The sequence below is a fragment of the Motilimonas sp. 1_MG-2023 genome (genome assembly GCF_030547455.1).
In the GTDB taxonomy this organism is placed as follows: domain Bacteria; phylum Pseudomonadota; class Gammaproteobacteria; order Enterobacterales; family CBDFNC01; genus Motilimonas.
In genome coordinates, this window is record NZ_JAUOPX010000033.1 from 1 (window position 1) to 51,205 (window position 51,205).

Below are 51,205 nucleotides of genomic sequence, written 5' to 3' on the forward strand. Positions count from 1 at the left end.
GTTTATTTGTTTTCATAAGTACCTCAATGGTGATTGTACTTACTTAGTGGTGTGTCTAAAAGTAGTGGTAGGGATCAGTTTGTCTACTGCATCGAAAGCTACTCGTTGGCCTTTTCTTTATGATTCTGCATGACTGTGGCTTTAATTAAATCTGTTTCTCTGGCACCATCTGCAATACGCATCTTGTGTTCGCCTATCATTCGAGCGATATTGTCTTAAAATTAAGTGTCCGATGGGATTAGACTAGAACACTGTAACCTTTGGATATTAAAATAACCCAAAGAGAATATGTCTGTATCTCTTTATCGTTTGCTTCAATTATCATGCTCGACCTCTATTTCTATTTTCGTAATCGTGGTAGAGCGGCCCATTACTTGGCCGACCCCACACACATCCGGATGTGCAGAATTAGCGCATCGAGCTTTTGGGCTCTTCAGTTATATATCAACACGCACCTAGTACCAACCTACGTGAATAAATCGCTTACTCACTCTTGGTCGCTCAATTGCGTATTACATTAGCATCTTATTGAAATTACTACAATTGTAACTGCGTCACCACTTCGTCTATTCAATTATTTATACAAACTGTTCAATCTATCAAGGCTGCGGCTATTGTCTGACATGCAAAGTCATTTCGTTTCCGTTGTGGCATCCTAGTATTGATCTTGTTTGACCTTTACCCAGTAAAAGGCAACACAAATTGCAGCTTGCGACTCGGATGAAATTGACCGAAGCGCAGCAGTGACACTTTCTCCGCTGCCACTTCTAAGTTGAATTTATTGAGTCGTTATTGCCGTACCTCATAACATTGCAAGCCTGACTCGGTCATGCCAACTTCAATACCACGGCGCGTTGTGAAAAACGTGAGTTATTTTGAGTGTATATTGTACAATTTCGTCACTATGATTCATGAACCTAAATAACATAATTGATACTTTTTTATCCAGTTATAGGCTATTTCATGAAGCAAATTTAGGTTCATGAGTGTTTCAGTTGATTTCATTTTAACTTTTGTACTTTTAAAACAAAGTGTTAACCCCACATAGGGTAGCATAATCACTCTCGAACCTCTTTAAAACCCAGAAAAGTTCAATAGGTGGTAAATATTGGCATATCACCATACCTTAACCTCATATAAATCACTCGTTTACAATATCTTAGTCTCTGCGCATATTTGTATATCTGTATTGCCCTTTGGCTAACGTTTTGTTTTGATGATTATCTGTTGGCAATGGACAACGGTTTAATAAATACTAAACTAATCAATACTATAATATTCCATGTATTTTATTATCAGATCCCAGCACAAGCTCCCATTGGCTGTGAACTCAATTGCCGGAACCATTATGAAATCAGCTGACCAGCCCATTAATGAAATTGAACGTGTTACCGCCTTGTATGAATATGACATTTTGGACACGGAGGCTGAGCGAGTGTTTGATGATTTAACTGAGTTAGCTTCGGAGATTTGCGAAACCCCGATTTCATTAATAAGTTTAGTGGATCCCAAACGGCAATGGTTCAAGTCGAAAGTTGGCTTAACTGCAAATGAAACTAGCCGAGACATTGCTTTTTGCGCCCATGCTATTTTACAAGACGATGTATTTGAAGTATCAAACTCGTTACAAGACGAACGCTTTTTTGATAACCCGCTAGTCACAGGCGGACCTGAGATCCGCTTTTATGCGGGTATGCCTCTGAAAACACCCAGCGGACATAATATTGGCACCTTATGTGTGATCAGTGATCAACCAAAAACATTATCCCGCCACCAGAAAAAAGCGCTAACAATATTAGCTCGTGAGGTAATTTCACAACTTGAGTTACGTATTCAAAATAAAAAGCTCGCACTTGCGAATAATTTCAAAACACAATTTTTATCAAATATTTCACATGAAATTCGAACGCCGCTCAATGCTATTATTGGATTGTCTGATTTATTGTTAAAAAGTGACTCAGTGAAAAATCTAAATAGTGAGTTGCTCGGTTACATCAATCAAATTTCCTTAAGTGGTGAGCAGTTACTTGGTATTGTTAACTCCGTGTTAGATATCGGCAAGATTGAAGCCGGTAAGATGGAGCTTGAGTGCGCAGCAACCAATATCTCAGAAGCGATACATAGCACCATCGCTTCACTAAAACCTTTTGCCGATAGAAAAGGCGTAACCATTTATCTTGATGAGTCATCTCATTGCCCTACTCTAGCCAGTCTTGACCGGACTAAGTTTTCTCAGGTATTAAGTAACATAGTTAATAATGCGATTAAATTTACACCTGTGCGTAAACAGGTACATATAAGATATTTTTATAAAAATAACACCTTACACCTGAGTGTTATTGATCAAGGTATTGGTATTTCAAGCGAACAGCAGAGCCTTTTATTCAATCGATACATGCAAGTTGGCCATGCAGCTCAAGAAGGTACAGGTCTTGGGCTTTATATTTGCAAGAGTTTAATCGATCTTATGGGAGGGCATATTTATCTTCATAGTGAAATTGGCCACGGTACACAAGTCGATATTACTATCCCTATTGTGCCCCTCAAGGATGAGCATTTTGAACCGCTGAATGACCATCAACTCACTAGCCGCACTGTTCAGCATATTTTGGTAGTTGAAGACAATAAAGTAAATCAAATAGTCTTAGTTGCTATTCTGGATAAATTACAGATCCGTAGCACGGTTGTTGACACTGGTGAGGCGGCTATTTTAGCGGCCAAACACACGAATTTCGATGTTATTTTAATGGATATAAACTTACCTGGCATTGATGGAATTCAAGCAACCATTGAACTTAAGGCCCTAAATTTCAAAGGAAAAATAATTGCTTTGACGGCTGATGTTTTCCGAAGTCATGATGATAAAGCCTTATTCAATGACTTTTTAACAAAGCCAATTCAAATTGATCATTTGCACAAAGCGCTAATGAGCTAGTTAGCCCAGTTTAGTGCTAAGAGTTACATACATGGCTATCGGTAACCAAACGAACTCCTTTTTCACCTATTCAAATGCACAGTGTTAGGCGGATTGATACCTTGTCACCTAATGAGCTTTATTTGCCTCTGCTTGTGCTACTAGCGTCGTAAACTGTGCATTATTATGTAATGAAGAAAACACAACATCGTGTTGCAAAAACTTGCCTTTACTATAACCGTTATCAACAGCTTTTCTAAGGGAGCGTAAAGCCATATTATGGTCGTTTGCGCTGTATAATCGTGCCCGATATACATTAAGATGAGAAAGTTTTACCCCGTTATTATTAAGATGCGCTACTTGCTCTAGGCCTTGTTGCCTTATTTGCGCAGCCTCAACCGGACGATTTTCTTGCTCTAAGCTATATGCAAGACTCCCGTAATAAAAAGCACTGCTTAGCAAAAGTTGATCATATGAATGGCTAGCTGTATTCAACGCAGAACTAAGATTTTTTATTGCTAACTTATAATTACCTGCATACATAGCAGCTACACCATATATGGCTTGTATGGCAGGAGTTGCTTTTTGATCGGAATGTTTTTGTAGATAGTCTTGTACTAATGTAAGTAAGTGTTGTTGTTGACCTTGGGTTAAGTACACGGCTTCATAAGCTGAAAATGTTTGTATAATGGGCCTGCCATCGAGTTTTTTCAGTGCTGCCTTCGCCTCATTAAACAGACCAAGATTAGCTAAGTTTATACTCTGATAAACCCAAATTTGACGTTGATTTGCTGTTATTTCTAGTCTTTTTTTACCCCAGTGGTAAGCGATCTCACTCTGCCCAACTGCTGTTGCAGTAGCAATGGCTTGTTGTGAATAATAGTAAGGCATGGGTTCGCTTAATAGTGAGTTAATAATCTCGATATTTTTTTTCAACTGGCCATTTTGTAAGCCTATGATTGCTTTTAAAAATATCAATTCATTGCTTTTTACTGTTTTTTGCTGTGCATTAAGTAACGCTTGTTTAGCCTGATTTATTTCATACTCTGCTAAATAAGTTTTTATTACCATTAAGTGAGCGGCTAAGTTTGTTTGATCGCTGCTTAATACTGTCTTTGCGCTGCGCCTGGCTTCTGCGTAGTCATGGGCATAAAACTGAATTTCACTCAACCCTAATAATGAATCAGCCAGCTCTGGGGTCAGGCTTAAAGATCGATACAAGTGTTTTTTTGCTAACTTTAACCACATTGGATCATCGTCTTCACCAATGTATCTTTCGAGATAAAGAGCAGATAGAGCCGAGTACGCACGACTATGTTGGTCGTCAATAGTGATGGCTAGTAATAAAAGATCAATGGCTTTCGCGACTGCTTCTGGAGAGTGCCTTCGTGCTAAGCTTTGGGCTTTTTGGTATAAATCTTCGGCACTTTTGACGATGATCTCTTCATTGTTTAATTGTGTAAACATTTCTCTCAACAATGACAGCTGAACTTGCTCCAGCTGCTCTCGTGATACGTCGCTCCCACCGGACCATATTTGAATCCCATCTCTACCTCTAATTAATGATATTTCTATGTGGTATTTACCTGAATAAAGGCCATCAACCTGGCCCTCTATCAGGTAATCTGCTGCAAGCTTTTCAGCTATTTCGGTTGCCGACAGATCTTTTTTCGCAAGCGCTGCTGTTGAGGTGTGCGACACGATACGTAGGTTTGTAGAGCGGGTTAACAAGTAACTTAAATTCCAGGCGCTAGCCTCAGCTAAACCGCGTTGTCCTTGGAGTGCAATATTATTAGTAAAAGGTAATATTGCTATTGTATGGGGCTTCGAAACAGTACTGCGATGATAGAAAAAATTAACAATAAACAAACATATAGCAGATAGCGAAACGACAACCACTAAACTTTTCCAGTCATTTAATAATGTGCATTTAATGTGGTCGCTTTTTTCGTTAGGCTCTGTCTCAGTAGCCTCACATTTTACTAAAGGAGTATCGCAAGGACTTATTTCATTAACATGCTGTGCTACTTTTTCCACATATTGGTTAACCTTGGCAATAAATTTGTAGCCTTTTTTCGGCACTGTACTAATGTAGCGAGGATCACTGGCCTTATCAGATAAGGCTTTTCTTAGCTGAGCAATGGTTTGATAGATAGAAGAGTCTGTAACAATTCGATTTTGCCAAACTTGTTCAAGTAATTCGTCAGTACTGATAACCTGTCCGGGTCGCTGGCAGAAATAGAGTAACAATGCCATCACTTTAGGTTCAATTGTTTTTTGCTGTTGTTGATTGATAATTTTATTTTCGCTGGCAACAACTACCCAGTCGCCTACCTTGTATTGCATAACCATCCTTTACACCGCTAACCAATTTCAGTTAGCTGCGTTAACTACTGAGAAAATCCCTACTCACTTTTTCGCCTTGCTCCACTCCATGGCATTTGTACGTTAGTGTTGTGATATTTTAAAGTCAGACATTGTTAATTAGCTCCTCTCAACGGCGAGCTTTACTTTTTTTTTACAATTAAGTTCATTATGTCCTAGTTAGATAAAAAACACCTAATGGATTTCTCAGTTCCTTCTGATCATTACCTTTAAGCTATTGTTTTTAATATTTATAAATCATTCAGATAACGCTTATGTTTCTGTTAAGATTTATAACATTTTACTCAATATTATGCCTCTCGTTTACCACGTAAACATATCAATTTAACTTTTAACGGATTCAAAAGTTAACCGTAACCAAGGATGAGTAGACTTAAGGTATAAAAATATGTCGGCTCAAAATGTTCACCAACGTAAACAGCTCAGTGTCATTATTCCTACTTACAACCGAGCAGAGCTGTTAAGGCACACACTTATTTCTTTGCAGTACCAATCGCTTTCGACTGAATTTTTCGAAGTTATTGTGGTTGACGATGGTTCAGTGGATCACAGTGAAGCAGTATGTCATGATTTTTCATCGGTTCTAGATATTAAATACTTTCATCAACAAGATAAAGGGTTCCGTGCTGGTAAAGCACGCAACATTGGCGCTGCTATTGCCGAGGGCGATTACTTAGTTTTTATCGATACTAGTGTTGTCCTTGCCAGCCATGCGCTTGCTCATCATTTAGCAACCCATCAGTCATCCCCTACTCCTATCAATATTATTGGTTATGTTTATGCCTTTGGCTTACGTGGTAATGACGTAGAGCCAGTGATCCCTATGATGAGTAGTGATAATGCCGATGCAAGCTTGGCCTATCTTAAAGATATTTCAGCCCTTGATCAAAGAGAGCCGCAATACCAATTAATGGGCTCTGATTTAAGCCGCTGGCCGGCCGCTTTTGATATTTTTTGGACCTGCCATGTCTCTGTTGAGCGCAAATTATTTATTCAAGTGGGTGGCTTTGATGAAAGTTTTACCTCATGGGGCGGGGAAGATGTCGACCTTGGCATTCGTTTATTTAAAGCCGGCAGTCAGTTTTATTTAGATCGTGATATTTGTTCGTTTCATTGGCCTCACCCAGAAGAAGGTGAAGATAACAAAAATGAGCAAGGTGTTCATATTGCACAAGATTTACATAAAAAATACCAACTATGGGAAACCAGCTTTTACGGCGATCTCTATGGTGAGCCCAATATGTCATTAAATGAAGTGATTGCGCGTTTTGGTGGCCGCTCACAACTGGAGTTGGTAGGTTAATATGGCTAATTATCAGTACCACTTTGTTTCTCGTCCCGATCAGATGAGTGAGAACATTGATTTACTCTTGAATAAATTTCGTCAAGCTAAGATAAAACTCGGGCAGCTCGGTTATATTTCTGGTATCCCGCGTATTGCCTTTAGCCAAATCACCGATGAAGGGTTGCCTGACAACCCAATAAATTTAGCTGACTTTTATGAAGCAATCGAGATAGGTAATCATTGTTATCTTGAGTCTAGCTGCACTCCGGCCTTTCACAGCCAAGCGGTTAAGCTTACGGTTGTAAAGTGTAACCAAGGCGCCAGTGGCACAATAAAAATTGGTAATAATGTGCAGCTGCAAGGCACGGCAATTGTTGCTTATGACAATGTCACAATTGGCAATAACGTCGTGTTTGGTCCAATGGTCACAGTGATGGATTGCAGTGGCCATACCCTCACAGGCCGCGGTCAAGCCGGTGAGGTAGCTAAGCTTAGTCCAAAAGCAGTAAACATAGGTGATAACGTTTGGATTGGTGCTAACGTGATGATTTTAAAAGGCGTTACCATAGGTGCGAATGCAATCATCGGTGCTGGTAGCGTGGTCTATCAATCTATTCCTGAGAACACGATTGCGTTAGGTAACCCTGCCAACATTGTTAAACATATCAGTCCTGATTACATTAAGGCCGCATCGTGATGGAATTTATCAATCAAATAGGCTGGTTTATTAGGCTACACAAATGGCGTTATTTATTGATTTTTATGGCGATAGTGGCTGCGTCAGTATGCAGCTTAATCCCGCCGTTATTAATTGCCAGTCTTGTTGATCAACTGGCTAAAGCGCAAAGTTTTGACCTGCTAAACCTTTGGCCAACAGTATTGCAGCTAGTCGCCTTAGCCATTAGTACTTATCTGTTGCGTTTTTTCTGGCGCTATTATTTGTTTGGCAGTGCGCTAGAGTTAGAGCGCAACTTAATGGTGCAGCTTTACAGCCATTGTTGTCGTATGCCTGGCCCATTTTTCCAGCGTCATTCAAGTGCAAAATTACTTAATCACCTTAACTCAGATGTTAACGCGGTAAGTCAAGGGGTTGGCAATGGGGTTATATTCTTTGTTGATGCCTTTGTTATGTCAAGCCTAGTATTAGTTGTGCTGGCGACACAAATAAGCTGGCTGCTGACCTTAGTGGTATTGCTACCCTTGCCTATCCTTGCGCTCTCGATCAAACGCTACGGCCAACAAATGCAATCACGGGTCCAACAATCACAGCATCAACTCAGTCTGTTCTATCAACAAGTACAGCAAACCGTTAATGGCATTAGTGTTATCAAAGGCCATGCTTGCCAAGGTGTTTCACAGCAGCAATTTGATCATCAGTTAGCGCAGTTAACCCAAGCTAATATTGAACAAGCCCGCGTTGAAGCTAAATACGAGCCGACAACGGCCATGGTCGCTGCGGGAAGTTTCTTTCTTACCCTAAGTGTCGGCAGCCTTTTAGTGGCGCAGCAGCAGATTACCTTGGGTGAGCTACTTGCCTTCAATCTTTATTTGGGCTATTTAATATGGCCAATGAATGCCTTTGGCTTTTTGTTTAGTACCTTAACCATGGCCAGTGTATCAATGAAGCGTATCGAGCAAGTGCTTAACGACGATCAGTTAGGTTATGCCCACCAAGCGCCAACGGTGCCCACTAAACAGACAACCTTGATAAAATTAGATGTTGATTACTTTTCTCATCATAATCATCAAGTTGCCAATGAAGATTCTTTTGATGAACCCGACCAAGCTGCGCTTTTATTTAAAGACGTGCACTTTTCTGCGCGGCGTGGCCAAATTCAAGCAATTGTTGGCCCTGTTGCGTGCGGCAAGTCCAGTTTGCTACGCTTGCTGTTAGGCTCAAGCACGATTGAATCCGTGCAGCGTTCATTGCACCCAGATACCAATATTGCTTACGTGCCACAAGATTGCGCCTTGTTTACAGGAACTATTCGGGAAAACATTGCTCTTGGTGACCCCGACGCCAGCCTTAAACGAATCAAGTTTGCTGCTAATTTAGCTTGCCTAAGTAAAGATATCGACACTTTTCCGTTAGGTTATGATACGCAAGTAGGCGAGAATGGCAGTCAATTATCAGGGGGACAAAAGCAACGGCTCGCCATTGCTAGAGCATTACTGACTCAAGCAGACATTTTACTGTTAGACGACAGCTTATCAGCCCTCGATAACGCCACCTGTAGCCAACTTCTGTTCAATCTTAAATGCTGGATGGCGGGCACCAAGACTGTCATTTTAGCATCTAGCCGGTTTGACTTACTCAGTCAGGCTGACAGGGTGTTATTATTGCGCCCAGAGCGCCAACCCTTATATCTACCCCATTCAGAATTACTCACTCGAGATAGCTGGTATCGGCAACAATATCAACATGGTCGTTCGACTGAAGGGAGTCATTAATCCATGAACGCATCGATTATTTTGCGCTTATTAAAATATGGTTTAAATCACAAAGCGACCTTATTTCGTGCTTCTTTATTGTTACTGCTAGCGACGGGCTTAGACATGCTGGCACCTTGGCTAACCATGATTTATATTGACCAATTTGTCGCCGTTGATGATTACGAAATAAGCGCACTAGTCGGCATCGCGGTTATCTATATTGGCGTGATTATTGGCGCCAATGTGCTGTCTTATTTTCAATCCCTAAGTTATTTTGATTTATCGGCAAGTGTTATTAGTGAGCTGCGCCAAGCCAGTTTTCAGCACTGCTTAAAGTTACCCATGGCTTATTTTCATCAGCACAGTCATGGCGAAACCATTAATCGAATGACGCAAGATGTTGAAGCCGTGCGTCACCTATTCAAAAACATTATCGGGCGTACCATAAGAGATATTGTGACCATCAGTGCCGTTATTATTTCTATGCTGCTACTAAATATGCAACTGGCCTTAGTGTGTATTGCTTTTATTCCCGTGTTTATCGCCGTATTTGTTGCCTATCGCCACTTTTCATTACCATTACATCGAAAAATTAAACAGCAGTCAGCGAAAATAAATGGTTTTCTAAATGAGAGCTTACAGCAGGTTCTACTGTTACAGGTATTCAACGCGCAGCCTCGTTTTATTAAGCGTTTGAATGATAAAGCCCAGACAAATATTACACTGAGCCTACGTAATGTCACATTAGAAGCTTTATTACTCCGGCCTATGTTAGAGCTACTGGCTATTTTAATGATGGCTGCGCTTATTTTAAGTTTAGGGGCAATGCCAACTAACCTACTGGCTTTTGGCTTACTCTTCGCCTTTTTTGCTTATTTGGCTCGTTTCTTTGAGCCCATTATTAATTTAATGCAAAGCCAAGGTGAGCTACTGCAATCAGTTGCGGCCGCCGAGCGGGTATTTGAGTTACTTGACTATGAAATGGAATCACCTGGCGGCTCAATACTCTTAAACCATTGCCCAACTATCCGCTTTCATCAGGTAAATTTTGCATATGAGCAAGGTGAATCGGTGTTATCCAATCTTGATTTAACTATCGAACCAGGTGAATTTGTGGCCCTAGTAGGGCCAACAGGTAGCGGAAAAAGTACCATAGCACAGCTACTTAAAGGCTACTACCAAGTAAACAGTGGCCAGATCCAGTTGGACCAATACATCATTACCCAGTACCAAACCAACAGTTTACGTAAAGCCATAACCTTAGTCGATCAAAAGCCTTTTATTATGCAAGGGAGTGTTAGGCAAAATTTGTTATTGGATTTGGTCAATACCGACGACTCTCAGATCCATCATGTTTTAGCACAAGTTGAATTAGCCGCCTGGTTAGCCAGTTTACCTCACGGCTTAGATACCGTTATTGACAATAATTCGCCCCTGCTCACCCTCGGACAAAAACAGCTACTGTGTTTTGCCCGCGCTCTGTTACAAAATAGCTCTGTTATTATTCTCGATGAAGCCAGCGCAAGTTTAGATCCAGCGTCTGAACAAGCCATTGGTCGTGTTATTCAGCAACTGCGCGGCAAAGTTAGCCTCCTGGTAATCGCCCATAAATTAAGTAACATAAAAATGGCTGATAAAATCGTCGTGTTACAACAAGGAGTATTACTTCAACAAGGCAAACATGCCGATTTAGTACGCCAAGGCGGTGCATATCACCAGTTGTTAGCGTGTAATGATAGCCAACCGAACAACATTGTTGCTTAACGCTTTTAACTTAAATTGTAAATATAACATAAGGTTAGATTTATTCTTTTGATTTGAGCACATTATCGAAGTGTGCTATAGGCGTTCTTAACAAATGGCATGATGGCATAAATAACAACTGTTTCTTGGTAATTCTTAGTAAATAACTCATGGCTCATCATGATTGTGCCGCTAGCCTATCACTGCTAGAATTACCTGTATATATATACAGGTAATTTAGTATGAAGATCATTCCTATCAAAGCAGCTTGTGGCATTACTGGTTTTGAGTCACCTGCTGCCACTTATACTGAGCAAGGGTTAACACTTGATGAATTGTTAATTGAACATCCCAGTGCTACTTTTATTGGCCGTGCGTGTGGCGATAGCATGCGTAATGTCGGCATCATGGACAATGACATATTAATTGTTGACCGAGCTTATCGCTATGCGCATTTAGATGTAGTGGTGGCTAATTACAATGGTAATTTTGTTTGTAAAATCATAGATATAAAAAATAAACGATTGATCTCTGGCAATGAGAGTGAAGCAGATATTATGATTCACGAACACGATGAATTTGCGATTGAAGGGGTGGTCACCCGCTCTATCCGGTTACATAAACCCAGTCATTTATTACTGGAATAATGGTCATGTTTGCCTTAGTCGACATTAACGGCTTCTATGCCTACGCCGAAGCCGTATTTGATTTATCATTACGCCATCGTCCCGTCATTGTATTAACCAATAACGACGGTTGTGTATGTGCCATGAATCGACAAGCCAAGGCTCTGAACATTCCCCGCTTTGCGCCCTACTTTAAAGTAAAACAGCAATGTGAACGCCACGGTGTTGCTGTTCGCTCTAGCAACTATGAGTTATATGCAGATTTATCTAATAAGTTCAGTAACCTACTAACCCAATTTTGTAGCCATATGCATGTTTATTCGATCGATGAAGTATTCCTGAATTTATCTGGCATGACAAAGCTTTGGCCTGATTTAACCTTGTTGGGTCATGCTATTCGCCGCTGCATTTGGACCCAACTGCGCTTACCGGTTTGTGTCGGTATTGCCAACACCCTCACTCTGGCCAAAGCAGCTAACCATGCGGCAAAGAAAATACCGGAATATCAAGGTGTATGTACCATACATAGTGTTAAGCAACGCCAAGCTATTTTAACGCAAATGTCCCCGCAAGATGTTTGGGGAGTAGGCCGACGCATAGCCAAACGCTTGCCGTTACTAGCCGTGAACAATGCCTTTGAGCTAGCGCAAATGCCCCCCCATTTTGCCCGCGCCCATTTTAATATTGACATGGTGAACACCGTTCGTGAACTTAATGGCGACGCTGTTAAAACATGGGATAAAGTCAGAGCGGATAAACAGCAAATATTCTCAACACGAAGTTTTGGCGAGCGGGTAACAGATGCCCAGTCATTAAATCAAGCCTTAGTACAACATGGCGCCATTGCCGCCAAAAAGGCGCGCGAGCAAGGTAGTTTATGTCACACTATGATGGCCTTTGCAGCCTCATCACCGTTTGATGACAAACCAAGAGCATTTAAACACTTTCACCATTTTCATGTCGCCACCAATGACACCGCTGTGATTGCCAACGCCTTAACCGATAACTTACACAAATTATTCCAACCAGGCGTTCCCTACTACCGTGTTGGCGTCGGGTTACTTGAACTCGCAAATGAGCAACATCAACAGCTTGATATGTTCAGTGGCAGTAAAAACAACCCCGCTCTGATGCAATGCATCGACACCATCAATGCGCGTTTTGGTCAATGTATCACCGTCGCAGGTGAAGGAATAACTAAACCTTGGTCAATGAAACGTAATTTTTTATCGCCCCAATACACCACACGATGGCAGCATATTCCTAAAATTCGCTGTTAAGCCAAATGCTCAAGTAAAGCGGTTACTTTCTTTGTTAAATAATCCCGGTGCGGATAGATCGCATAAATCCCCAATAAAGGCGATTGATACTGGGGTAAAACAACTGTCAGAGTGTCACTTTCTAAAAAAGGAGCAGCTGCAAAATCAGGAAGCAAAGCGATTCCAATGCCAGATGCAGCAGCCATTGCCGCTGCCGCGGCGCTATTGACTTCAAGCTGAGCATTAACTCGAACTTGCTCTGTATGACCATTAATTAGCAACGCCCACTTACTGCCCTCGCGGCGATTAGTGTCTACAACACAAGGTAAATCAGCCAGCTGCGAGAGCTTTTCAATCGGGTCATGGCGATCAATGAACGCCGGGCTAGCCACGAGCATTTGCTGACACAACCCTATTTTACGTGCAATCAAGTTCGAGTCGTCTAACTGACCAATCCGAAATGCCAAATCAAAACCGGCGGCAATGAGGTCAACATAATGATCATTAAGCACGAGTTCAATTTTCAGCTTGGGATGCAACTTCATAAAAGAAGGCAACGTTGCCATTAGTGTGGTTTCAGCAAAAGTATGAGGAGCACTAATGCGTAAGCGCCCTGTTAATGAATCATTCCCGGTCGGGTTAAGCTGAAATAAACTATCCACTTGCTCGATAATAACCAAAGCATGCTTGTAAACATGGGAGCCCTGTTCAGTGATATGAATTGCCCGAGTGGTGCGATTGAACAAGCGAATATTAAGTAATACTTCAAGTTGAGCAACCTGCTTACTCACAATAGATTTAGTTTTCCCTAAATGCCGCGCAGCCGCAGTAAAGCTCCCCAACTCCACCACAGCAATAAATGTACGAAACAGTCCTAGTTGATTCACTTCATTGTCTCTTTTTAGTAAACAATGTTTCCATAATAATCCGCATTGTTTATTTAAGGAAGATGTCAAATACTGGCAATATCTGATAGAGGCATAAATGAACACTCAATAAAGTAGTAAAAGGAGAACTCATGTTAGTCAATGGGCATTGGCAAGCGGCTTGGGATCCGTACCAAGAAACAGATGATCAAGGCAACTTTAAGCGGGAGACTGCCAGCTTTAGACATTGGATTACACCTGATGGCTCAGCGGGCCCAACGGGTAATAAAGGGTTTAAGGCAGAAGCCGGTCGTTATCACTTATATGTCGCGTATATTTGTCCGTGGGCGTCGCGTATACTGGCATTAGTCAAACTTAAGCAATTAGAAGATGTTATATCCATCAGTGTGGTCGAGCCATATTTAACCGACTTTGGCTGGTGCTTTGCTGGTGTTGAATCACGCCATGTTAGTGGTGCCACTGAAGACCATTTGCACCAAAAACCATACTTATATCAACTCTATTTACTCGCAGAGCCTATGATGACGGGCCGTGCAACAGTGCCCGTATTATGGGATAAAAAGCAAAACACCATAGTCAACAATGAGTCTGCTGACATTCTGACAATGCTGGATAACGCCTTTACCCCCTGGGCAAAAAATAAAACAAATTTACGTCCTATTGAACAATTAGATCAGCTGAACCAGCTTAATGAATATTTATATACCGAGTTAAATAACGGTGTTTACCGAGCAGGTTTTGCCCAATCGCAGCAAGCCTATGAAGCGGCGGTTGATGACGTATTTCATGCCCTTGAAGTGCTAGAAAACAGACTCTCTGATGGTCGATTATTTCTACTTGGCCAGCATTTAACAGAAGCTGATATACGGCTATTTGTCACACTCGTTCGATTTGACTGTGTCTATCATGACTTATTCAAATGCAATATTAAACCAATCCGAGACTACATCTGGTTAAGTCACTATTTATCCCGTTTATTATACGATCATGAACTAGGGGAAACAGTGCACTTTGATCATATCAAGCAAGGCTATTACTCAGTTAAAGCATTAAATCCAAATGGTGTCGTTCCAAGTGGGCCAATCACGAACATAATCGTAAACAAGGTGAAAAAAAACCATGACCACTAAAATAGCGCCCGCTTTTTTTCTTTCGCATGGTTCGCCAATGCGTGTGATTGAGCAAAGTGCGGCCAATTCTTTTTTAAGAGCGCTAAGTCATAACATAGCTATACCTAAAGCGATTGTGATTGTATCACCCCACTGGGAAACGCAGGGAGTAGCTTTTACCCAGCAGGATAATTTAGCGACCATACATGATTTTTGGGGGTTTCCACCTCAGTTAAGTGAAATTATTTACCCTGCACAGTCAAATCATGAGTTACAACAACACCTTTCAAATTGCCTGACGGCGAAAAATATTAGCCACAGAGGTATAGCTAGAGGGCTAGATCACGGTGCATGGTCCGTTTTATACCTCATGTACCCAAACGCAGATATTCCTACTGTCGGCCTAAGCCTGCCAAAAAACTTCAGTTTAAAACAGTTACATCAATTAGGGGAGGCATTAATACCGCTTAGAAAACAAGGAATTATGATTATTACAACCGGTATGGTTACCCATAATTTATCCGAATTTTCAACATCAGGCGAGCCCAGTGAATGGGCCAAATTATTTAGCCAATGGCTGAAAGAAAAAGTGAGCAAAAACGACATAGCAAGCTTATTGCAATATCGCAGCCTAGCACCAGCCGCGGCTTTATCACATCCAACAGATGAACACTTACGCCCATTGTTTATTGCACTCGGCGCAGGAGCCGGAAATAAAGCTTCATTGATCCATGAATCGTGGGAGTTGAAAAATGGCAACAACACCAGTTGGCAATGGTAATAATAACGGCACATAAGTTTCCATTCGCCTTTCAACTGAAACACGGTAAAATATCATTAAGTTTTGTTTCATTGTGGATTTACCCTTATGTCATCCTTAGCAGATCAGTTATTAAAATCAGGCCTAGTGTCTAAACAGGCCGCGCGTAATGCTCAGTCTGAAAAGCGTAAAAAAAATAAGCAAAAAAAGAAAAAAGGCACAATAGAAAAGACCGAGGTACAGCTTGAAGTTGAGAAGGCTGCCCTAGAACAAAAGCTCAAGGACGACGCCCTTAACGAGCAAAAAAGAGTCGCGGCAGCAGCTAAAGAGCAACAAGAGCGCGTAAAACAAATTATTTTACGTAACGCCTTGAAAGACACTGAAGGTGAAATTGAATATAAATTTACCTTTGAAAATGTAATTAAAAAGCTATGGGTAACCCCTAAATTGCAACAAGATCTCATTAAGGGTCTGCTAGCAGTTGTAACAGTAGACGAACGCTTTTATATCGTACTGGATCAAGTCGCTCAGCGCTTGAATACTATTGACGAAAGTGCGGTAGTATTACTGCATGAGAAAAGCGCAGCAACCCAAGCGCAAATTGATGAAGAAGTGGATGACCCTTATGCAGGTTATGAAATTCCTGATGATCTGATGTGGTAATGCCATAAGCATTTTTGCGATGGGTCCAGGCTTACCTTGGACCCATCGAAAAGTCTATAAATCCGGCTCTTCCGGATCGTCCATCGGCTCTAAACTCAGCGATAAACCCGATGACGTCGTCATGGTTTCTCCGTCTGATGTATTACTCTCCTCGCCTTGGCCTTTGTGATACAACTTAAAACGCAAACGTAAGTTGTTTGGTGAATCGGAATATTTAATCGCTTCTTCTTCAGTAATACGTCCTTCAATTGTTAAGTCAAACAAAGCCATATCAAAGGTTTTCATGCCTAGCTCTTTTGATTTTTCCATCACTTCTTTAAGTAAACTAAAATCGCCGCGCCTAACCATGTCACGCACAGTTGGACTGCCTAGCATCACTTCAACCGCCGCGCAACGTTTCCCATCAACAGTCGGCACTAAGCGTTGTGACACAAAGGCACGTAAATTGTTACCTAAATCATTAAGTAGTTGTGGACGGCGCTCTTCTGGGAAGAAGTTAATAATACGATCCAATGCTTGGTTGGCGTTATTAGCGTGAAGGGTCGAAATAGCTAAATGACCTGTTTCAGCAAAGGCTAATGCATGCTCCATGGTTTCGCGATCGCGGATCTCGCCAATAAGGATCACATCGGGAGCTTGGCGCAGGGTATTTTTGAGCGCGGCATGAAAGCTTCGCGTGTCTACCCCTACTTCACGCTGGTTAATAATGCTTTTTTTATGCTGGTGAACATATTCAATCGGATCTTCAATGGTGATGATATGACCACCTTGAGTATTATTACGATGGTCAATTAAGGCCGCGAGAGATGTCGACTTACCCGATCCTGTACCGCCGACAAATAACACTAAGCCCGTTTTGGTTAAAATCACCTCTTTTAGCACTTCTGGCAGCTTAAGATCCTCAAACCGAGGAATATCCATTTTGATGTTACGGGCAACAATTGATATTTCATTACGCTGCTTGAAAATGTTAACACGAAAGCGCCCTACACCATGAATAGACAAAGCCAAATTCATTTCAAGCTCTTGATCAAAAATAATTTTTTGTTCGCCATCCATAATAGAATAGGCTATTTCTTCTATTTGACCTGGCTCAAAGCGCGTTTTATCAATGGGTTTTAATACACCTTGAAACTTGCCACAAGCGGGCGCACCGGTAGATAGGTAAAGATCGGAACCATCGTTATTCGCTAAGATTTTTAGCATTTGTTCAAACTGCATTGCTTACTCCAAGCCCTACAACAAAATGGGCTAACTAGGTTAAATAATTAATTATCGAGCTTGCCCAGCATTTTTGATTAAAGGATCAAACTGGGCTTTAAAATGGGTCATAGCTTGTTCAGTGGCCCGAGTGAGCTGCGGATTTTTTAGCTCAATCATATTACGTTCTGTTAGGTTTAACTGAGTTAATGATAAGCCAAATTGAGCTTCAAACATCTTATGGTAATCACCTGAATCATAAACTTTTTGCAAACCTAATGACAATCGTTCAGCCAACCGCGGGTTCGCTTTATTGACAAAATAAAATAAGGGAAAGGGGTAATAAATCACAAAATTATTTTCAATCGCCAGCCCCTTATTTGGATGACTGGCTAACTCCTGAACTATTTCATTGGCTCCACGTGAAAAACAATCAAATCTACCCACACTCAGTTGATCAAATAAAATAGCGTATTTGGTACTTTTCCACAGGGTTAAACCGTTAGCTTCCATTATCGAAGTATCAGGCCAATCTTGATGCTGGCCAATCACCAGATGAGAATCAATTAGTTGCCTTAAGCTTGCCAAACCATTAAAACGCGATTGTTTACCATTTTGAATTAAACAAACGCGATAACTCAACAAGGTGCCAGTCACGGGGAACCGCACTGGTATCGCAACACTTTCGCGAAACTTATTGGGCCCAAAAACGGCAATGTCAATGGTCGGTTGCTGCGCTAAATGGCGAATAACACGGCCTTGTTCCATCGCGTCTGTGGCCACCAGCTCATAATCGCCAAACTCACTTTTAGTCACGTCTAACGCTTTAATCAAAAGCTCAGGCACAATGCTATTAGGGTGCGAAAGTAATTGCTCCCACACTACAATTTTTTCTTTCTCAGCCCATGCGTCAACACTAACAATGTAAGCTAAGAGTAAACAACTTCTTAAGAAAACCATATACTTGCCTTAATTCCTTTCGGATAAATTCTGACAGCTAGTGAGCAACCGTCTTTGCCAACAAAACGGTCTTTATTAATATTAGAACGAACCGTCCGAAGAGACCCTAATAACAATTAATTAACGTGATCTTACTGGCAAACTAACAGAATAAAATGTGACTATTTTATTATTAAGCAAAACTGCTAACATGCATACGGTAAATCACTGATAAATAGGAAAAGTGAATGAAGCGCCAGATAGCGTTAGTTGAAGATGAAGCCGCCATCGCAGCCAATTATAAAGCGGCCTTTGAGCGCTTGGGTTTTAACGTTAATATTTATACCACCCGTGCTCAAGCCTTGGATGAGTTTGCCAGTAAAGGCTTGCCCGATTTAGCCATTATTGATGTTGGACTGGCAGATGAGTATGAAGGTGGCTTTGATCTTTGTCGTCAGCTACGAGAACAATCGGCCACCCTGCCGATTATTTTTCTCACCGCAAGAGACAGTGAACTCGATGAAGTATCCGGCTTACGCTTAGGCGCGGATGATTACTTAACTAAAGATATCAGCCTGCCGCAAATGGTCGCACGTGTAAAAGCCCTACTTCGCCGCGTTGATGCGTTGAATAATCAAATAAATTCACCGAGTGATTCACTGACACGGGGCCCGATGCTAATCGACAACTTAACCATGACCATCAGCTGGCAAGGTCAGCCGGTGGAGTTAACACTGACCGAGTTTTGGATCGTACATGCATTAGCGAAATATCCAGGGCAAGTAAAATCAAGACAGCAACTGATGGACGCAGCTAACGTGGTTCAAGATGACAACACCATTACCACACACATCAAGCGGATCAGACAAAAATTCAAATCCCTTGATCAGTCCTTTGATCATATTCGCACCGCTTATGGCATGGGTTATCGCTGGAGCGCGGAGTGAAATTAAAAAAGCAGCTGCTATTTATTTCGATTTTAATGCTAGGGCTACCTTGGGCGGGTTGCCAAAGTATGCAAGAAATAACGCAAGTATTAGCACGTAGCCAAGAAAACCTGTTAGAAAATACACTGAGTGCAGCCAGTTTAGTGTTGAGCAATCAGAATGATGCCATTACACCGCGACATCACAACACCTTAGGCCCAGCAATCTATGCCGTGCCAGCACAAGATCAAATTCAACTTGATGGCTATCAAAATGATTGGCAACAACCCACGCCACCGTTCTATAAATTAGAACAGGGTCAACGCCAACTGAACATAGCTGCCCAGTACAGAGGTGAGCATCTATATTTATGGATCACAACCAGTACCGACCAAAACCGATTTGATCGCCCAGGTCATAGTGAACGAGAGCAATTCAAACTTAAAGGCCTCTCTAATCAGCAACAGATCTCTGAGTACACCTTAAGTACCGCAGGCTCAGGACTGTTTTATTTCTCTAGTTCAGCGAATAGCCAGAACCCGCGTTATAGTCACCTTGGATTTTGGCGTGAAGTGGCACAAGGGGCACAAATAGAAATAAAACTTCCCCTTAACCAATTTAACCGAGGCTTGAGCCTAGACTGGCAAATATACCAAGACAATAGACAAGTATTTAGCCTAGGTACACAAAATACATTTCGGCCTTTATTGCATCAGGACAATAAAATAACTCAAATACTTGCCCCAGTGATCCAACAAGGAATTGAAGTGTACTTGGTAGATCAACAAGGTTGGCTGCTAAGCCAAGTAACAGGAAAGCGCATTAAAAATGACATACCGGGCTTTTGGTTAATGGAGAAGATCTATGCTTGGCTACTCGACACCAGCGCATTACCAGAATGGCGCCCATTATTTGAACGAAGCCAACTGGTCTATCCGCAATTCATTAGTCAATTTCAACAAGCTACTTGGTTTAGAGAAGGATATCGAAGCCACTTATTAATGGTTCAACCATTGCAATTGGATCCAACAACCACCCATTATTTAGTAGCGACTCAGCGCGGAGAGGTGCTTATCCGGTTGGCGGGCTCAGCCTTTAATCGCTTGTTTTTTATTAGCTTACTGGCATTTATCTTTACCGCAGGTGGGCTATTCGCGTATGCCAGTTGGTTAACCTGGCGCATTAATAAATTAAGTGCCAGTGCTTTGCAACAACTGCAACAAGAAGCGGAGTTTACAGGTGAACTGCCATTAAACTCAAGCCAAGATGAACTGGGCAGTTTGTCTCGTAGCTTCAGCCAGCTACTGGCCTTAAAACAACAGCAAACCGATTACCTGAGTAGCTTAGCGGCTAAACTGTCCCATGAAATTAGAACGCCATTAGCAGTGATCCGTTCATCTATTGATAACCTTACCCAAGGACAAAATTTGGATGAAGAACAAATCACCTATATTCAGCGAGCAACCAATGGATGTACTCGTTTAAGTCAAATGATCACGGCGATGAGTGAGGCCAAAAGGCTAGAACAAAGCCTTAACGATTTTGAGTTAGACACTGTCACGATCAATGACATGCTGCAAGAGCTAACTTCTGCTTATCAACATACATGGCCATCACAGGCTTTTATTTTTGTAGATAAAACGAAGAGACAGATAACAGCTGAAATATATCCTGAGCTACTGGTACAGGCGTTGGATAAGCTTATCGACAACGCCATTGACTTTGCTGAGGAAAAGAGTGAGATAGAGTTGATCTTGTCTGACAATGAACTAGATTGGCAAATAGAAGTATATAACCAAGGTAACTCAATACCCGAGAGCATGGCTCGCACTATCTTTGATTCGTTAGTTTCTGTGCGCGCGACTCAATCAGACAAAGCGCACCTAGGCTTAGGTTTGTTTATTGTTAGCATGATAATGAAGCATCATAAAGGCACTTTCAGCGCGAAAAACACGCGACAAGGCGTGGCTTTTTCACTTAACTTCGCCCATTTTAGTCGCCTTATCCCAAAACGTTCAGATAAATAGTGGCATATGATCAAAATTAAACCCGATACCAAGCGTAATGCCTATACCCTAACTTTTGGCAGTATTATTGCGTTAATGTTATTACTGGCGGCCATGCTGACATGGCCCGCCTATTCCCTTAACTTGCTCCTGCTGTTTTTGGCTGCGTTTATTGCCGTTATATTGGGGGTAGCTAAAATACTCGAACCTGAAACCAGTTTAGAGCTAGATCAAACTGGGTTAACTTTTTTCCATGTCAAAGGTCACTTTCATTTAGCCTGGCAGGACATACAACGTTTCGATATTCCTACAGTTGGGGCAAGGGAGCCACTTCATTATCTAGGCATTAAATTACGCCACCCTGAAGCGTTGTTAAACTCTATATCCCCGCGTTTAACCAGCCATTTTATTGTTGAACAGAGGGCATTATTAGTACTGGCAATGCGTTACAACTCTGACTGCCCGAGCTGCGCCAGTGAGCATATGTTCGATGTGCGGGATTATTTAAGCCCTAACAAAACCCGTTATACTGGATTAAATGCAATGCTGGGACATCGTATGGCTCTGCTCAATGAATTACTTGGCTACCACATCTACATCAGCGCTAGCTCATTGGATCGTCCCCTTGAAGATTTTTTACCTTTGATTAGAGAAATGCACCAACAACATCTACACCCATAACTGCAATTTATACTGGTGGGCAAAGTATAAAAAGGACCTATCACGGATTCTCACTTGCTTTTAAAGCATTTTACAACGATACATTAACTACTAATAAACGCTTTATTCGTTACTAAAGTGTCTTGTGAAGTTATGACAGTTGTCATTTTCACTTTGTAATATCAACCCTAAGAGTTATATATGACTAGGAAGCTAACATGTTAACGCAACGAAAAACGATAAAAGTAATCGCGTTCACATTCATTTTTTTTGCTTTTCTAGTGGCATCCTTTTACATCCTGTTTAACAACATACAAAACGCTCAAGCCAGCTGGGAAAACTATATTCATCTTGAGATGGACAAGTCCGCCCATCTCAACCAAGCCATTATTGTTTCTGGATATGGAGGATTTATTCATAACTTTAAAAATGCAGTGATCCGGCGAGATTATAATTACTTAGAAAAATCGGAGTCACAAATAAAACAGACTATCAGTGCCCTTGACCGTTACTTATCACTGACACCGGAGCATATTAATCAGGTATTAGATATTCAATACGTAATTGGCGAATATCAGGCCAAGTTGCCGATACTGAAAGAAATGATCGCCAGCGGTGCTTCGGTCACCGAGATCGATGAAAAAGTAAAGGTTGATGACACGCGAGCAATTGCGGCATTTAGGACCATTTTACACAGTGCAAAAGAGCATCCCTTGGCAATGCTACAAAAAACCGAGCAATCCTACAGCTCAACCACTTACAAACTACTAGTTATATTAAATTTTCTGATCATTGTAAGCAGCATAGCGATCGCTTTCATCTACTACCTTTACAAAAAATTAGCCATTAAGATGACAGAGCGAGAATTAATCATTCAATGTGCGCCTAACGCCATTTTGTCAGCTAATGAAAATGGCATCATCACTACGGCTAACCATGAGGCCATGAAACTGTTTGGCTTTAATGAATCAGGTATAAATAAAATTAGTGTGGATGATCTCGTGCCATCAGATGTGAAGTCAAAGCATCAAGCATTGCGTAATGAATTTCAACAGTCAGACCGAATCAAACCTATGTCACAACGTAATGCTATCTTCCATGGTAAAAAATTAAGTGGCGATCTATTTCCAGCTAAAATTGCCATTGCAACCTATTCCATCGATAACAAGAAACACAGTATCGTAATAATTAATGATCTCACTGAAGAGCTTAAGCATAAAAGTGATGCAACCACGGATCCCCTGACTAAATTAGCTAACCGTCGCGCCATTAATCAGCGTTTGATTCAAGCCCTAGCACAAGAGAAACGTCATCACATTGCCCTGTCCATTTGCCTGTTTGATATTGATCATTTCAAAAGTGTAAATGACCAACACGGCCACCTTGCTGGCGATGAAGTTTTGCAACAAGTAGCACGGGTAATGCAAGAGAATATTCGCGAAGTGGATTTTATTGGTCGTTGGGGCGGTGAAGAGTTTATCGCCATATTAACTGGCACAGGCAAACAAGGAGCCCTAGAGTTTGCCGAAAAAATCCGCAATGAAATTAAACTGCAATCACAAACGAAACGCTTCCCTGTCGCCATCACAATCAGTGCCGGCGTGACCTTATGTGATGGCAATCAGGATATAAAAACAGCCCTAAACAATGCCGATAAGGCATTGTATCGTTCTAAACACAATGGTCGAAATTGTGTCTCTATTGTTTAACTGCATTGGTCGAGTAAAGCTTCTAATTGAGCTAAATTAAATACTTGATGATCGGGCATAATGTTTGCAGCTATATCGGCTTGGTGATGATTGAGCCAGCAGGTTTTAATCCCCGCATTTTGACCACCTAAAATATCAGAATGTAGATTGTCTCCGACCATTAACACCCTTGATTTATCGGGCTCCCCCATCAGTTTCAATGCATGATGGAAAATCGTTGCATCGGGCTTGGCTGTGCCCACCTGCTCAGAAATCACAACAGGCTCGAAAATGCCCTGTAACTGATTATGTTCAAGCCGAGCTTGTTGCATCGCAGTAAAACCGTTTGTGATAATACCCAATTTTACTTTGCCGTGAAGAGAGTTGATAAGCTTGCGCGCGCCCGGTAATAAGGTGCAAACACGGGTCATAATAGCAATAAATTCATCATTAAGTTGCTTTGCCGAAACCGATAGTCGTTCAGCCCACACTTCAAAGCGGCGTGTCTGCAGCTCAAACGCATTAATCTCACCATTTTGATAAGCCGTCCACAGCGGCAAGTTAGTTGCTTGGTAACAATTAAAGTCCGCTTGTTCAAACTCATGTCCATATTGATTAAATAAGGTTTTTAGCCCCAAAAAAGCATCAAAGTGAAACAAGGTATCGTCGGCATCAAACAAAATCCAATCATATTGCATCATCGTTATCCTTGGTAAAGCGGCGCATTAATAAAAGGTGCCATGGCCAACAAACAACCTTGCTCATAAATACTGCCACGGCTGGCTTGATGTTGTGTTAACAGCGCAATGGCGCCGCCTTTTTGCTTAATATTGTCAGTATTGAATAGACGATCCATCACGTGCCCTAGTTCTTCGCCAGCTACTAAAGCTTGGTAGATCATATGTGGTAACGGTAATTGCGCCGTGCGACCGACAGACTGAAGTCCGCGATGCGCTATCACTATGTAAGCAAATGTCGCAGGGCCGTCAACAAAGTTGTCTACACCGCCTTCAATTGCCACATAAAAGTCAGCATCATGGTTGGTCTGACAATACTCAACTCGATTCACCGCGCCCAAACGTGTTTCTGCATCGGTCATGGGTTGGTCAGCCACGAGCGAGGGCGCATCAATCCCTTCACATACTACATCATGATCAGGATATAAACGCTGAATTGACACTTGCGCCGCATTTACTTTCACTGGGTTCTTTGACCCAACGACTACCGTCAGTTTAGATTTACTCATTTCACTCAAACCTATAAAATTTTCTCTATTATACTCAAATTGCCTTTTAACACGCCGCCTTCAGCAAAATAGACACAAATAAAAAGGGCTCTTATGAGCCCTTATGTATTAGCAAATTTATACTGGTCAATTACGCTGACTTATTGGCGTCCGCTTCACACGCAGCCGCCGTGAAAATAACGTCAGTAGAACTGTTTAACGCCGTTTCAGCAGAGTCTTGCACCACACCAATAATAAATCCAACCGCAACCACCTGCATGGCAACTTCATTACTAATACCAAATAAGCTACACGCTAATGGAATAAGCAGTAATGAACCGCCAGCAACACCTGACGCACCGCAAGCAGACACTGCAGCTAGCACACTTAACAATAACGCTGTCATCAGGTCAACTTGAATGCCTAGGGTGTTCACCGCCGCAAGAGTTAATACGGTGATGGTGATTGCCGCACCGCCCATATTGATAGTTGCACCTAGTGGGATAGAAACAGAATAGGTATCTTCATGAAGCTTTAAACGGCTACACAATGCCATATTAACTGGAATGTTCGCTGCGCTTGAACGTGTGAAGAAAGCCGTTACACCACTTTCACGTAAACACTTCAATACTAGCGGGTACGGGTTACGTTTTATTTTAACGTAAACTATCAATGGGTTAACAACCAATGCAATAAACAGCATGGCACCTAGTAGCACCGCCAGCAGTTGGGCATAACCAGCGATGGCAGCAAAACCAGTTTGCGCAAAGGTGCCTGCCACTAAACCAAAAATACCAAACGGCGCTAAACGAATAATAAAGCGCACGATACTTGACACGCCGTGGCTGACATCAAGAAACACTTGCTTAGTCGCCGTTGTTGCGTGATGAAGAGCTAAACCTAAGCCCACACCCCAAGCTAGAATGCCGATATAGTTACCCGTTAGCAGCGCATTAACTGGGTTATCCACTAATTTGAATAGCAAAGTATGTAACACTTCACCAATACCTTGTGGCGGATTACTTCCTTCAACACCACCCGCTAAAACGAGCGTCGTTGGAAAAGCAAAACTAAATAACACGGCTGTCAGTGCCGCAGCTAAGGTACCCATTAAATAAAGCATGATGATTGGTTTCATGCTGGTATGGGCATTTTTCTTTTGGTTAGCAATTGAGGCAGCCACCAAAACAAATACCAATACCGGTGCTACCGCTTTCAAGGCGCCGACAAATAAATCGCCCAAAAATGCTACGTCCATTGCCGCACTTTTTGAAAAGCTAGCAACGGCCACCCCCGCTAAAATCCCTATTATTATTTGCAGTACTAAACTGCCATTTGCCAGCTTGGCAAACAGTGATGTTTGTTGATTCATGCTCTCGCCTATTATGTTTGTTTTTTATTCAACTGCATAAACAGTCGTTAGTTTTATATATTGCACTTGCAGTGGTGTTTTTAACTAATGGGAATAAAAATGGCAAGAATTAGGAAAAGAGATAGTTAATAAATATGATCTACGCCCATATCGACAATCAAATATGTTGATTTAACGCATAGAATTAAACGAAATGACTAAATCCATAAAAACAACTGACATTATTTTTATTTTATGTCGAAAATATAATCAACGCAGATAGTAAACAGCCCATGAGAAAATAGTCTATTCCTCATGGGCTTTATTAAATGAGTGCAAAGACTAAGCTAAGTCAACACTGAGCTCATAACTTCCATACTTACGCATATTAATCACGCCTGTATCGAAAATAAGGTATTGGCCCTTAATCCCCTGCAGTACTCCACTTACTTCTGGCACTTTATCAAGATTAAAGCTACTAATTTTAGTGGGGTATTCTGTCACCGGAAAATGGATCTCTTGTAATGGCAATTCCACCCGGCTAATCGCATCTTCGCCGTATTGCAGAGTTAGCGCAGCAAGATGGGCTTCAATCTGTGGCAACAGCACCTCGGCTTGTGCCACTAAATCTAAATCATCCGCCTCACCTTTTAATAAGGCGCGCCAATTGGTTTTATCCGCCACCAGCTTGGCTAGCTCGACTTCAACTAAACCTGATAGCAAGCGGTTTTTCACCCGCAAAATGGCCAGTGCTTGTTTTGCACCTTGGTCAATCCAACGTGTTGGTATTTGGCTATGGCGGGTGATCCCTACTTTTAAGCCAGAAGTGTTAGATAAATAAATAAAATGATCGGTCATGCAAAACTGCTCAGCCCACTGCGGCTCACGGCAAGTGCCTTGAGCAAAATGACAAGTTTCGGGCTTCATTATACACATGTCACAACTGGCCAACTTTTTCATGCAAACAAAGCAATGCCCTTGCGAGTAACTTTTCTTGGTTTTTTTGCCACAGCTACTGCAGTAGATATTACCCGTATAGCTAAAAGCGAAGGGTTTTCCAATCAGGGGGTTAAGATGAATCTCTTGTTCGCCTATTGGCAAATAATACTGCACGGCTTTATCGGCTTGAGGGTCGCCTAGCTCGGCGCGCATTTTCTTCAACGTACCTGTGATGATAGTCATGGTCATTGCTCACTATTACTAACTTGCCTAGGGATAAATCATCAAAGAAACCATCTAAGCAATAAAATGAAAAAGCCCCTGATTGGCGATATACCAAGTAGGGGCTAAAAATTGGTTTACGCTTTATTCACAACAAGGTTTATTGAGCACCTTGGCTGCGAAGGTAATCATCGTAGCTACCGTGGAAGTCAACAATGCCTGTTGGCGTTATTTCAATAATACGCGTTGCCAATGATGAAACAAACTCACGATCATGAGAAACAAACATCAAAGTGCCTGGGTAGTTCTCAAGGGCTAAGTTCAAGGCTTCAATGGTTTCCATGTCCATGTGGTTGGTTGGTTCATCCATCAGCAAAATATTTGGTTTTTGCATGATCAGCTTACCAAACAACATACGACCTTGCTCACCACCTGACAGCACTTGTACCGATTTTTTAATGTCGTCTTGCGAAAATAACATACGGCCTAAAATACTGCGCAAGCTTTGCTCGTCGTCACCTGGTGATGACCATTGGCTAACCCAATCAAGTAACAACATATCTTCGCTGAAGTCTTCAGAATGATCTTGCGCGTAGTAACCAATTTGCGCATTTTCAGACCATTTAATGGTACCCGCCGTTGGCGTTAATTCACCCACTAAACACTTAAGCAGCGTGGTTTTACCGATACCGTTTGGACCAATAATGGCAATACGCTCACCCACTTCAACCATTAAATCTAAACCAGAGAACAGCTCTTCATCAAATTGATGACCAAGGCCTTTTACCTCTAGTGCCTGACGGTGCAGCTTCTTCTCTTGCTCAAAACGAATAAACGGACTTTGACGGCTAGAAGGCTTTACTTCGTCTAATTGAATTTTATCAATTTGCTTAGCACGAGACGTGGCTTGTTTAGACTTAGATGCGTTGGCAGAGAAGCGACTAACAAAGGTTTTAAGCTCGGCAATTTGCGCTTTTTTCTTCGCATTATCTGACAGCAAACGTTCACGAGCCTGTGTTGAGGCCGTCATGTATTCATCGTAGTTACCGTGATATAAACGCACTTCGCCGTAATCTAAATCCGCCATGTGAGTACAAACACTGTTTAAGAAATGACGGTCATGGGAAATGATGATCATGGTGCAGTTGCGCTCTTTCAGCACATCTTCTAGCCAACGAATAGTGTTGATATCCAAGTTGTTGGTAGGCTCATCGAGTAACATGATATCCGGGTCGGAAAACAACACTTGCGCCAATAACACACGCAGTTTTAACCCCGGTGGAATTTCACTCATTAAGCCGTAATGAGATTCAACCGGAATGCCTACGCCAATTAAGATTTCACCGGCGCGAGATTCAGCAGTGTAACCGTCCATTTCAGCGTATTCCGCTTCAAGGTCGCCGGCGCGAATACCGTCTTCATCTGTCATTTCAGCTTTTGCATAAATCGCGTCACGCTCAGACTGCACCGCCCAAAGCTCGGTGTGACCCATGATCACAGTATTGATCACGCTAAATTCTTCATAAGCAAATTGGTCTTGCTTTAGCTTACCAATACGCTCGTTCGGCTCTTTTGATACGTTACCTGAAGACGGCTCTAAATCACCGCCCAAAATTTTCATTAAAGTGGACTTACCACAGCCATTGGCCCCAATTAAGCCGTAGCGGTTGCCTTCGCCAAATTTAACATTGACGTTTTCAAACAGTGGCTTTGCGCCAAATTGTATGGTCAGATTTGCAGTTGTAAGCACGTTAATTTCCGATTATCTAAGGTAAATGTAGCCAGATTAGCCCGCGAAAGTGACAGTTCAATCAAGCTATGTAAAATAGCGGCGCATTATGTCATAGATGAGGGGCGGGTTGCATCCTGTTACCAAGAAATATCCCTAAGGTGTCAGAGCAAATACTGTTAAATAGCAGGCATTGAACCATCACAGCCAAAATAGCGTAACTAAGAGTATAAAGTGGGGAGTATAAAGTGGGCCTCCTAAATTGCACTGGATGGAAAAAACAATGAACCAAGTACTGGCGAAAAAACTGTTACACAGTAAATGGACAAAAGTGACACCTGAAAATAAAGAAAAACACTTTGCCATTACCGAAGTGGCATACGATGAAGACGGCAAGGTTATCCATTGCGTGACCCAAGCGGTTTACAGCGCTAATGAATATCCGATCAACTGGCGCGAGTTAAAAGACTCATCAATATGGCGCGTTGGCTGGGTATAAAACCAACGCAAAAGTTATGATAAGCTACTTACCTGTTTGACCAAAAAATCAAAGATAATGACCGCTATTTTATATTCCTTTCGACGTTGCCCTTACGCCATGCGAGCGCGTCTTGCTATTGCGGCAAGCGGCCAGTCTGTCTCTTTACGTGAAATTGAACTAAAACATAAACCTGAGCAAATGTTAGCTATTTCACCTAAGGGCACGGTGCCGGTACTGCTACTGGAAAATGGTGATGTGCTTGAAGAAAGCATCGATATTATGCACTGGGCACTTAGTTTGTCTGATCCCCTTAAGCTACTGCCATCTTCACCCGCACTAATGCAAGGGTGGATCAAACGCAATGATCTCGAGTTTAAAGGCTGGCTCGATAAGTATAAGTACGCCGATCGCTATCCCGAACATGATGAAGCTTACTATCGAGAGCAAGCTTGTCTGTTCATTGCAGAACTTGAACAGCAGCTAAGTCAAACCCACTACATACTCGGTCAACAACTCACCATGACTGATTTAGCCATCGCCCCCTTTATACGTCAGTTTTCAATGGTGGATACGAAATGGTTTGCCAATGCGCCTTACCCTCACCTGCGCAGTTGGCTTGAGCAGTTGATCAACTCTCGTTTGTTTTTAAGTGTGATGAAAAAGTACCCTACTTGGCTTAATAGCCAAGAAAGTTTCAGTTTCCCATAGCACCCATAAAATTAAACTAAACACGCCGTTTATGCATTTCAACGCGCTTGGGTATATAATACCTCCTTTTTTTACCACACTGGGCCTTATACATGACTCAAGCGAACAATCCGCTGCACGGCGTCACCTTAGAAACACTGCTTACCGAAATAGTTGATTACTATGGCTGGGAAGAGCTAGGCGCTAGGATCAACATTCGCTGTTTTACCCACGACCCAAGTATTAAATCAAGCCTTAAATTTTTACGTAAAACGCCATGGGCACGGGCCAAAGTTGAAGCCCTGTATCTAGTGATGATTGAGAAGCCTTGGTAAACAATTGTAACCTCGGACTTCATTGTAAACTTCATTGTTCAAAAAGCGCAGTTTAATGAAAATACGTAAACTGCGTTCGTGTTATCTTGCTGATGCTTCAATGCACTGGCTCGACAAATACACGCTTTCCCCTAACCGCTGGTGGCACTTTATCCACTATCGCCTGCGAAAATGTGATGTTGATTCGCTTCACCGCATAAACGGCAAGTCGATTCAGCTGCTGTTTCACTCGTTTGTTTCATAATGCTTATCTCCAATCATTCCACTAAGTCGCAACAGCCCACTCTTTTGCAAAACAGGTGGTTAAATACCGCATCACCAATTTGATTCTTGCCACATTGCGTAAGTCAGGATGAGTCAACAGCCAGATTTTACTCGGTGGGAGCGCAGGAATACTAAATAACTTGATCAGCTCTGGCCGCGCTTGATCATCGGGTAGCAAGGCTAGGCCGTGACCCGCTTCAGCGAGATAAGACATGGCTGTTAAGTCATCACAGCGAGTTGTAATCCTATCTAGGTAATGCTTATCTTGCCATTTAAAAGCGGGCAAACGGGCCATGTTGCCTGTCGCACCAATCAAGTTATGCTCAGCCAACCCGTCGCAACTCTTCGGCAAAGCCAATTGCCCTTGATACTTGCTACTGGCAAACACACTCCAATTCAAGGTAGCCACCTGCCTGCCAACCAAGTGCTCTGGCGGCGTTGTTGTTGCTCTAATAGCAATGTCCGCCTGGCGATTAGACATATTAAACGCTTGGTTGCTAACCAGCACTTCAATGTGTATTTCTGGATATCGCCGATTAAACGCGGCAATGTATTGGGGTAAATAACGATAAGCAATATTGTTCGGCGCGGTGAGCTTCACCACTCCCTTTGGTTGAATATCTTTGCCAACAAGGTGGCGGTCAATGCTATCAAACGATTCTTCAATGTTTCGCGCAAGCACGAGCAGTTCATGGCCTAATGCCGTCAATTCATAGTGGTTGTTTTTGCGATCAAATAGCTGCCCACCAATCTCCTGCTCAAATGCATTCAAACGCCGAAAAATAGTCGAGTGGTTTACCGCCAATTCAGTAGCCGCACTTGATAAGGAGCCATGACGAACAATCGCCAAAAATACTTTAAGAGAATTCCAATCCAAATTCATTCCTTGCAAATTTGCAATATCAACTTGCACATATTGCTAATTAACTTGCCAAAATGCAATCGCTACTATGTACGCATCTACTTAAACAGGAAATAATACAATGAAAAAACGATTACTTAACTCAGATACTGGCGCTTTTGTGCTGCGACTTTCACTAGGCACAGTGCTGTTGACTCACAGTCTTTACCTAAAATTAATGGTATTCACCCTCGCGGGAACCGCGCAATTTTTTGCCTCTATCGGCTTACCCGAAACACTGGCTTACATCGTGTTCATATTTGAAGTGATCACAGGAACGGCATTGCTATTGGGGTTTAACACCCGACTATTTTCAGCACTGATTATTCCTATTTTACTTGGCTCTACGTGGGCTCACGCGGCAAATGGATGGCTTTTTACTAACACAGGCGGTGGTTGGGAGTACCCGTTATTTCTTACCTTAATGGCGCTGGTTCAACTTAGCCTTGGTGATGGTCGATACGCAATAAGCAGTTACTTTGACAGCAAAATTGGTAATGAAGAGAGAGTACTTGATGAAGCAGCCTAAACTTAAACTCATCGCCCATACATTATGCCCTTTATGTGCAGCGCTCCGTTATTGTGTTGGAGGAGAAGCGCATCCCCTACACTCGGATCGACATAGATCTGGCAAATAAGCCGGATTGGTTTGAGCAATGCTCCCCTATGGGGAAAGTGCCACTGCTACTGGTTGATGAAAAACCAGCATTATTTGAGTCAGCGATCATCTGCGAGTATTTAGATGAAATAACAGCTGCTTCACTACATCCGATGGATAGCTTTGATAAAGCATTACATCGGGCTTGGATTGAATTTGGCACGAGCATATTGGGTAAAATAGCCAACCTCTACAACGCAAAAAGCAAATCTGACTTCGATGTAATACACATTGAAATACAAGAGAAGTTTGGTGCCATTGAGAGTGCAATAGCGGGATTTCCGTATTTTACAGGTGGAGCATTTCACTTGATTGATGCGGTATACGGACCCATTTTTCGATACTTTGACGTATTCGATAGCTTTATAGACCTGCAAACATTTAAAAGTTTGCCAAAATGCAACCAATGGCGCAGTGCATTAGCTAATCGGGATTCTGTTAAAAGTGCGGTATCCGTTGATTACCCTGCACAGTTAACAACATTTTTGCTCCGACGAGTAAGCCACATGTCGCGGCTCCTGTCGCAAGAAAATTTTTAGGTTTAGTTCGTCAACAAGGTATAACCACTGTTAGTAAAACCACCACCAAAGTTCACAAAAGCACAGGGGGGCGCGGTAGACAGCTCATTGCCAAGCCCCATATTGTTACCGCACAATGTTCACTTAACTTGTTTATTTTCTTGATGTTTTAATGCGCACGAACGACAAACGCAAGCCTTGCGTCGTTGCGCAAGCGGGATCTGAGCTAACAAATCTTCGGGAAAGGTAATCGATGGGTCATTACACCAGCATGATTGGCTTATGTCTTTATTACCAAGATTTACACATGCATTCCCTTCACCGCAAATCGGACACACCAAAGGATCAGGGTTTTTATTCGTTTTGTTCAAAATCGCACTCTCAACTTAGCTAAGGTTTAGCTAACAATATCACCTTTAACACTATGATTAGAACAATGAGTAGCACCGCAGCGACACAGCGGCTGGTGCTGAGCGGATATTTCATGGACAAATGGAGTTCACAGGCATGCTACAACCTGTGAATAGATTAAGCAGCTGTTATCCTTTTACTTTATCAATCATATGATTGATAACATGACTGTGCTGTTGCTGAGGACTAAACATCACTATCTCAGCATCCACGCTTACTTTGACATTGTGGCCGGGCGGCCAATAAAAAAGGTCACTCGTGTTAACTACCTCTTCTTTGCCATTGGCATCCGTGGTTGTTAATTGCCCGCGCAAAACATAACCCCAGTGAGGACACTGACACAGGTTGCCATCCAGCCCTTGGAAAAGCGGAGCAGTATCAACGCCAGCCGCTAAACTGAAATACTCACCACTTATTTTCCCTAACCCCGTCGCATCCCCAAAATCCATTTGTTGACGGATCACCGCGCCAGGGATCGCCATCTTGATAACTATGTCTTCTTTGGCTATATGCATGTTTTTTACCCTTGCTTTGTGGGTGCATAAAGATAAATTGAATACCTCCTTACATCCGGTACAACTACTCTTAGTTAGCTCACAGATATCATCAAACAATCAATTTGATGCATCTAAACTAAGGCGGATTAAATGGTGAAAGCGGAGCACCTGGCACCCTATTGGTGGCTGCCCACTTGATCACACAGCCTAAACCATTTCATAAAGTATGGCATGCCTCGCTCTTTAGCAGCATATTATTCCGCTATATTTTTTAACCTCAGCGATGTCTGTCTCTTCATTGGCCCTTTAATCAGCTAGGACTAATAGGTATTCATTTTCATTAATCTAAGCTTCATTGGCTAATGCGTTTATTCTTATTTGTGGTACTATCGCGCGCTCTCAATTCTCAACAGTAATTAGGATGTAGGTTGATGAAAATTGTCCGTTGGATTTTAGGTCGCATTATCTTGCTTTTAAACGCTATTTTTACGCCAAAAGGCGTTAAACGCAGCCCAGTAGCGCAAACAGAAATTGATAGTCGCACAGCCAAAATGTCTTTGTATCAATTTAATGCTTGTCCATTTTGCGTCAAAGTTCGCCGCCAAATGAAGCGATTGTCAGTGAATATTGAATGTCGTGATGCGCAAAACGACCCACAACATAAAGCCGACTTGTTAGCTGGTGGTGGCCGCGTTAAAGTGCCTTGCCTACGCATTGATGAAAAAGGTGAAACGCGATGGCTGTATGAATCGTCAGATATTGTTGATTACCTAAACAAAGAGTTTGCGACAAAATAAGCCCAAATTGGTTTAAATCAGGTTATAATCTGCCCATCAATACCCCAGTATATTTTAAAGCAAAATGCCATGGTTTTTGCTTTCTAACCAGCACAGGAATTCTTTATGTCTTTAGATCCAACCCAACTAGCTAATATCGAAGCCTACGACGTGGAAAGACGCTTTCAATACCTCGTCAAAGAAGCGGTCAAGCAAGAAGAGCTTTGGATCCTAACCGACGAGCACGGTTGTGTCATGCTTAACACCGATGACGAAGACTGTGTACCTGTGTGGCCAAATAAAGAGTTTGCAGAAGCTTGGGCCACCGGTGATTGGGACCATTGTAAGGCAGAGGCTATTCCCCTTAAAACTTGGCAATCTCGCTGGACTCCTGGCTTAGAAGACGATCAACTGGCGGTGGTTATTTTCCCTAAAACCGATGAAGATGGCTTAGTGATCACACCCGATGAACTTGACTTTGAACTAAGCCAGCAACAACAGAAATTACGCAAAAAGCGCTAAGTTGATATTGAATAATCACCCGCTTTTCGCTCTATAGAATAAACAGGTAACAAAATGAATTTTACAAAGCAGATACAAGACTTTAATAACAAGTTAGACAAGTTTAAACGTAAACTTAGCGCGGCCTATGAGCGAAAAGATGAAGCCATGATCAAACATTTCAACCAAGAAATTGCCAAGGTTGAAAAGTTATTAAAGGCTGCTAAAGGCAAGCAAACCTACGAGATTGGCAATAAAGGCTCTGCCGTACTTAAAATGCCATTTAAACGTGTGCTAACCAAACAAGAGCAAGCCGATATGGGCGCATTAAAAAAGTCAGTTAAAGGCTTGATTGTGGTACATCCTATGACGGCTCTAGGACGTGATTTAGGCGTTAAAGAAGTAACAGGTTACGCACCTAAGCCTTTCTAAAAAATGCGTTTAATTCTTTTTAATAAGGAGCATTTATTGCTCCTTATTAATATTAGCCTGTTGCCTCTGATTTTGATTATGCGACAGCCATCCTTTTTTGTTGCAACCAGTAGCAAATCATCCCCAGCAATAATCCCCAAAATGCACTGGCAATCCCCAATAAGTTAATGCCAGACGCCGTTAATAAAAACGCCATTAATGCAGGCTCTTTATCAGTGGAATCCACCAGCGCATTCATTAAACAGCGGCACAAAGTTGGCATTAAAGCTAAACCTGCTAAGGTCATGACCACCGCACTCGGAACAAGCGTAAACAGCGATACAAAGCTGGCTGCAAATACCCCGGCTAACAAATAAAATACGCCCATTGCGATAGCTGCTAAATAGCGTAATTTGGGGTCTTTATCCGCATTGTCACTCATACAAATCGCCCCTGTGAGTGCTGCTAGATTAAATGCAAACCCACCTAAAGGAGCCAGTATTAAACCAGTTAGTCCGGTTACAGTGATAATACGCGATGCATTAACCTGATATCCATTGGCCTTTAATACCGCAAACCCTGGCAAATTTTGCGATGCCATGGTAACAATGAATAAAGGGATGCCAACACTAACTAGAGTGAGCCATTGAAAGTCAGGGCTGATAAACGTTGGCGTTGATAGGCCAAATTCCATCATTGAAGTATCTAATTTACCCGTTAGCGCACTGAGCAAAATTGCAATTCCCAAGATCCCAGGGATCAAATAATGCCCCCAGTGAACCTTTGCGATGATATAAACCGCAAGCATGACTACCACTAGCAGCCATTCATCGAGTAACGCTGTAAATATCCCCAGCCCAAATTGCAACAACACCCCAGCTAACATGGCCGATGCGATGGCGGTTGGGATTTGCGATAAAAGTTTATCAAACCAGCCTAACAAGCCTAACAAGCCTAACAAGCCTACCAAAGTGATCAATGCCGAGCAAAGCATAAAAGCCGCCACCGCTTGCCCAACTGTCACATCTTGTAATGAGGTCACTAATAGCGCAGCCCCGGGCGTTGACCAAGCAGTAACAATTGGCTGTTTAAAATGCCATGACAAACTAATAGTCGATACGCCCATACCGATGCCTAAGGCCCAAAACCATGAAGTGATCTGCTCCTGGGAGGCGCCAGCACTGGTTGCTGCTTGGAAAATAATGGCTGCTGCACTGGCATAACCAATAAAAACGGCAATAAATCCGGTACTAATGTGTGAAAATTTAATCTTCATCCTTTCTCCATTACTGTTTGTGCGTTATAACATACAAACAACATAACACTTGTGCGCTATAACGCACAAGAAAAGATTAAGGAATAATATGCAACCGGATAAATCAGTTGGGGAAAACCTACGACAATTACGAAAAGAAAAAGGCTGGAGTCTAGACGTTGCAGCGAAAGCGACAGGCGTCAGTAAAGCGATGTTAGGTCAAATTGAACGGGGAGAATCGAGCCCCACTGTGGCTAAGCTTTGGCAAATCGCATCAGGTTTTAATACGTCTTTTTCTCGCTTTATTGCCCCGCCAGGCAGAGAAATACTTGAGAGTATGTTTAGAGATGCCGCCGAGTTGCGCCAAGAAAGCTTAAATAAGGGATTCTTTGTCAGCCTATTATTCCCTTTTGAACAAACCCTTGGCTTTGAAATTTTTGAAATTAGTTTGGCACCTCATTATCAGCACCAATCTGAACCTCATAATTTAGGCGTAACAGAACACATACTTTGCATTAGTGGTGAGATGGCTGTTCTCTTTGCTGATCAATGGCATCCATTAAAAGCGGGTCAGGCCGTGCGTTTTAATGCTCATCAACCACATGGCTATAAAAATTTGGGGACAGAGCAAGCCGTGTTTCATAATGTTATCCATTACCCTAGCAACCCATGAAGTAGGCTACGAGCAAGGCTTTTACCCAGTACATGATCTAGCATCGTACGCTGGTTTTTTGCTGTTTTTCCTTTAAATATAGATACAAAGGTAAACCACAAGAAACACCAACGGTTAGGATTGCAACAATGGCGACCTGGTAATATTTGATTCGATTGCGAGTACCATCAACAACAATGAAAACCAGTGAAACGATCGCCGATACCAACACATCTAACCATGCAAAAGTACTGATAGCGTTTACTGTCGCTTGCTCAGCAAATAAAACAATGTCGACACCATTTGCGAACAACCAAGGTACAAAAGCGCCATAGGGCAGCACCGTACCGAGTATGGCTAATACTAAATAAAGTTTTGTCATAAACAATTCATGTGATTTCAGGCTGTTTAGAGGCCTTGTTTAGCCCGAGCAATAGCGGCCTCAATGGCTGACTTGGCTTGGGGACTGTTTTTCCAGCAGGTTGTGCGCAACATTGAAGCAACCATCTCTGCGATATCATCAGCTCGATATTTTGCTAAATCTGAAAACGTCTCTATGCCTATCTCTTCAAATCTTTTCAGCACCGTAGGCCCGACCCCTTTAAGCGCCAATAGCGCTTCGCGCTCTGAATCAGAAAATGCCATTTTACCTCCTTAAAGCCCAGAAATATTTATAAAATACAACATAATACATTGATTAATTTGCATAATATCCTATTTAGCTAATTTGGCAATACTGTTGGCCATGCCATTGAGTAACAGCCGATGCCATGGTGCAAAAAAATACCAATAGACTAGCCCCAAAAAACCCGCAGGATGCCAAAGTAAATCGATTTGTAGCACACAACGCTCTTCACTCAATGGCGTTAATCTGATTTGCATACCACCACCACCGGGCGCTTTCATGCCAAATTTCATAACCAATAAACGCTCATGGATCACGCTTAAGATCCGCCATGAGTCAACTCGTTCTCCCTCTATTAGTGCTTCCTTACTGTCACGACCATGGTTTCTACCTTGCCCAGCAAAAATATGATCTATCCATTCGCGCATCGCCCACAAGAAATCACCATAAAAATAGCGATGTTCTCCACCTAGTAGATTCAGTACTCGCCAAACATCAGCGCAACTTGCATTTATCTCAAGTCGGTGGCTGGCCTTTTTGGCATAAAAGCCATGTAGCGAAGAGAAATTTCGAAATTCAGGCACACCATCCTGCCACTCTTTAGGGTAAACGGTAATTTTTTCAGTTTGTAATACTTCATCAATGGCTTGTTCAAAATTTAACAATGGTTGAGGTATCAACGATTGCAATGATTTACCATTACCTTGTAATGGCTCATCCAAACCTGCTAATAATGCTTGGGCTAATGATTTAGGCACAGAGGTAATAATGCCCAGCACTCGCTGCGTCCAGCTAATAGGTAAGCCGGGGATCGCGAAAATATGACATGGCTTACCCAAACGCTTAGCTAATCGTTGCATCATTTGCTGATAACTGAGCCAGTCGGGGCCAATGGCGTCGTAAATCTTGCCTGCTGACTCAGGAAGTGAGGCTAAGGCGGCCAGATAATACACCACATTTTTTATCGCGATGGGCGGGGCTAACGTTTTAATTGACGTAGGTGAAAAGAATACAGGAATATGCCCGACTACATCACGCATCACTTCAAAAGCAGCCGAGCCTGGGGCCACAATAATACCAGCTCGCAATTCGGTCACAGGAATAGCAGAGCTAGCCAGAATATGCCCCGTGGCAACGCGTGATTTCATATGCTCTGAATGAGGGTTGCCTGAAACTAAGCTGCCTAGGTAGATAATGCGTGTTACCTGTGTGCCCTGCACTGCGGCCACTAAGTTACGAGCGGCTTGTTGTTCTACCTCACTGTATAATTCACCATCGCTCATGCCATGCATCATGTAATAGATAAGCTCGATACCATCAAGGGCTTTACTGATGGAATAAACATCGAGTAAATCCAAAGTGAATCGTGAACAAGGCAAATTGGGCCAAGGACTGGGCTTATCAGGATTGCGCGAACTGATACGCACCTGATGCCCTTGTGCTACTAACTGTGGTACTAAATGGCGTCCTACTGTTCCTAACGCGCCAATCACTAATATATTCATCCAGCAGGTCCTTATGCTCAGGGTTATTCTTCGCTATAATAGCCGTTACTTTAGCTTAATCGTTTAACAATCATGAACCGTAAAAAGAAAATCAATCAAGAATTGAAGAAACGCCAAAAACAAGCCAATTCAAAAGTACACCACAGTAATAAACCAAAATATATTTCCAAAGCTGAGCGAGAAAGGATAGCGCAAGAGCAAGCACAGCTTCAAAATCAAACAGATGAGGCTAGCCCGACGGACAACGTGTAACTCCAGTATGCTCAGCCACACCTGCTGGGCTTTCTTGCCGAACTCTCTGTATATAAGCGTCAACCGCTGTTAGCTGTCATGACTCAGTGATGAAATACCCCCTTAAGCGAGCTACCAAGTATCATTGAATAATGATCAAATAAACGATCACAAACTTGTTACATTTGCGATTTATTTTTGCTAACATCCGCCACGCCTGCCTTGTGTAGAGTGCTACCACTTAGATGTTAATGCAGTAGGTTTATACAAAGTTAATGCATGGATAGATTAACCCCTCAATTTGGAACCCAACGACGCATGACCTACTTTGTCATCGTTGCTTTGCTATTTCAAATTTTTATCTCTGCCACTGTGTTGCTAAATCCTGCACTCGTCACCCACTCAAGTTGGCTCAATTCTGCCCTTGGCGATAAAGTGTTAATCTGTACTTCAACAGGCTTTAAATGGGTCGACATCAACGAACTGGTCGAAACCAACCAAACTAATCTGAGTGAAAACACACCCACATCATCTAACCAAGCAAATACCGAGCACGACAGCGTTACTTTCACCTGTCCTTTGCTTAAAGCCTGTCAGTATTACGCACTATTAGCCGCTTTGTTAGTTTTAGTGCTAACGACTTGGTTAGCACGCAATAAAATCGCCATCCCCTATTACCTTTATATTTGTTCACTGCAAAAGGTTTATTTGCTAAACGCGCCTAAAACCTCTCCTCCCGCTCAATTTTTAGCCTAAGTCTGGTCAAACACACACAACCGTTTTTTAACGTATTTGTTTTGTTGCTAAACACCAGTCTTAACCAATCTTAATTCAGTTTTACCCTTGATGGCATGTAGCTGCTTTAGCCTACTGCTGTCTGACTTCTCTGGTTTGTGCATTGCACAAAGTGGTCTCGCAATTTTTAGCGAAAAATATATAAAGGAATATAACATGTCGAATAAATACCAATTGAAGGCGCTTGCTTCTAGCCTATTCGTTTCTAGCGTTCTTATTGGCTGTGGTGGTTCGGGCGGTGGCTCACCCGTAGAAACAACAGCCCCTGTAGACCCCGTACCGACAGTAGAGCCAAGCGCGCCGCCAGCCTTGCAAAATGTTGAATTAAAATTTGCCGCTCGCGTCGGTGAGCAACCAGTAAGCTGCCAAATAATGGACACAGCGATAGCCGGCACTCAAAACACCCAGCCTGAGTTTACCGATGTACGCATGTATATCTCTGAAGTTATCTTAATCAATGAAACGGGTAAAGAAGTCGCTTTGGAGTTAACTCAAGATAAAAAGTGGCAATACAAAAATGTTGCTTTACTGGACTTTGAAACCGGCCAAGACAATTGCGCTAATGGTAATGAAGCCCTTAATCACCTTATCAAAGGCACCGTACCAACAGACAAATACACCAGCGTTAAGTTTACCTTAGGTGTACCCGCCGAGCTTAACCATTATGGCATCGATGGTGACGACGCCGTATCACCTCTAGACGTCATGGGCATGAACTGGAGCTGGCAAAAAGGCCACAAACATTTGCGCATGGACATCAAAGGTTGGAACCTTCATTTAGGCACAACGGGATGTGAAGTGACTGACTTAGCGACAGAAACCGTCGACTGCAGCAACTCACGACCAAACCGACCAACATATCAGTTTGATAGTATCGATATTGCTAACAGCACCATCGTATTTGATTACCAAAAACTGGTCGCCAATAGTGATTTAACCACCAACCAACCACAAACACCACCGGGCTGTATGTCATCAGCCACTGACGCAGACTGCGGCAATGTATTTACCAAACTCGGCTTAGATCTGACAACCGGCCAATGTATAGGTGGCGATTGTAGCGCAGCGCAAACCTGGATCACTGTGGAGTAATGAAGATGTCAGCAAACATGTTTAAGGGTTTGCTGACACTGTTTACTGTGCTGAGCATGGTAGGCTGTGGCAGTGGATCAGATTTTGAAGTGGTCGCCCCAAGTAATGATGTTAATCAGGCCTTCGACTATCAAACGGGCCCACTGCCGCAACCCAAAGAGCCGCAGGACAACCCCGCAACGGAAGAAAAATACCAATTAGGCCGTCATTTATTTTATGACAAACGCCTTTCTGGTAATCAAACACAATCCTGCGAGTCTTGTCACCAGCAAGCCCTCGCCTTTACCGATGGCAAACAACGTCCCCTTGGCTCGACCGGCGAGCTACTGCATCGAAATTCGCAAAGCCTGACCAACATTGCCTATAACGCCACTTACACTTGGGCAAATCCGATTTTAAAAGAGATAGAAAACCAACTAGTGATCCCACTGTTTGGTGAGTTCCCGGTAGAATTAGGTATAAACGATGGAAATAAAGACGAAATCTTAAGTCGCTTTCGTGACGATCCTCTTTACCAAAAGTTGTTTAATGAAGCTTTTCCTGATCAGCAAGACCCCGTGACGCTACCAAATATTATTAAGTCATTAGGCGTCTTCAATCGCGCATTGATTTCCAAAGACTCCGACTTTGATAACGGCACTATGAGCAATGCCGCTATTCGCGGACAAACCTTATTCAACAGTGAAAAAATGGAGTGCTTTCATTGCCATAATGGCTTTAACTTTACCGACTCAACGCTACACAACGACAGTGTATTTGTCAGTAAACCTTTCTTTAATACTGGCTTATATAACCTAGACGAGGAAGGCAGTTATCCCAATATAGATAACGGGCTCTTCCAAGTAACAAACAATGTCAGTGATAAAGGAAAGTTTCGCCCCCCTACTTTACGCAACATTGCCTTTACCGCGCCATATATGCACGACGGCAGTATCAATACCTTAGAACAAGTACTTGAGTTTTACGCCGCAGGTGGCCGCAATATTGAAAGTGGAGAGCATGTCGGTGATGGTCGCTTAAACCCAAACAAGAGTGAATTTGTAAAAGGCTTTACCATGAGTGAGCAAGAAAAGTCTGATTTACTCGCCTTTTTACATGCACTCAGTGATGAGGCATTTTTAACCAACCCAAGATACGCCAACCCATTTGAACAGGATCTGGCAAAATGAAAAAACATACTTCAACCCGCCTTTTATGCCTGTTGCCGGCTCTATTTTATGGTCAAATAGCCACAGCTGAGGACGGCCAAAAACCTAGCTTACTTGAGCGCACAACAGTGCAAGGAAACGTGTTTGCTCAAGGCGGTTATTATCAAGCAAGTGATGATGTTACCGCCGGACAAATTCCCGGCATTGTCACCAATGCAAGCGCGCATAATATGGAGCAAGGCCTACAGCTGATGCATGCTGAGCTCGGCATGTTAGTCGCCCTTGAAAATATTGTCGCAGGTAAAATCATTCTGGGTAGTCATCACGGTGAAAATATTGAACTTGAAGAAATGTGGCTACAGCCTTATCTCGGGCAAAACTGGCAACTGCGTATAGGCAGGCAATTAAATAGAATCGGCTTATATAATGCCACACACGACCATGATTGGTTATTTCTAGACGCTAATTTGTCGCAACAAGCTTTTCTTGGCGGTCAATACAGTGATGATGGCGTGCAATTGACCTACGCCATTAATGCACATGATTTCACAGCTTGGGTCAGTCGTGGCAATCATTACCCAGCGACAGAAAAAACAACTGGATCGGCGCCTCAAGCTTTAGGTATCACTTACCGCTGGCATCATTTTGTGGCGCAACACCAACTCACATTAGTCAGCTCTTGGGCACGTTTCTCTGCTTCGCAAACCAGTCCACTTGGCTCTGATGGCCATAGCCATTCACATCACGCCAACATCCCAATTAGTCTGGCTGGCGATACTGAATTATTTACACTTGGGACACAGTGGCAGTGGCAGCAATTTGGCTGGGATCTTGAACTAATGGGACAAACCATTGACGCTTCGATAAAAGATACGCAGCAAATTGCCGCTCATTTAACAGCAAACAATATTGGTCTTAATTCGCAATGGTATTGGCAATGGCAAAACCTGCAACTAGGCCTGCGCTATGAGTGGCTAAAAACCGATAATACCCTTAGCCAAAACAGCCGTGACTTTAACACCGTTCTAAACAGCAAAAACCATAACCCAGAGCGCCTAAGCTTAGTTGCAAATTGGCAATTTTCACCCGGCCATTTCCTGCGCATACAGGGCAATCTCGACAATACAACACCAAGTCAAGAGCACGCTTATTGGCTAGTTTATCAAGGCAACTTAACCTGGTAACAACCTTTCATATCTAGGAGAAAACAATGAAAAAAACATTAATTAACGCCCTTGTAGCGATTGCATTTTTTGCCGCCATTCCTGCGCATGCACATGATTATGGCGCCAATAGCATCAAAATAGATCACCCTTGGAGTAGAGAAGCGCCGCCCAATGCTAAGGTGATTGCAGGCTTTTTCCAATTGAAAAACAACGGCACAGAAGATGACTTTTTGATTTCTGCAAGTACACCTGTTGCCGATCGCGTTGAGATCCATACCCATATCATGGAAGATGATATGATGAAAATGCGCCAAGTGAACAGCGTTCGCATCGGCGCAATGAACACGGTAATGTTTAAGCCGGGCAGCTTTCATTTAATGATTTTTGAACCAAAGCAGTCATTTAAAAAAGGCGAGCGATTTCCAATGACATTGACGTTTAAACGCGCTGGCACAATAGAGATTGAAGTAGCGATTGAAGAAAACAACCACCAGCATGCTCATTAAGATCCGGTAAGTTTACCTTAGCTTGATAAAATCCAACCATCCCCCAATTAGGGGGATGGTTAACATTAGTTACACCCCTTAGAAGCTGCGGCTGTATTGTAAGCCGACTAAAATTGCGTCAGCATGGGTTGTGCCCTTTAAGTTTGAAAAGCTTGATGTTTCAGTAACCTGAACATCTTCACCAAATAAATAAGTTGCCCCAAAATCAATGCTTGATACTGGGCTGATATGGTAGCTAAAACCAGCTGAAAGCCAGTTGCGATCCGAATCTGGTACTGAAATAGACGTCACTTTATCTTGCGCACTGGTATCATGCATATAACCAGCTCGCAACGTCCAATCTTGATTTAAGTAGTAGGTCCCACCAATCGCGTAGTGCATGCCATTTTGCCATTCATAATCATTGATAATGCCATGACCTTTTGACTTCAATACATCAAACGATGACCAACCGATCCACTGCACACTGTAGTGTACCGCCCACTGTGGGCTGACTCGATGATAACCCGAAAACTCAATCATGTCGGGTAAAGGCATGTATAGGGTATCGTTTGAGATAGACGGGTTTGCAGGGTTACCGGCAAATAAAATGTCCCCTTTCGCTTCTAGTTTAGGGCTGTAACGGTAAGATAAGCCGTAGCGATTCGCCTCATTGACCTCATACACCACCCCGAGATTAAAGCCAAGGGCAAAACCATCTGCGTCAATATCCAAAATAGTACGTTTACCCGCAGGCGTATTAGCAGCTCGCTTCATTTCGCCCTTACCGTAAATCAGATCAAGGCCGCCACCGATGCTCCATTGAGCGTTGACGCGATAAGCTAAACTGGTGCCGATATTAAAGCTTTTAACATCAGTCAGGTCGCCAAATTCAGGCGCGGTAAAGCTAGAATTGAACTCTGTTTTGGTACCAAAATTTGAGTAAAGGTTCGCTCCCCAAGTAAATTGTTCATTAATGGGTATGATCACGTGTAAATTAGGCGCAACCGAGGTTCCCCCAGCATTGTCATAATTTGAAGGAAAGCTTTGCCCAGGCGCAAAAGCAGAAGTGTAAGTTGCATTTTTAACACTAATATCGGTTTCCAATAGCACAAAACCTAGCGACATAGCTGCTTTATCAAACAATGCCATGGCGGCAGCATTACGTGCCATAACCGATGCATTATCAGCAATCACAGCATCACCAGCAAAAGCGCGACCTAAGCCAGTAGCAGATTGAGCATTCAGCTGAAAACCCGCCGCCCACGTTTGCGTGGCTAATAATGCCAATGAACCCGTAGCTAAACGCATACCAAGCTTGTGTTTATTTATCATATTATTCCCTATTTTGCTGTCTGCACGAGGGTGCTTATTTTTAAGGGCGGCGATTCTACAGGCTTACTGGAAAATAACAAATCACCCTTATCTCAAATTCACTGCTGTCTATTGAGTAAGACTAAAATTAGCAACCGCGAAAACAACTTAAACATTTAACATAGAATTAACATTAGCTAACTATTGGCATAGATAAAGCCGATCTGCATGAAATATTGAGAGAAAAAGGAACAAGTTGCGTTTTTTCATGAAACGAAAACGCATTTTGGTCACTTTTTGCTTTCTTTTTCGATGAATTTCATTAACATCCCTTGGGAATTTTTTACCTGAATTAGGTAGGATTGGGCGCAATATATCTCTCTTGTTGGGAAATAAATTACAAGCGGCCCCGTCAGTGCTAGACTGCACTGGCTTTTTTGCAACATTTAAAGCTATTTAGCGTACGCGCAATAATGCCATGGTGCTTGGTTAATTGAACAGGCACTAAAAAACAATAAAGTACGCTTTAGATTGTCTTTTCTTGACTTACAGCTCGACTGAAAAACGAAGGAATATCATGACCAAACCAACTTCAAAAATCATTTACACTATCACTGACGAAGCGCCAGCACTGGCGACCTACTCTTTCCTTCCTATCGTGAAGGCATTCACTGAAGCTGGTGAGATAGCAGTAGAAACAAAAGACATTTCCCTAGCTGGCCGTATCATTGCCAATTTCCCAGAAAACCTATCTGAAGCACAACGTCAATCAGACGCACTTGCTGAATTAGGCGAGCTAGCTAAAACGCCAGAAGCAAACATGATCAAACTGCCGAATATCAGTGCTTCTGTACCTCAGTTAGTGGCAGCCATTAAAGAGCTACAATCACACGGTTATGATTTACCTGATTACCCAGCTAACCCAGCGAATGATGAAGAAAAAGAAATTGCGGCACGTTACGCAAAAATTCTTGGTAGTGCAGTAAACCCTGTATTGCGTGAAGGTAACTCAGATCGCCGCGTCGCTGCCCCCGTTAAAGCTTATGCACAGAAAAACCCACATTCTATGGGTGTTTGGAGTAAAGATTCCAAATCACACGTTGCGCATATGCAAAGTGATGACTTCTTCGGTAGTGAGCAATCAGTAATCGTTGAACAAGCTGATGACGTGAAAATTGAATTAGTCGCGAAAGATGGCACTGTTTCAGTATTAAAAGCATCTACCCCACTTAAAGCAGGTGAAGTCATTGACTCTTCTCGCATGAGTGTTAAAGCACTGCGCGCTTACTTTGAAAAAGAAATTCAAGATGCTAAAGATTCAGGCGTATTACTTTCTCTTCACTTGAAAGCAACCATGATGAAAGTGTCTGACCCTATCATGTTTGGTCACGCTGTTTCGGTTTACTTTAAAGATGTATTTGAAAAACACGCTGAGCTGTTCAAAGAGCTGAAAGTGAATACCAAAAATGGTTTTGGTGATGTTGTCGCTAAAATTGCTACCCTACCAGCGGATAAGAAAGCCGAAATCGAAGCAGATATCGCAGCGGTTTACGCTAAACAGCCACCACTAGCAATGGTTGACTCAGATAAAGGCATCACTAACCTTCACGTACCAAGTGATGTGATCATTGATGCATCTATGCCTGCGGCAATCCGCTCTTCTGGTCAAATGTGGGGCCCTGATGGCAAGCTAGCAGATACGAAAGCGATGATCCCTGATCGTTGTTACGCTGGCATCTACCAAGAAACGATTCAGTTCTGTAAAGAAAATGGTGCATTCGATCCAACGACTATGGGTAACGTAGCCAACGTTGGCTTAATGGCACAAAAAGCGGAAGAATACGGTTCACACGACAAAACGTTTGAAGTACCAACAGATGGCACTATCCGCGTGGTAAACCAAGCAGGTGAAACTGTGATGGAGCATGCGGTTGAAGAAGGTGATATCTGGAGAATGTGTCAGGCGAAAGATGAGCCAATCAAAGATTGGGTTAAGCTTGCTGTTAACCGCGCCCGTGCTACCGGCTCGCCAGCTATCTTCTGGTTAAACGAAGCGCGTGCTCACGATGCTAACCTAATCAAGAAGGTAAACACTTACCTAGCAGATCACGACACTGCAGGTCTAGAAATTAAGATTTTATCTCCTGAAGATGCGATCAAATATACCCTAGATCGCGTTAAAGCAGGTCAAGATACGATTTCTGTAACAGGTAACGTACTGCGTGATTACCTAACTGACTTGTTCCCTATCCTAGAGCTAGGTACCAGTGCGAAGATGCTTTCTATCGTACCGCTACTAGCGGGTGGTGGTTTATACGAAACGGGTGCGGGTGGTTCAGCGCCTAAACACGTACAGCAGTTTGAGCAAGAGTCACACTTACGTTGGGACTCATTAGGTGAGTTTTTAGCTTTAGCTGTGTCTATTGAAGATTTAGGCCATAAAAATGACAACGCACAAGCGCTGATCATTGCTGAGGCACTAAACCAAGCAACCAGTAAGCTACTAGACAGCAACAAGTCACCTATGCGTAAAGCTGGTCAACTAGACAACCGTGGTAGTCACTTCTACCTAGCAATGTACTGGGCACAAGCGCTAGCAGCGCAAACTCAAGATGCTGCGCTACAAGCACATTTTGCTCCAATGGCCAAAGCACTTGAAGACAACGAAACAACTATCCTAGCTGAGATTGCTGCCACTCAAGGCAAGCCTTCAGATATCGGTGGTTACTTCCAGCCAGACTTTGCAAAAGCATCTGCGGCAATGCGCCCAAGTGCAACCTTAAATAGCATCATCGGCTAATCAATGGTTTTCAACTAGTCATTGATAACAAAAAGCAGGCTTCGGTCTGCTTTTTTTTATCGTGAATGTTAAGTTGCGTTCAGGGAGAACAGGTGGCACATGAAATGGTTTTTATTGTTACTCAGCAGTTATTTATGTAGTCATATAGCGTTGGCAAGTCCAGAGCAAGACGCATTTTTACCCTACTACGCACAACAGCCATTCACTGGAGACTTAGATGAAATTAAACAGCGACGTGTTTTACGCGCCCTGGTTAGTTATAACAAAACAGACTTTTTTATTCGTAAAGGTAAAATCCTCGGTCTACAAGCTGAGCTGCTCAAACAGTTTGAAAAGAGTATAAATAAAGGGGTGAAAAAAGAAGTTGATAAAGTGAAAATTAAATACATTCCCGTCCCTTTTGATCAGCTAATCCCTGCTCTTAATGAAGGACGAGGAGATATTGTTGCTGCTTTTCTAACAAATACCCCGCAAAGACAAAAAGAAGTTGCATTTGTGGCGAGCCTGAGCAGCCAAGTAGATGAACTGCTCATTACAAGCCACAAACACCGAGATGTGAACCAACTTACGGATCTCGCAGGCATGACGATTCATGTGCTTGATGACAGTAGTTACATTGAACATTTACACACCATAAATCGCATTTTATCCAAGCAAAACTTAGCGCCAATTGAAATTATTCCAGCCAATAGCTTTTTAACATCAGAAGACCTGGTAGAAATGCTCAATGCTGGCATGATCCAGGCGACCGTCATCGATCAATATAAGGCCGAATTATGGCTGAAAATTTTTACCGAGCTTAAAGTACATCACCAACCTATTAGTATTAATAATCAAGTCGGATGGGTAACAAGACGCAACAACCCCAAACTCAATAAATATGTATCAAGGTTTATTGATGGGCAGGCAAAACAAGGCACGCTCTTGGGGAATACATTATTTAATCGTTATTATAAAAATGTAAGCTGGGCCAAATCAGCCAATCAACTTGGCAATAAAGACAGTGCTGTTTATCAGCAATTTGTTTTAGCAGCCGAAAAATACCATCTCGATGCCATTGCCCTATTAGCTCAAGCTTATCAAGAGTCCCACTTTAACAATAACTTGGTAAGTCCCCGTGGAGCGGTTGGTATTATGCAACTATTGCCAAGTACCGCTAAAGATATGGGGGTACAAGACTATCGATCTCTCACTGGTAATATTGAAGCCGCAGCCCGTTACATCGTTTGGTTGAAAAAGCACTACCTCAACGATCATCAAGTCAGCGATGAAAATGCCCTTGCCATGGTCTGGGCATCGTATAATGCCGGTCCCAATAAATTTGCTAAAATGCAGCAACGCGCTGAGGCAATGGGACTGAATAAGAACATTTGGTTTGGTCAGTTAGAAATTGCCGCAGGCTTAGAAACAGGAAGGGAAACGGTGCAGTATGTATCAAACATCTATAAGTACTATTTAGCTTACAAGCTGTCTTTAGCCCTTAGACAAGAAAAACAAGCGGTAAAATTACAACTAACACATTAGTTTATTGTAACGTTAACCTTTTTAAACCAATTATCTGGGGCTAAATAACTATCTATAATGGCTTGATAGCGCCCCGTTTCCTTAAGATGATCTAAGCCTGCATTGAAGTCTTGGTTAAGTTTCGCGTCAGAGAAAATAACCTTATAGTCAACGCTGTTGAAAATGGGGTGCAAAGCCATTTCCGCCTCATAATTAACGCCTTGATTGATGGCAAAATATTTAAATATTTTCTCGTCTAGGACAATGGCATCGGTACGTTTGGAAAGCAACATCCTTATTTGCAGATCTTGTCGTGACTTTTCGCTATATCTACTATTCCTTTGCACCACCTCCCCATAGTGTGGTTCAAGATAGCTTGTTGCGTTTTGGAACGCGACAATCGACAACCCCGCTAAGTCTGCAATGTTGGCTATTTCTATGTTCGAAGATTTAAGGGTGACCGCTATGTTTTTATACCTAATATGGCTATTTGAATAGAAGCCAGCAAGATAGCCTGATCCTTCATTTACGGGCGCTGCGGCATCAACAAAACCGCTAGCCAATGAAGGAATTAAGCGAGCAAAAGGAACAAATACTGGCGTCAGTGTATGGCCCTTGTATGCGAGTGACTCTTTAATTATCTCTAACTCTAAGCCTGATTGTTGTTCAGATAAGTAATAGGGTGGCAAAGCAAGTCCAACGGCTAGGCGAATTTCTTTAGCTTGGCTAAAACTTGGCGCTGAAATGAGCAAGCCTATTAACCATTTACCAATGAATTTCATAAAGTCTTTTTCAGGCATTGTTGAGAACCATTATCGAATCAAAACCTAACAATAGTAGAGATAGGCATAAAAACTTGAGTCTGAGATAATCACTTGGAAGCGACATAAGTCACTGTTTTGGTTTTTTTTAGCCAGCAGCGGAACGTTATCATTTCTTACTGCTGAATTTAACAGCACAAAATGAATAAACAATGACCAAGTAAATCATTTTCAACAAAAAACCCTTGCCTGCATGGCGGGCTTTGGTAAACTACGGCTCGTTCTCAAGTGACGAGGACAATTTAAGAAAAAGAAATGCTCGCTTAACTCAGTTGGTAGAGTGCCGCCATGACATGGCGTAGGTCACTGGTTCGAGTCCAGTAGCGAGCACCATTTCTTTTATTCTTATGCTCGCTTAACTCAGTTGGTAGAGTGCCGCCATGACATGGCGTAGGTCACTGGTTCGAGTCCAGTAGCGAGCACC

49 protein-coding genes, 2 tRNA genes and 2 pseudogenes are annotated in these 51,205 nt (G+C 42.5%); 33 read left to right on the forward strand and 20 right to left on the reverse strand.

Features of this window, described 5'->3' with window-relative positions; translation table 11 throughout:
- Nucleotides 1-1,435 precede the first annotated feature (1,435 nt).
- Nucleotides 1,436-2,935 carry a GAF domain-containing hybrid sensor histidine kinase/response regulator gene (locus tag Q4519_RS15680; RefSeq protein ID WP_303513828.1) on the forward strand — a complete coding sequence of 500 codons (1,500 nt, stop codon included), beginning with the start codon at nucleotides 1,436-1,438 and terminating at the stop codon, nucleotides 2,933-2,935.
- 108 nt (nucleotides 2,936-3,043) lie between these two features.
- Here Q4519_RS15680 and Q4519_RS15685 read toward each other — a convergent pair whose 3' ends face one another.
- Nucleotides 3,044-4,951 carry a hypothetical protein gene (locus Q4519_RS15685; RefSeq protein ID WP_303513830.1) on the reverse strand — a complete coding sequence of 636 codons (1,908 nt, stop codon included), beginning with the start codon at nucleotides 4,949-4,951 and terminating at the stop codon, nucleotides 3,044-3,046.
- Nucleotides 4,952-4,984: 33 nt separating this feature from the next.
- Nucleotides 4,985-5,266 (reverse strand): annotated as a pseudogene (locus Q4519_RS22435) (transcriptional regulator); the annotation flags it as partial.
- Nucleotides 5,267-5,687: 421 nt separating this feature from the next.
- Here Q4519_RS22435 and Q4519_RS15690 point away from each other — a divergent pair.
- The 6 genes from Q4519_RS15690 (at nucleotide 5,688) to Q4519_RS15715 (ending at nucleotide 12,666) form a co-directional block, all read left to right on the forward strand.
- Nucleotides 5,688-6,602, forward strand: a complete 915-nt coding sequence (locus Q4519_RS15690; RefSeq protein ID WP_232799516.1) for a glycosyltransferase — start codon at nucleotides 5,688-5,690, stop codon at nucleotides 6,600-6,602.
- Nucleotide 6,603: 1 nt separating this feature from the next.
- On the forward strand, nucleotides 6,604-7,281 hold the full coding sequence (locus Q4519_RS15695; protein WP_303513833.1) for a DapH/DapD/GlmU-related protein: 678 nt from the start codon (nucleotides 6,604-6,606) through the stop codon (nucleotides 7,279-7,281).
- Entirely contained in the window at nucleotides 7,281-9,035 is a 1,755-nt protein-coding gene (locus tag Q4519_RS15700) for an ABC transporter ATP-binding protein (protein ID WP_303513835.1), read from the forward strand. The genes Q4519_RS15695 and Q4519_RS15700 overlap by 1 nt, the downstream gene beginning before the upstream one ends.
- 3 nt (nucleotides 9,036-9,038) lie before the next feature.
- Nucleotides 9,039-10,781, forward strand: a complete 1,743-nt coding sequence (locus Q4519_RS15705) for an ABC transporter ATP-binding protein (protein WP_303513838.1) — start codon at nucleotides 9,039-9,041, stop codon at nucleotides 10,779-10,781.
- A gap of 221 nt (nucleotides 10,782-11,002) precedes the next feature.
- A complete protein-coding gene (gene umuD / locus Q4519_RS15710) occupies nucleotides 11,003-11,407 on the forward strand; it encodes a translesion error-prone DNA polymerase V autoproteolytic subunit (RefSeq protein ID WP_303513839.1) in 405 nt (134 codons plus the stop codon).
- A gap of 5 nt (nucleotides 11,408-11,412) precedes the next feature.
- Nucleotides 11,413-12,666: a Y-family DNA polymerase gene (locus Q4519_RS15715; RefSeq protein ID WP_303513842.1), complete on the forward strand. Its 1,254-nt coding sequence runs from the start codon at nucleotides 11,413-11,415 to the stop codon at nucleotides 12,664-12,666.
- On the opposite strand, the gene Q4519_RS15720 is transcribed toward Q4519_RS15715, so the two are convergent.
- Complete coding sequence (locus tag Q4519_RS15720) at nucleotides 12,663-13,532, reverse strand: LysR family transcriptional regulator (protein WP_303513845.1); 870 nt, start codon at nucleotides 13,530-13,532, stop codon at nucleotides 12,663-12,665. The two genes, Q4519_RS15715 and Q4519_RS15720, sit on opposite strands and share 4 nt — an antisense overlap.
- 131 nt (nucleotides 13,533-13,663) lie before the next feature.
- On the opposite strand from Q4519_RS15720, the gene Q4519_RS15725 reads away from it, so the two are divergent.
- From Q4519_RS15725 to Q4519_RS15735, 3 genes are all read left to right on the forward strand, one after another.
- Nucleotides 13,664-14,662 (forward strand): glutathione S-transferase family protein, encoded by a 999-nt coding sequence (locus Q4519_RS15725; RefSeq protein WP_303513848.1) that lies wholly within the window; start codon nucleotides 13,664-13,666, stop codon nucleotides 14,660-14,662.
- Entirely contained in the window at nucleotides 14,652-15,422 is a 771-nt protein-coding gene (locus Q4519_RS15730) for a class III extradiol ring-cleavage dioxygenase (protein WP_303513850.1), read from the forward strand. The genes Q4519_RS15725 and Q4519_RS15730 overlap by 11 nt, the downstream gene beginning before the upstream one ends.
- Before the next feature lie 87 nt (nucleotides 15,423-15,509).
- Nucleotides 15,510-16,064 (forward strand): DUF2058 domain-containing protein, encoded by a 555-nt coding sequence (locus Q4519_RS15735; RefSeq protein WP_232799525.1) that lies wholly within the window; start codon nucleotides 15,510-15,512, stop codon nucleotides 16,062-16,064.
- A gap of 54 nt (nucleotides 16,065-16,118) precedes the next feature.
- Here Q4519_RS15735 and Q4519_RS15740 read toward each other — a convergent pair whose 3' ends face one another.
- Together Q4519_RS15740 and Q4519_RS15745 are read right to left on the reverse strand one after the other, a co-directional pair.
- Nucleotides 16,119-17,285, reverse strand: a complete 1,167-nt coding sequence (locus tag Q4519_RS15740) for a PilT/PilU family type 4a pilus ATPase (protein ID WP_232799526.1) — start codon at nucleotides 17,283-17,285, stop codon at nucleotides 16,119-16,121.
- Nucleotides 17,286-17,336: 51 nt separating this feature from the next.
- Nucleotides 17,337-18,224, reverse strand: a complete 888-nt coding sequence (locus tag Q4519_RS15745; RefSeq protein WP_232799527.1) for a hypothetical protein — start codon at nucleotides 18,222-18,224, stop codon at nucleotides 17,337-17,339.
- Between the two features lie 227 nt (nucleotides 18,225-18,451).
- On the opposite strand from Q4519_RS15745, the gene pdsR reads away from it, so the two are divergent.
- The 4 genes from pdsR to Q4519_RS15765 all read left to right on the forward strand — a co-directional run bounded on the left by pdsR (nucleotide 18,452) and on the right by Q4519_RS15765 (nucleotide 23,504).
- Nucleotides 18,452-19,150, forward strand: a complete 699-nt coding sequence (pdsR, locus tag Q4519_RS15750) for a proteobacterial dedicated sortase system response regulator (protein WP_232799528.1) — start codon at nucleotides 18,452-18,454, stop codon at nucleotides 19,148-19,150.
- Entirely contained in the window at nucleotides 19,147-21,156 is a 2,010-nt protein-coding gene (locus Q4519_RS15755; protein ID WP_303513853.1) for an ATP-binding protein, read from the forward strand. Before pdsR ends, Q4519_RS15755 begins: the two co-directional genes overlap by 4 nt.
- Nucleotides 21,157-21,162: 6 nt before the next feature.
- Nucleotides 21,163-21,816 (forward strand): DUF2982 domain-containing protein, encoded by a 654-nt coding sequence (locus Q4519_RS15760; protein WP_232799530.1) that lies wholly within the window; start codon nucleotides 21,163-21,165, stop codon nucleotides 21,814-21,816.
- Between the two features lie 197 nt (nucleotides 21,817-22,013).
- A complete protein-coding gene (locus tag Q4519_RS15765) occupies nucleotides 22,014-23,504 on the forward strand; it encodes a diguanylate cyclase (RefSeq protein ID WP_303513858.1) in 1,491 nt (496 codons plus the stop codon).
- Here the strand turns inward: Q4519_RS15765 and yjjG are convergent.
- The 5 genes from yjjG to Q4519_RS15790 form a co-directional block, all read right to left on the reverse strand.
- Nucleotides 23,501-24,181: a pyrimidine 5'-nucleotidase gene (yjjG, locus tag Q4519_RS15770; RefSeq protein ID WP_303513861.1), complete on the reverse strand. Its 681-nt coding sequence runs from the start codon at nucleotides 24,179-24,181 to the stop codon at nucleotides 23,501-23,503. The genes Q4519_RS15765 and yjjG overlap by 4 nt on opposite strands.
- Nucleotides 24,182-24,186: 5 nt before the next feature.
- A complete protein-coding gene (gene yjjX, locus Q4519_RS15775) occupies nucleotides 24,187-24,729 on the reverse strand; it encodes an inosine/xanthosine triphosphatase (RefSeq protein WP_303513864.1) in 543 nt (180 codons plus the stop codon).
- A gap of 130 nt (nucleotides 24,730-24,859) precedes the next feature.
- Nucleotides 24,860-26,080, reverse strand: a complete 1,221-nt coding sequence (gene sstT / locus Q4519_RS15780) for a serine/threonine transporter SstT (RefSeq protein WP_232799533.1) — start codon at nucleotides 26,078-26,080, stop codon at nucleotides 24,860-24,862.
- A gap of 321 nt (nucleotides 26,081-26,401) precedes the next feature.
- Nucleotides 26,402-27,232, reverse strand: a complete 831-nt coding sequence (locus Q4519_RS15785; protein WP_232799757.1) for a DUF2797 domain-containing protein — start codon at nucleotides 27,230-27,232, stop codon at nucleotides 26,402-26,404.
- Between the two features lie 148 nt (nucleotides 27,233-27,380).
- A complete protein-coding gene (locus Q4519_RS15790; protein ID WP_232799534.1) occupies nucleotides 27,381-28,970 on the reverse strand; it encodes an ABC-F family ATPase in 1,590 nt (529 codons plus the stop codon).
- A 262-nt stretch (nucleotides 28,971-29,232) separates the two neighbouring features.
- On the opposite strand from Q4519_RS15790, the gene Q4519_RS15795 reads away from it, so the two are divergent.
- The 3 genes and pseudogenes from Q4519_RS15795 to Q4519_RS15805 form a co-directional block, all read left to right on the forward strand.
- Entirely contained in the window at nucleotides 29,233-29,448 is a 216-nt protein-coding gene (locus Q4519_RS15795) for a TIGR02450 family Trp-rich protein (RefSeq protein ID WP_232799535.1), read from the forward strand.
- A 57-nt stretch (nucleotides 29,449-29,505) separates the two neighbouring features.
- On the forward strand, nucleotides 29,506-30,138 hold the full coding sequence (locus Q4519_RS15800) for a glutathione S-transferase (RefSeq protein WP_303513869.1): 633 nt from the start codon (nucleotides 29,506-29,508) through the stop codon (nucleotides 30,136-30,138).
- Between the two features lie 92 nt (nucleotides 30,139-30,230).
- Nucleotides 30,231-30,428: pseudogene (locus tag Q4519_RS15805) on the forward strand (VF530 family DNA-binding protein); the annotation flags it as partial.
- 121 nt (nucleotides 30,429-30,549) lie between these two features.
- On the opposite strand, the gene Q4519_RS15810 reads toward Q4519_RS15805, so the two are convergent.
- Entirely contained in the window at nucleotides 30,550-30,681 is a 132-nt protein-coding gene (locus tag Q4519_RS15810) for a hypothetical protein (protein ID WP_303513871.1), read from the reverse strand.
- A 36-nt stretch (nucleotides 30,682-30,717) separates the two neighbouring features.
- Entirely contained in the window at nucleotides 30,718-31,593 is an 876-nt protein-coding gene (locus tag Q4519_RS15815; RefSeq protein WP_303513873.1) for a LysR family transcriptional regulator, read from the reverse strand.
- A 106-nt stretch (nucleotides 31,594-31,699) separates the two neighbouring features.
- Here Q4519_RS15815 and Q4519_RS15820 point away from each other — a divergent pair, with 106 nt between their 5' ends.
- Complete coding sequence (locus tag Q4519_RS15820; protein WP_303513875.1) at nucleotides 31,700-32,146, forward strand: DoxX family protein; 447 nt, start codon at nucleotides 31,700-31,702, stop codon at nucleotides 32,144-32,146.
- 35 nt (nucleotides 32,147-32,181) lie between these two features.
- Nucleotides 32,182-32,814 (forward strand): glutathione S-transferase family protein, encoded by a 633-nt coding sequence (locus Q4519_RS15825; protein ID WP_303513876.1) that lies wholly within the window; start codon nucleotides 32,182-32,184, stop codon nucleotides 32,812-32,814.
- A gap of 119 nt (nucleotides 32,815-32,933) precedes the next feature.
- Here the strand turns inward: Q4519_RS15825 and Q4519_RS15830 are convergent, their stop codons facing one another.
- Together Q4519_RS15830 and Q4519_RS15835 are read right to left on the reverse strand one after the other, a co-directional pair.
- Entirely contained in the window at nucleotides 32,934-33,131 is a 198-nt protein-coding gene (locus Q4519_RS15830; protein WP_303513940.1) for a cysteine-rich CWC family protein, read from the reverse strand.
- 201 nt (nucleotides 33,132-33,332) lie between these two features.
- Nucleotides 33,333-33,719, reverse strand: coding sequence for a hypothetical protein (locus Q4519_RS15835; protein WP_303513878.1), 387 nt, complete (start codon nucleotides 33,717-33,719; stop codon nucleotides 33,333-33,335).
- 413 nt (nucleotides 33,720-34,132) lie between these two features.
- Between Q4519_RS15835 and Q4519_RS15840 the strand changes: the two genes are divergently transcribed.
- The 3 genes from Q4519_RS15840 to Q4519_RS15850 all read left to right on the forward strand — a co-directional run bounded on the left by Q4519_RS15840 (nucleotide 34,133) and on the right by Q4519_RS15850 (nucleotide 35,410).
- Entirely contained in the window at nucleotides 34,133-34,498 is a 366-nt protein-coding gene (locus Q4519_RS15840; protein ID WP_303513880.1) for a glutaredoxin, read from the forward strand.
- Nucleotides 34,499-34,603: 105 nt separating this feature from the next.
- Nucleotides 34,604-34,999, forward strand: coding sequence for a DUF2750 domain-containing protein (locus Q4519_RS15845; RefSeq protein ID WP_232799539.1), 396 nt, complete (start codon nucleotides 34,604-34,606; stop codon nucleotides 34,997-34,999).
- A gap of 54 nt (nucleotides 35,000-35,053) precedes the next feature.
- Complete coding sequence (locus tag Q4519_RS15850) at nucleotides 35,054-35,410, forward strand: YibL family ribosome-associated protein (protein WP_232799540.1); 357 nt, start codon at nucleotides 35,054-35,056, stop codon at nucleotides 35,408-35,410.
- Between the two features lie 76 nt (nucleotides 35,411-35,486).
- On the opposite strand, the gene Q4519_RS15855 is transcribed toward Q4519_RS15850, so the two are convergent.
- Entirely contained in the window at nucleotides 35,487-36,665 is a 1,179-nt protein-coding gene (locus Q4519_RS15855) for a benzoate/H(+) symporter BenE family transporter (protein WP_303513882.1), read from the reverse strand.
- Between the two features lie 88 nt (nucleotides 36,666-36,753).
- On the opposite strand from Q4519_RS15855, the gene Q4519_RS15860 reads away from it, so the two are divergent.
- Nucleotides 36,754-37,317, forward strand: coding sequence for a helix-turn-helix domain-containing protein (locus Q4519_RS15860; RefSeq protein WP_232799542.1), 564 nt, complete (start codon nucleotides 36,754-36,756; stop codon nucleotides 37,315-37,317).
- A 37-nt stretch (nucleotides 37,318-37,354) separates the two neighbouring features.
- On the opposite strand, the gene Q4519_RS15865 is transcribed toward Q4519_RS15860, so the two are convergent.
- The 3 genes from Q4519_RS15865 to Q4519_RS15875 all read right to left on the reverse strand — a co-directional run bounded on the left by Q4519_RS15865 (nucleotide 37,355) and on the right by Q4519_RS15875 (nucleotide 39,426).
- The gene (locus tag Q4519_RS15865; RefSeq protein WP_303513886.1) at nucleotides 37,355-37,678 is read right to left on the reverse strand and encodes a DUF2834 domain-containing protein; all 324 of its coding nucleotides are present in this window, start codon (nucleotides 37,676-37,678) and stop codon (nucleotides 37,355-37,357) included.
- A 26-nt stretch (nucleotides 37,679-37,704) separates the two neighbouring features.
- The gene (locus Q4519_RS15870) at nucleotides 37,705-37,941 is read right to left on the reverse strand and encodes a helix-hairpin-helix domain-containing protein (RefSeq protein WP_232799544.1); all 237 of its coding nucleotides are present in this window, start codon (nucleotides 37,939-37,941) and stop codon (nucleotides 37,705-37,707) included.
- 69 nt (nucleotides 37,942-38,010) lie between these two features.
- Complete coding sequence (locus Q4519_RS15875; protein ID WP_303513916.1) at nucleotides 38,011-39,426, reverse strand: DUF2867 domain-containing protein; 1,416 nt, start codon at nucleotides 39,424-39,426, stop codon at nucleotides 38,011-38,013.
- Between the two features lie 72 nt (nucleotides 39,427-39,498).
- On the opposite strand from Q4519_RS15875, the gene Q4519_RS15880 reads away from it, so the two are divergent.
- The 6 genes from Q4519_RS15880 (at nucleotide 39,499) to Q4519_RS15905 (ending at nucleotide 44,364) form a co-directional block, all read left to right on the forward strand.
- Complete coding sequence (locus Q4519_RS15880) at nucleotides 39,499-39,678, forward strand: DUF2986 domain-containing protein (protein WP_303513918.1); 180 nt, start codon at nucleotides 39,499-39,501, stop codon at nucleotides 39,676-39,678.
- Nucleotides 39,679-39,936: 258 nt separating this feature from the next.
- Nucleotides 39,937-40,413: a hypothetical protein gene (locus Q4519_RS15885; RefSeq protein WP_303513919.1), complete on the forward strand. Its 477-nt coding sequence runs from the start codon at nucleotides 39,937-39,939 to the stop codon at nucleotides 40,411-40,413.
- A gap of 195 nt (nucleotides 40,414-40,608) precedes the next feature.
- A complete protein-coding gene (locus tag Q4519_RS15890; RefSeq protein ID WP_303513922.1) occupies nucleotides 40,609-41,544 on the forward strand; it encodes an MbnP family copper-binding protein in 936 nt (311 codons plus the stop codon).
- A 5-nt stretch (nucleotides 41,545-41,549) separates the two neighbouring features.
- Complete coding sequence (locus tag Q4519_RS15895; protein ID WP_303513923.1) at nucleotides 41,550-42,713, forward strand: methanobactin export MATE transporter MbnM; 1,164 nt, start codon at nucleotides 41,550-41,552, stop codon at nucleotides 42,711-42,713.
- Nucleotides 42,710-43,876 carry a TonB-dependent receptor gene (locus Q4519_RS15900; RefSeq protein WP_303513925.1) on the forward strand — a complete coding sequence of 389 codons (1,167 nt, stop codon included), beginning with the start codon at nucleotides 42,710-42,712 and terminating at the stop codon, nucleotides 43,874-43,876. The genes Q4519_RS15895 and Q4519_RS15900 overlap by 4 nt, the downstream gene beginning before the upstream one ends.
- 26 nt (nucleotides 43,877-43,902) lie before the next feature.
- Nucleotides 43,903-44,364, forward strand: a complete 462-nt coding sequence (locus Q4519_RS15905) for a copper chaperone PCu(A)C (RefSeq protein ID WP_303513927.1) — start codon at nucleotides 43,903-43,905, stop codon at nucleotides 44,362-44,364.
- A gap of 78 nt (nucleotides 44,365-44,442) precedes the next feature.
- On the opposite strand, the gene Q4519_RS15910 is transcribed toward Q4519_RS15905, so the two are convergent.
- Nucleotides 44,443-45,678: an outer membrane protein transport protein gene (locus Q4519_RS15910; protein ID WP_303513932.1), complete on the reverse strand. Its 1,236-nt coding sequence runs from the start codon at nucleotides 45,676-45,678 to the stop codon at nucleotides 44,443-44,445.
- A gap of 556 nt (nucleotides 45,679-46,234) precedes the next feature.
- Between Q4519_RS15910 and Q4519_RS15915 the strand changes: the two genes are divergently transcribed.
- Nucleotides 46,235-48,457 carry an NADP-dependent isocitrate dehydrogenase gene (locus Q4519_RS15915; RefSeq protein ID WP_232799551.1) on the forward strand — a complete coding sequence of 741 codons (2,223 nt, stop codon included), beginning with the start codon at nucleotides 46,235-46,237 and terminating at the stop codon, nucleotides 48,455-48,457.
- A gap of 99 nt (nucleotides 48,458-48,556) precedes the next feature.
- Entirely contained in the window at nucleotides 48,557-49,981 is a 1,425-nt protein-coding gene (locus Q4519_RS15920; RefSeq protein ID WP_303513934.1) for a transporter substrate-binding domain-containing protein, read from the forward strand.
- Here Q4519_RS15920 and Q4519_RS15925 read toward each other — a convergent pair.
- Nucleotides 49,978-50,760, reverse strand: a complete 783-nt coding sequence (locus tag Q4519_RS15925) for an ABC transporter substrate-binding protein (RefSeq protein WP_303513936.1) — start codon at nucleotides 50,758-50,760, stop codon at nucleotides 49,978-49,980. The two genes, Q4519_RS15920 and Q4519_RS15925, sit on opposite strands and share 4 nt — an antisense overlap.
- A 278-nt stretch (nucleotides 50,761-51,038) precedes the next feature.
- Here Q4519_RS15925 and Q4519_RS15930 point away from each other — a divergent pair.
- Both Q4519_RS15930 and Q4519_RS15935 read left to right on the forward strand, forming a co-directional pair.
- A tRNA-Val gene (locus Q4519_RS15930) sits at nucleotides 51,039-51,114 on the forward strand.
- Nucleotides 51,115-51,130: 16 nt separating this feature from the next.
- A tRNA-Val gene (locus Q4519_RS15935) sits at nucleotides 51,131-51,203 on the forward strand.
- Nucleotides 51,204-51,205: the final 2 nt, after the last annotated feature.

What these genes read in the sequence shown, in the direction of transcription:
- Q4519_RS15690 (WP_232799516.1), top strand. Translation starts at nt 5,688, where the DNA reads ATGTCGGCTCAAAATGTTCACCAACGTAAACAGCTCAGTGTCATTATT.
- Q4519_RS15695 (WP_303513833.1), top strand. Translation starts at nt 6,604, where the DNA reads ATGGCTAATTATCAGTACCACTTTGTTTCTCGTCCCGATCAGATGAGT.
- Q4519_RS15700 (WP_303513835.1), top strand. Translation starts at nt 7,281, where the DNA reads ATGGAATTTATCAATCAAATAGGCTGGTTTATTAGGCTACACAAATGG.
- Q4519_RS15705 (WP_303513838.1), top strand. Translation starts at nt 9,039, where the DNA reads ATGAACGCATCGATTATTTTGCGCTTATTAAAATATGGTTTAAATCAC.
- umuD (WP_303513839.1), top strand. Translation starts at nt 11,003, where the DNA reads ATGAAGATCATTCCTATCAAAGCAGCTTGTGGCATTACTGGTTTTGAG.
- Q4519_RS15715 (WP_303513842.1), top strand. Translation starts at nt 11,413, where the DNA reads ATGTTTGCCTTAGTCGACATTAACGGCTTCTATGCCTACGCCGAAGCC.
- Q4519_RS15725 (WP_303513848.1), top strand. Translation starts at nt 13,664, where the DNA reads ATGTTAGTCAATGGGCATTGGCAAGCGGCTTGGGATCCGTACCAAGAA.
- Q4519_RS15730 (WP_303513850.1), top strand. Translation starts at nt 14,652, where the DNA reads ATGACCACTAAAATAGCGCCCGCTTTTTTTCTTTCGCATGGTTCGCCA.
- Q4519_RS15735 (WP_232799525.1), top strand. Translation starts at nt 15,510, where the DNA reads ATGTCATCCTTAGCAGATCAGTTATTAAAATCAGGCCTAGTGTCTAAA.
- Q4519_RS15740 (WP_232799526.1), bottom strand. Translation starts at nt 17,285, where the DNA reads ATGCAGTTTGAACAAATGCTAAAAATCTTAGCGAATAACGATGGTTCC.
- Q4519_RS15745 (WP_232799527.1), bottom strand. Translation starts at nt 18,224, where the DNA reads ATGGTTTTCTTAAGAAGTTGTTTACTCTTAGCTTACATTGTTAGTGTT.
- pdsR (WP_232799528.1), top strand. Translation starts at nt 18,452, where the DNA reads ATGAAGCGCCAGATAGCGTTAGTTGAAGATGAAGCCGCCATCGCAGCC.
- Q4519_RS15760 (WP_232799530.1), top strand. Translation starts at nt 21,163, where the DNA reads ATGATCAAAATTAAACCCGATACCAAGCGTAATGCCTATACCCTAACT.
- Q4519_RS15765 (WP_303513858.1), top strand. Translation starts at nt 22,014, where the DNA reads ATGTTAACGCAACGAAAAACGATAAAAGTAATCGCGTTCACATTCATT.
- yjjG (WP_303513861.1), bottom strand. Translation starts at nt 24,181, where the DNA reads ATGCAATATGATTGGATTTTGTTTGATGCCGACGATACCTTGTTTCAC.
- yjjX (WP_303513864.1), bottom strand. Translation starts at nt 24,729, where the DNA reads ATGAGTAAATCTAAACTGACGGTAGTCGTTGGGTCAAAGAACCCAGTG.
- sstT (WP_232799533.1), bottom strand. Translation starts at nt 26,080, where the DNA reads ATGAATCAACAAACATCACTGTTTGCCAAGCTGGCAAATGGCAGTTTA.
- Q4519_RS15795 (WP_232799535.1), top strand. Translation starts at nt 29,233, where the DNA reads ATGAACCAAGTACTGGCGAAAAAACTGTTACACAGTAAATGGACAAAA.
- Q4519_RS15800 (WP_303513869.1), top strand. Translation starts at nt 29,506, where the DNA reads ATGACCGCTATTTTATATTCCTTTCGACGTTGCCCTTACGCCATGCGA.
- Q4519_RS15820 (WP_303513875.1), top strand. Translation starts at nt 31,700, where the DNA reads ATGAAAAAACGATTACTTAACTCAGATACTGGCGCTTTTGTGCTGCGA.
- Q4519_RS15835 (WP_303513878.1), bottom strand. Translation starts at nt 33,719, where the DNA reads ATGCATATAGCCAAAGAAGACATAGTTATCAAGATGGCGATCCCTGGC.
- Q4519_RS15840 (WP_303513880.1), top strand. Translation starts at nt 34,133, where the DNA reads ATGAAAATTGTCCGTTGGATTTTAGGTCGCATTATCTTGCTTTTAAAC.
- Q4519_RS15845 (WP_232799539.1), top strand. Translation starts at nt 34,604, where the DNA reads ATGTCTTTAGATCCAACCCAACTAGCTAATATCGAAGCCTACGACGTG.
- Q4519_RS15850 (WP_232799540.1), top strand. Translation starts at nt 35,054, where the DNA reads ATGAATTTTACAAAGCAGATACAAGACTTTAATAACAAGTTAGACAAG.
- Q4519_RS15855 (WP_303513882.1), bottom strand. Translation starts at nt 36,665, where the DNA reads ATGAAGATTAAATTTTCACACATTAGTACCGGATTTATTGCCGTTTTT.
- Q4519_RS15860 (WP_232799542.1), top strand. Translation starts at nt 36,754, where the DNA reads ATGCAACCGGATAAATCAGTTGGGGAAAACCTACGACAATTACGAAAA.
- Q4519_RS15865 (WP_303513886.1), bottom strand. Translation starts at nt 37,678, where the DNA reads ATGACAAAACTTTATTTAGTATTAGCCATACTCGGTACGGTGCTGCCC.
- Q4519_RS15870 (WP_232799544.1), bottom strand. Translation starts at nt 37,941, where the DNA reads ATGGCATTTTCTGATTCAGAGCGCGAAGCGCTATTGGCGCTTAAAGGG.
- Q4519_RS15875 (WP_303513916.1), bottom strand. Translation starts at nt 39,426, where the DNA reads ATGAATATATTAGTGATTGGCGCGTTAGGAACAGTAGGACGCCATTTA.
- Q4519_RS15880 (WP_303513918.1), top strand. Translation starts at nt 39,499, where the DNA reads ATGAACCGTAAAAAGAAAATCAATCAAGAATTGAAGAAACGCCAAAAA.
- Q4519_RS15885 (WP_303513919.1), top strand. Translation starts at nt 39,937, where the DNA reads ATGGATAGATTAACCCCTCAATTTGGAACCCAACGACGCATGACCTAC.
- Q4519_RS15890 (WP_303513922.1), top strand. Translation starts at nt 40,609, where the DNA reads ATGTCGAATAAATACCAATTGAAGGCGCTTGCTTCTAGCCTATTCGTT.
- Q4519_RS15895 (WP_303513923.1), top strand. Translation starts at nt 41,550, where the DNA reads ATGTCAGCAAACATGTTTAAGGGTTTGCTGACACTGTTTACTGTGCTG.
- Q4519_RS15900 (WP_303513925.1), top strand. Translation starts at nt 42,710, where the DNA reads ATGAAAAAACATACTTCAACCCGCCTTTTATGCCTGTTGCCGGCTCTA.
- Q4519_RS15905 (WP_303513927.1), top strand. Translation starts at nt 43,903, where the DNA reads ATGAAAAAAACATTAATTAACGCCCTTGTAGCGATTGCATTTTTTGCC.
- Q4519_RS15910 (WP_303513932.1), bottom strand. Translation starts at nt 45,678, where the DNA reads ATGATAAATAAACACAAGCTTGGTATGCGTTTAGCTACGGGTTCATTG.
- Q4519_RS15915 (WP_232799551.1), top strand. Translation starts at nt 46,235, where the DNA reads ATGACCAAACCAACTTCAAAAATCATTTACACTATCACTGACGAAGCG.
- Q4519_RS15920 (WP_303513934.1), top strand. Translation starts at nt 48,557, where the DNA reads ATGAAATGGTTTTTATTGTTACTCAGCAGTTATTTATGTAGTCATATA.
- Q4519_RS15925 (WP_303513936.1), bottom strand. Translation starts at nt 50,760, where the DNA reads ATGCCTGAAAAAGACTTTATGAAATTCATTGGTAAATGGTTAATAGGC.